We start from the raw sequence: 57,671 nt of genomic DNA on the forward strand, positions 1-57,671 counted from the left end.
GGACGGACAGGTCGTAAAGAAAAATTCCAAAACATATACCTTTCCTTTATAAGTTTCATTGGTAATTTTTTTTCCGTCCTGATTTATCAAATCGAATTTGGGAGCCGGACCAATTTTCTCTAGAGCTACTTCGGCATTCGAATCGGAAGAAAGCTTATCCAAACGATCTGCTTTTACGACATCAGAATTTTGAATTCGGGAAACAATCTTTGGAACAGCATAAATTCCAAAAATTAAAACGATAAATGCAATTCCGATATAGGATTTATTTTTAAACATAATAACTATTTACAATTGTTTAGTTGCGTTGTGATTCTTTTTCAATGCTGCACGATATTCGTAAAGAATAATTTTAAAATCGTCTAACATTTCGTTACTCAAATCAGACGGATGAAAAGTATCATAACCTTCTTTATAATCTTTGCCGCCATTTCTTCCTCTCAAATTCCTCTCCTTATCTACGATATACACATTTGAAGTCCCAAAATTAGCGTCTAAACTTCCTTTTAATTTCAACTGACTGTAATAGTTTTTGATTTCTTCAGGAGTTGTAAAAACAAAATACCAATGTGACACATCGGTAAAATCATCAAAAGCATCCATGATACTTTTGACATCTTTTTCAGTGCCTAACGGGCAAACCATTACAAACTGTAAATCTTTAAAATTGTGATAACGTTGGTATATTTTTTCGTTTAGATTGAATAAGTTTCCTCTGTTTTTCAAAACCTCAGTCCCCGAAAAACCCAAAATGGTAATTTTATTATTCAAACTTACTTTCTCCCCTCTTAATGACTCCCAATTTCCTAAGTCGGCAACTTTAGGCGTAATGACAGGTAATTTTGTAAAACTGTTAACTCCTGAAGCAAAAAAGAGATAAGCAACAATTGGCAACACAAAAAGTACAAAAAGAACAATATTTTTTTTCATCAGGGAAAGTAATTTTAATTGCAAAAATAAAAAAAGGCACGCAATAGCGTGCCCTTTTTTTGAATTAATATAGTGTTAAAAATTCCATTTAATGGTTGAATCTTTAAAAACCCCATAAATATAATGCCCTTCAGTCAACAGAATGAAAAGTAAGTATAAGACAAGAAAAACGATAGGTAAAACGATAGACCATCTAAGGCTAGGTTTTTCACCTTCTAAGTGCATAAAAGCCCAAACAATGTAATAAGCTTTAAATACTGTAAGCGCGTAGAAAATCCAATTCAACAAGCTTAACCCAAGGAAATACTGACGATGAATAACATCTGGTTTATAAATACCTAAAAGTACCTCTATAATTGTAACTACTGATAAAATTCCGAATACTTTCCAGATTCTACCTGCATTTGATTCATGTGCGTGTGCCATAATATAAAAACTTTAAAAAATTAAACTAGATAGAAAACTGTAAATACAAATACCCACACTAAATCTACAAAGTGCCAGTACAATCCAACTTTTTCTACCATTTCGTAACTTTTTCTTTTCTCATATGTCCCTAGCAACACATTAAAGAAAATAACGATATTAATAATAACTCCTGAGAATACGTGGAATCCGTGGAAACCTGTAATAAAGAAGAAGAAATCAGCAAACAATTTATTACCGTACTCATTTCTTACTAAGTTAGCTCCTTCTACTACATAAACAGCATCTTTCAATCTTGCTTCAGACTCCGCTCTTGAAAGGATTACTTTATTTTTATCATGAATCAATTCAGTTCTGATTAATACATCTGGATGCGCTTTGAAACCAGCCTGAATTTCAGCAACAGAATACGATGGTAAATTAGCTTCTTCCTGAAACCATGTACCACGACTTCTTGTCAATTGCGCTCTTTCTTCCGGTAATTTCACTGCAAAATCAGCAAGTGCAATTTGTTTTCCGTCTTTAACAAACTGAAGAATACTTCCTCCTTTTGTTTCAACAGCTCCGTACTCTCCTTTGATGAAGTTTTTCCACTCCCAAGCCTGAGAACCAACGAAAATTAAACCACCAATAATAGTTAAAAACATGTAAAGTGTCACTTTATTTTTCTTCATTTGGTGACCTGCATCAACAGCCAAAACCATTGTTACAGATGAGAAGATCAAAATAAAAGTCATAAATGCCACATAGTACATTGGAGCAGAAACTCCATGCATAAATGGGAAGTGCGTAAACACTTCATCGGCCAATGGCCAAGTTTCAATAAATTTAAATCTTGAAAAACCGTAAGCTGCTAAGAATCCTGAGAAAGTCAAGGCATCAGACATGATAAAGAACCACATCATCATTTTACCATAACTTGCTCTCATAGGCTCGTTGCCGCCTCCCCAAGTTGTTCCTTCGTTATTTGCAGTAGTAACTGTCGCTTCCATATAAAGATATTCGTTAAAAAGTTCCCAAATTTACGTTTTTTTCTTATTTAAAGAAATATATAAATAAAAATAATAAAACCCACAGTAAGTCCAGAAAGTGCCAATACATCGCACCTAGTTCTATACCAAGAGTTTGAGCTGAATTGTATTTTTGTTTAAAATGATTATAAATTATGATTAAAAGCGAAATTATCCCTCCCGCCAGGTGCAGCAAGTGCATAAACGCTATAATATATAGGAAAGTTACTGTTATCGAACTCCCTTCTCCGGTCATATAATAACCACTTTCGATGATTTGTCCAAAACCAACAAACTGCGAAATCACAAATACCACACCTAAAACCAATGTAGCTAGCAACATCGCCGTAGTTTTAGAACGGTTATCCTGCTGAATTGCTTTTTTAGCCAAATGAAAAGTTACACTACAAGCCAAAATAACTGCCGTACTAAAGTAAAAAGCCGTTGGCAATTGAAAATTATTCAACCAGTCCACCCTTGACTTGCTTACAATAAAAGCACTCGTCAATCCGGCAAACATCATAAACATACTCACCATTGCAAACAACAAAATCATTTTGGACGATTTTGCACTTCGCTCTTTTTGCTCTTCCGCTGTGATTGAAACACTCATAACTATCTTAAAAATTTATCAATTATATAAACCAATTGCAACAAGGAAATATACGACACACTCACCAACATTAAGGTTCGCGCCGCCTTTGCTGTTTTTATTTTATGCAATCGCACTGCATAATACAGCATCCAAAGTCCTAATAAAAATACCGCAACAGCTGCATAAGGAGAAATAAACAATTTTCCGGTATAACCTAAACTTGGCAAAAGCGAAGCAATAATTAACCAAATCGTATATAAAATTACCTGCAAAGCCGTTCCGTTATCTTTTTTTCCGGTTGGCAACATATAAAAACCGGCTTTCGCATAATCATCATACAAAAACCAACCAATAGCCCAGAAATGAGGAAATTGCCAGAAAAACTGAATCAAAAACAAAGTTCCCGCTTCAATTCCGAAATCTCCGGTAGCCGCCACCCAGCCTAACATAAAAGGAATCGCACCCGGAAATGCCCCCACAAAAACCGATAAAGAAGTAATGGTTTTAAGCGGCGTATAAACACTGGTATATAAAAAAATGGAAATCGCCCCAAACATCGCTGTTTTAGGATTTATCATATACAACAATGCAATTCCTGCAATGGTCAGCAAACTAGCCACAAACAAAGCCACATTTGGCGCCATTCTTCCCGATGGTACAGGACGGTTTTTAGTTCGATCCATCAAGGCATCCAAATCCCTTTCTATCACCTGATTGAAAGCATTAGAAGCCCCCACCATACAATAACCACCAATACAAAGCATCAACAAAACTGACCACTGAAAAGGCTGATTATCATTAAAACCTAATAGATAACCCGCAATAGACGAAAACAACACACTAATAGCTAATCCTGCCTTAGTGATTTCTTTAAAATCGGTAAAAATTGATTTAAGGGAAAGGGTATGTGTAGTTGTGCTCAATGCCGTTTTCATTAGGTTTTTGTAAAACTGCTGCAAAAGTAACGCATCAAAAGGGAATTGACAAAAATCTAATCATAAAATATTGTTGAAGAAAAATTTAAGTTGTTTTAGAAGAATATTTTTAAACATTAACTTAATAAGTCACTTGCAAAAACTAATAATTTTCTAATTCATCACTTAAATCTCTGGCAAATTCATCTAAATCCACAACAAAACCTGTTTTACCATTTAAAGGAAAAACATTAATCAAATAATTTTCAGATGCTATTAAATCAAATATTTCATCCTCTAAATCTCCCAGCGTTAATTTTTTAGGGCTGCAATTTTTCCATCCATTATTTAAATTCGAATTAACGAATTCTTTAGCAGACCAAAATGAAATCAATATTTTATCATCAATATCAGAAAGAGCAAAATCTCCACTTTCATCAATTATTGTCCATAATTCTTCAAAATCAGCGACTCTTTTAATAAAATACAGATATCTTTTATAAGGTTCTAAATTTGAAACACTTTCAATTTCTTTATTATTCATATCTCTTTTTATTAAAATTAATGCCAAACTACGATTTTGAATGTACTATCAATAATCAAAATACCAGTTAAAAATATCAGAACGCAATCCGATAGAAAACCAATTGGTGCTTTCTTTAAATACAGTAGCAGTATTTTCCTTTGGATTAAAATCCCTGTAAATATAGCTCGCAAAAAGTTTCAGGTTAGTCGAAGGATTAATCAAATAACCACCCTGAATATCGGTCATGAAAAATTTGGTTTTATTTCCTTGCCCTACTTTTACACCTGAATTAGCAAAACGCTCTTCATCATAATCACGATAAATATTCGTTCCGTAATTAGAATTGGCTCCCGAAGCTGCAAAATCAAAACCTCTCACTGCAGTTGTGATTTTCAAATCAGCAAACCATCTTCCCTGATGGTAACGGGCAATAGCGATGAATTCGCCAAAATTAGCTCCCCATTGATGCCCTAAACTTTGATTGTTATGACCGTAATTGGTAATTGGTTCACTGTGCGAATACACATAAGGCCGTACACGATTGTATTCCAGTTGCACTAATAAATTAGGAACATTAAATGCATTGTAATATTTCGCTCCTACTTGATAACCGTATTTGTTTTTCCAACTATTATCTCCTTCTTTAATATCATTCAAAGAAAACTCATCTAATAAAAATTGTCCGTAAAAATTAAGCTGATTGCTCCATTTGTATTTAAAAGTCAACCCAAGTAAGGCATTCCCCGACTTAGAAGAAGAACCAAATTCCACCGCACGATAAAAAATAATCGGATTCACAAAACTCGCATCAAAACCTCTGTCGTTTCCATTGGTCCAAACCACCGATTCAAAAAATCCTAAATTCAATCGATTAGATACATTCCAACTCAAATAGTGATTCGCCATAAACTTAGTCGCATAGGTCTTATCAACCGTTACTTCCGGACGAATATCTTTGAGCCACATATAAGTGTTCGTATATTTTATCTTCCAAAACTTTGTATTCAACTTAAAATAAGGATACGGACTCGCGCCATCACTTTCCAACAAAGAACGATAACCATCCCCAATAAAATTTCTGCCATATCCCAATTGCATATCCATAAATTTATTGGGAGTAAAAGTAATATTGGCTTCTGCCATTGGAAAATCATAAGCATCCGTTTTAAATTCTTTGGCAATACCAATTCCCGGAACAACCGCCGGATTTCCTCCCGAAGGTTTTATCGATTCCGCATATTGATTATAATAATCTGCAAATCGCCCCTGACTTTCAAAAATAGTAGTCGAAAAATTAAGTTTATCACCTAAACCACCTCTAAAATTAATGGCTCGGGTATTAACAAAAGTATTTACCGATTTATTCCCGGAAGCCCTCCCTAACTGCAAATCCAAAACCGGATTTAACGTAAACCAATAATCTTCTCCTTTAATCTCAACCGTGTTTTCATTCCATAATTTTCGGGTCCACCAGCCGGTAGTTGGTTTCTTCAATTGTTCATTGACTTTTTTAAAATCATAATATTTAGCCACTTCGGCATAGGCATAAGGCTTTGAAGCGGTATGATTATTACTTCCTACTTGATTAATTGCAGCATCAAATTGTGCATAATAGCTATGTGAAAAAGGAATATTTAAATGACTTTCTAACTCCGGATTATTATATTTATGATACACCATGCTATCCAACTCGGTCAATTGTGGAGTAGTATTTCTAAGAATATCGGCTTTCACCAAATTCTCTTCAGCCAAAGTAGCCGCGCTTTTTAATGGAATTGCAATGGTGATATTGTATTTCGAATATTCCGCTTTGCCATTGTAAGTGGCCGGAGTAATTTTTGGAAATTTCGCAAAAACTCTTTTGGTTTCCTCTATTAATTTTTCATCAACGGCGTTCACATAAATTACTTTAAAAACCCCTTCGGCATTGACTTCAAAAAGCACTTTTACATTTCCTTTGAAATTATTTCGAACTAAATCTTCAGGAACCACAAAATTCTGAAAAACAAAATCCTGCACTTCGGTATAAAAACAATTTTGCAATTCCTGATTTTCCAGATTTTCACAACTTGAAAAAACCGGAAAACGGGAAGCGTTAACGGTGCCTAAAGAATTCGTATTTTGGGCAAAACCCAAAACGGAAGTAAAAAATAAAACCAGCCAGCTTTTTTTCATATATTTTAATCTAAATCTTAATATCCTTTTTGCACTTTTCCTCCGCTAACAATTGCTAAAGCCGATGAAGTCCCAATACGTTTAACACCCAGTTTAATCATCGCCTCCGCCTCTTCATAAGTACGAACACTTCCGGCAGCTTTTACCGGAAGTGGCGAAGCATTTTCTAACATCATAATAATAGATTCTTTAGTCGCTCCGTTGGGTTCATTATTAGGCGTTTTGTAAAATCCTGTGGAAGATTTTACAAAAACAGCCGAATAATCAGCTTCTTTACAATTCGAAATAACCACGTTTTTAATTAAAGCAGAAAGCTGAATAATTTGTTTATCGGTCAGCGCTACTACTTCGATAATCCATTTTATAATTTTATGATTGGCCAATGCCAGTTGAGTCCCTTTCAAAATCTCGTCTTTAAACAAATCGACAGCTCCGTTTTTAAAAGCTTCGTAATTACAAACAAAATCCAATTCGTCAGCACCGTCGGCAATAGCCTGAGCAGCCTCTTTTAATTTTGCCTCAATAGTTGCATTTCCTTCCGGAAAATCAATCACCGTTCCCACTTTCACATTCGAAGCTGCATTCACAATCATTTGCTTAGCCAATGACACCATTTCCGGTCGAATCATCACCAACTTAAAGCTTTCCCGAATGGCTTCTTCAACCAAAGTTGTTACGACTTCCTGATTTTGTTCCTCATTTAGTCCGGATTGCGAAAGTGTTTTTAAATACGTAGAATCTATATACGACCTGATATCCATACTTCAGCTTTTAGATGGGTGTTTACACAAAAATACATTTAAATTTCAAATGGATTCCTGTTCTGTACTTTTTGATAAAATCAAATGCAACTGAATAACAAAAAACAAAGTTATCAATAAAAAAATCCCGCCGAAGCAGGATTTCTCTATTTACAATTGAATTTTTTATTCAAAATTTGAATGGTTAAAATTGCCAGTAATGCTCCGGTGGAATTTGCCAAAACATCAACTGCATCTCCGTTTCGGGTTACCGTTAAATAGGTTTGAAAAAGCTCAATTGCAATTCCGAAAACCAAAGACATTACAAAAACGATACTTAATAATTTTACACGACGAACCGTTTTAAATGAAAAACGAAAAGCATAAAACCACAATAAACTAAATACAAAATGGAAAACAGCATGAACGTACTTGTCTATATAAGGAATCGTTATTTGAGGAAGTTCACTGGCTTTTATCAAACAGAGATAAATAATATTCCCTGTCCAGGCGAGTGCTGCTCCCAGGCAAATTTTCTTAAGCACCAATCAACGCTTTATAACCTTCGCTGTCTAATAAAGTATCAAATTCAGCTAAATCTGAAACCTTTACTTTAATCATCCAACCTTCTCCGTAAGGATCAGAATTCACTAATTCAGGTGCATCTTCTAAACCTGTATTAAATTCAATGATTTCACCAGATAAAGGCAAAAACAAATCCGAAACCGTTTTAACAGCTTCTACAGTTCCAAAAACTTCATCTTTATCAAGAGTTTGATCTAAAGTTTCTACTTCTACATAAACAATATCACCCAACTCTTTTTGGGCAAAATGTGTAATTCCAACTGTTGCAATATCTCCGTCTAAACTTACCCATTCGTGGTCTTTAGTGTACTTTAAATTTGCTGGTATGCTCATAATAATAGTATTTGAAATATGAAATTTATTTTTTTGGCAAATGTAACAATCTTCAACTTAAATTATATGTAGATTTCACAAATTAATTACCAAAATTATATCGAAGTGTGAATCCGGAACGAATATTCGTAATCGGATACGAAGTCGATATTACTGCTTTTGAAAAAGAATGGTCATAATAGAAAATCGCCGTAAGGTTTTTACTGAACGAATAATCCGCAGTTACTTTCAAAGACCATAAATTTTGCCCGCCAGCCAATTGGTTATTATCATAATCCAAATAACGCACTATCGTTTGATTGTTTCGATATGACAAATCGGCTTTTAAATTAATATCTCCTTTGATAACCCCCGTAGGATTATCGGCTAATCGGGAAGAGAAAACCACATTTTTAAAGCGATAACCCAAACCTACGATATATTCGATTCCTTTTACTTCGGTCAATAAATTATTATCAAAACTCATCGACAAAGCGCGATCTTTCTTAATCTCGGTAAGCACTTTTAAGGAATTTTTCAATTCGAAATCCAATCGCACCAAAGGACTAAACTGCTCCACTAAATTAACATTCGAAATAAGTGTTTTGTTATAAAAATTTCCGCTATCATCCATTCCTGACGAATCATTATCATAATCAAAATTAGAACGGAATTGATTAATGGTATAAGAAGCCCGATAACTGTGCTGTAAAGAAAAACGCTTGAAAGTCTTTTTAAAAGTTTCATAACGCATCAATCCATTGTATTTTATCGTCCAGTTAGGAATTGGGAAATTTCTGAAAATACCCGTCGAAACTTTTGAAGCATCCGTTCCGGAATAAGCTGCTATAAAGGCAGGCAACAACACCGCTTGATTATTTTTTCCAAAACCTATCGGATATCCATCATTCACAATAATTCTTTTTCGCTCCGGATTGTTAGGATTTGCCAAATCAGTTTCATCTGCGGCTGGATTCTCAGCAGGAAGCGATGCTGCATCATATCTTTGAATTATACCTCCTGCATAAAGCTCAGGATGTTCAGCAGCTAACCTATTAGCTACTGTAAGTCGGTTACTTCTAAAATCATCAAAAGCAGCCGAAGAATTTTCATCACTTTGTGAAAAAGCCGTCTTAATTAAGACTGTCGATATAGAGAACATTCCGTAATTGTATGGCGAACGGGAATTGTACATTCCGTCGGCTGAAACATCGTACTGCTCAGAATAATTTTCCGAAAACGATCGATCCATATTCAAATCAATTTTGAAATCCGGGAACAAATCCACATTAGCCGTAGCGCGCAATACCTTATTACTTACCTGCGTGTAATTCTGGCTAAACTCCTGATAATTGGTCAGCCAGCCATTTTTAGCTGCTTCATAACGCACATCGTCCTGACTACCAAAAATAAATCCTAACGAAGGTCTTGAAGAACCTAAGAAACCAATACTTGGTGTATAACCCGGCAAGAGCGTTCCGCTATTTTCTGAATAATTAATCTGAATATTTTTAACGCTGGTTAACACCCCTAACAATCCGTCCACAAACTGATTAGACTGAACCTGAGGTTTAGGAGCGGCGGTAATTTTCTGTCCCGGTTTAGGTGCAACCGCAGGCGCTTTTCTAACCGGAGTTTTGGCTTTTGGAGACAATCCTAAATATTTGTACAGCATATCCATGTTGAAACTGGCATTCAAATTATTAGTTCGGGCATTTTGAATCGTATTCCCTAAGTTATAATTCATTCCATCCACAACAATTTCCGACAATGCATTAGCTGATTTTTGCCAGCTATAATCTCCCGTATAAGAATAATTCGCCTTCACAAAACTAAACAACGGAATCTTATTAATTGGAAGATCATAATTCAAAATAATTTGTTGGGTATGACGGTTTGGATCTCCAATATCCCAATAGCTGTCCCAAATAGAGAAATCTTCTATTGGCTGATCGCTATCATCCAAATAATTCTTAACCAAATTATTGGTTGAAGCCGCATAACTGAATTTTAATGATTTTGTTAAATTAAAGTTGAAACCATAATTATAATTAAAGCCAAAATTTCGGCGGTACAACGGCTGTAACTCTAAACCGGGAACATTATCCACCTGTCTGTATTGCTGACGGTTGTATTGACGGTTAATATTAGTATTGAAAGTAATATTAGATGGCAAATAATTAAAATTAAAATCACTCAGTAACTTCCAATAACTACTTTTCTTCATGAATTTTGTTTTCTTGAAAGGCTCTACCGGTTTGTTTTCAAAACTATAAGCATAATCTACGGTTGTACTTGCCTGCTGATCCAAATAGTCTTCAATTTCATAATCATGACGCTCCACTTTATTAAACGATTGCGAAAAAGTAAAGTTCTCCGGATCGTAAACATGTGGCTTTTGCTCAGCACTTCTTTGTTTTCTTACCCCAATAAAATTGATGCTGGTTCGCTTCGTATAATCAATGGCGCGGTTTCTTAAATTTGCTCTAGCATCAGCATCATCTGTTTCTTTTAAAAGCTGTTTCAACTTAATATCCTGATTAAACGGATCGTATTCGGGTTTAATGGTTTCTTCGCCAACACTATAATTGAACGGTAAATTAATTCCCCATCTGTTAGGCAACAGCTTTCCTAAATTGATATTAGTTACAATATTGTATTGCTGAATATCTTCACGACTTCTTTCATTCGGACCTTGTTCAATAGTTCCAAAACCAACAGTACTCATTTTTCCGGTGGCGGAAACAGTAGCAAAATCGGCAAAATTAGTATCCACATTCAATACAGCTGCCATACCGCCATGATTGTCCATTTCAGCCAAACGAAGTTCGTTAAACCAAACTTCACCTTTAAGAGCCTGACGCGTATCATTACTTTTAACTCCAACCATCAAAGTACGCACCATTCCGAAATTAGGATTTCCTTTAATCCCTAATCTTAGTTTGTTAACTTTATTAGCCAAATCTCCATCCAGTTCATCTTCATTTTTATAATAAATTCCGTCCAATGGCAAAGTACTTGCATCCACACTCATGGATTCGATTTTTAATTTGGTAAGCAATGACAAAGCCAAGTCAATCTCATTGACCTCCGGCCAAACTTCACTGGCGGTATATTTACAATTCCCGTCCGTTGTAGCGGTAACTTTCAATGGAATCTCAATTTGGTAGAAGTTTTGTGTAAAATCATTACCAAAACGAATAAATCCAACCATTTGATCATCTGTTAACGGAATTTCTCCTTTTAAAGATTCAGCATGTAAAAACATTTTCAGTCTTTTAAACTGACGCATATCGACACTCACGTTTTTGAAAACTGCTCTGGAATCTTCTATTTCTAAACCGTCTCCTGCAACTCTTAACGATAAGGATTGTTCGTTTTGATTAATCAGCGTGTTATTGTTATACAACTGCTCGCGGGTAACGCCCGGAGGAGTAACATAATTTACCGGACATCTTTCGTCATTTTCCTGAATGTTTACTGCCGCAACATCTAGTTCAGTACCATCATCATCTACATTGGCATCATTTGGATCGAGAGTTGAAGTATATCTTCGCCACTCGCCGCGAACCAAATCCAAAGCACCAAAACGCATCGTAACTTCATTTTCAAATCCGGTCATAAACATTCGCATAAAACGAACAGATCTAAAATCACTAATGTTTCCAATGGTATTTTCCGGCTGAGAAACCGGTATTTTAAACTGAATCCATCGGGCATCTGTTGTTCCTCCATTGGGTAATGGCACGGTGGTTTCTCTAATATCAGTAATATAATTTTCACCCACTTTCATATCGGGTCTAACTTCAATGCTGTATTCATAATAAGCATTGATTGTATTCATCGTATTATCCCTGTTGATGTCTTCTACATCCGGAACGGTAGTAGCACCACGGTTAGGATCGTTTATATCAACAGCCGAATTGCCATCTACTCCATTATAATTTTTATAGCGCTCTTTAACACCTCCGGAAGTATTCAAATAATAGGTATAATCATCGGCTGCAGGATCAGATTCGCCGGCAAAATTAGTATAAACCGTCGCCTCATCATTATTATTCAAACCATCCAAACCAACATCCTGATTTTTTCTGTTATTGGCATCGGCATCAAAAGCATAAATCAACGATTGCGAAGCCGGAACATCTCCCCAAACAGGTCTTGGATTAGTCATAATCTGATCCGGACCTAATCCGTTTTCGTATTGTTTTCTTCCGTCTTTTAAAATATCTTCTGAAATTTCACCCAGGTTAAAATAAATTTTACCGGTATTTGTTGCGTCTGATTTTCCATTACCCACATAAGGATCTAAAACCCATAATTGGATATACTCCACATTCCCCTGTTCGAAATTCGTGGAACTGATGGAACGCATAATTCCTCCGTAATTTTCTTTGGGAGTCAAATTAAAACTGGAATTATTGTTATACGGTCCTCTTTCGGATGGAAAATAAGACAAATCCAACGTATTAATTACCTGTGTTTGTCCTTGCGCAATATCCAGATTAGGATACAATTCTTCACTATAAATTCTTCTGGTAGCGTTTAACGAAATATCATCATTTGAAATTCCCGATGGTCTTTGAACATAAAAAATCGGATCGATGGTGTACCAGGCCAATTTTGCTCTTTTAAAACCATAACTTAAATCATTTGCCGAAGCATTAAAATTATACGTACTGTTCGTATTATTTTCAGGTGTTGAAGCCAAACTCCAGGAATAAGCTGAACGCATATCGATAGTGGACTGAGAACCTTCAAAATCGTCAACATACAAAGTTGATTCCCCCTGAAACTGGTCGGCTTTAGAAGTTCCCGGTTTTAGGAAAGCAACTTCTCCTCTAACCGATAAATTAGACGGTACATCGGTATCTACGTTAGGCAACATATTTACTAATCGGGTGAAGAAAGGAACTTCGGTAGAGAAATTAGTATTAAACCCAAAAATGGTATTGTTAACTGATTCCTGACCATAATTGGATTTTTGAGTAAATGGTTTTTCGGTCATCTTCAAAAAAGTTCCACCCAAAGTAAAGTTATCCGAAAATTTATGTTCGACATTTACCCCCATAAACCTTCTGGTTTGCTGACCAAAAACGGTATTATTTTCCAAAGAAACATTAATCGGCGTGTTAGATGCCTGCAGGGAAGGATCCAAAATCTGAACGCGCCCCAATTGGTAATTCACACTATAATCTACACCTTCAACTAAAACTCTTCCTCCTGCTGTAACCACCACAGAACCTTGTGGCACGTTATAAGCTCCAATCGGGATTCCGTCGCCGGCAGATGATTTATATTTTCCTCGCAAAAGGAATTTATTTTTATCACTATCTTCTAAAGCTTTAGCCTGTGTTTTTCGATACATTGCTGTAAAAACATACTTGCTTTGATTTGGATTATAAGTGGACGCATTAGCATAATCTTCGCCGGCATTATTGGATAATTTTTTAAATAACAATTCCCCAAAAGGCTCTTTAGTGGTAAAAATAATTCGCCCGTTTTGAGTATCCATTGTTAAACCCGAAACAAAATCAAAGAAACCGTCTCCGCCAGCCTGACGGTCGTTGTTATAATTTAATTTATCCAAATTGAATACATTCAACAAAGGAGTTTCAGCTACTTTATCATCCGGAGAAGGATTTACCGGAAAAGGATTTCCGGCTACCGGAGTAATGTAATTTAACGGCGAAGGATCGGTATAAAGAATGTTAAATCTAAAATCTTCCTGTTTAATTTGGTAAGCCCCCGGAATTTGATAAATATTTTTCATCATCAGATTCCACACCGGATTAGAAACATTGGTCAAATTACTTTTCAGCATTTTCAAAATCAAACTTTGGGTAACCACCGCCTGCGTACTTTGAGGAGTTCCGGTTACTAAAGTAGCATCAACACCGTCATTTCCAAATTCACCCACCTGATACACTTTATCCCCAATCGTATATTCATAAGCCACCGCTAAAATCTCGTCATTGGACAACCTTTGTTGCAACGAAATATATCCTAATTGCGGGTGGTAAGTAAATTCATTGGTTGTTAATTTGCGGGCATTTTCCAGTTTGGAATAATCCTGTCCTTCAGTTACTGACACTTTAAAACCTGATGCTGCCGTAGCCATTTCACGAATAGAAGTCGTCAGATAACCATCTGCCTGACCAATTTTGGATGGATCAAATTTATTATTGGCATTATCTGATGGTGTATCAGCAGGAACATTAAACATTCCTGTGGAAGGATTCAAAACCACTACTTCATTATCATCTAGTCCGTTTAATTGTGATTCCCCTAAATCCTGAATCGCAATGACATTTCTAAGGTTATTAGATGTGGTATTCAAACGTGTTTGCTTGTTAGTTACCCAAACTTCAATTCGGGTAATTTGCACCCGGCTGTCAATAAAAGGATAACTTTTTAAAGCCGCATCGTATCGGTTTCTAAAATATTGTGATAAAAAGAAGTGTCGGTCATTATCATAATCCAAGGCAAATAAATCAAAATCCTGAATAGTTCCTCCACCCTGAGAAACAACCGTTTTTGTTTGCGATTTTTGCTCGGAGAAAACTCCGGTAACTGTTGTTTTTCCAAATTGTAACTGCGCCTTCACCCCAAATAAACTCTGCGCTCCTCTAATCAGGGAACTGTTTAAAGGCATACTTACATTTCCAACTTCAATTTTTTGAATAATATCATCTTCCGTTGGCGCATATTCTAATTTTAACAGATTTTGAAAAGCAAAAGAAGACTGCGTATCATAATTAGCATTAACACTCAATCGGGTTCCTACTTTCCCCATCAGACTCATACTGATTCTTTGGTCAAAATCAAAAGCCAGATTGGTTCTGTTTCTTGGCGAAAACGAAGGATTGTCCTGTTTGGTAAATCGGGCTCCCATATCCATTTCTACCGAACCCGTTGGTTTTACATCAATGGTATTACTTCCAAAAATAGATTCAAACAAGCCTGAATTCACGTAATATCTGGGTAACAAATCTTTTTTAGCGGCTTCACTTCCTTCTTTTTTCCCGTCAATTGCATCCGATTTTTTTTTGAAATAATCCTTCATTGATTCTTTCAAAACCAAATTTTCATATTCTTTTGGCGTTAGAATAACAGGATATTTTATCGAAAATCCGTCAACCGAATTCGTATAGATATAACGATCTGTTTTAGGATCATAAGTATAAGCCGACAAGATACTCTTTGGGTCTTTCATCTGAACTTTCCCTAAAGAATAGGTTGCTTTAGTTGTGTCCTGAGCCGGCTGATTTACCTGAGCCAAGGATACAAAACTGCATAATAAAACTGCCCAAACAATACAAATTTTATGCATACAATATTTTTTTTGCGGTGCTTTTATAAGCTTTTTAAGGCTTGTTTAATAATCGATTCTACAGAGGCATCCGGATTCTCTTTCACAATTTTATCAATCACTTTTTCAGAAGCCTTTCTTACAAAACCTAAAACTTCTAATGCAGATAACGCTTCATCTCGGTTTGTATTGTTTTGAGCAATAGAAACTTCGTCCAAATCGTACAATTTCAATACTTTTTCTTTCAAATCCAAAATTACACGCTGCGCTGTTTTCCCTCCAATTCCTTTTATTGACTGGATTGTACTTACATCAGCCGAAGCAATAGCGTTAATAATTTGCTTAGGTTCTAATGATGACAACATGGTTCTGGCAATTCCGGCTCCAATACCTGAAACTGACAATAACATTTTAAATATTTCTCTTTCCGATTTTTCCACAAAACCAAAAATAGTATGTGCGTCTTCTTTTATCTGAAGATAAGTAAACACCTTAACAAAATCCGAATTAGGAAGTAATGAATATGTATGTAGTGAAATGTGAACTTCATAGCCCACACCTCCACAATCAATAACGAGCTGTGTTGGTGTTTTCTCAACTAACTTCCCCTGTAAATGCGCAATCATCTATTTATCTAACTATTTATTTTAACTTTTTTTCTCTGTTTTCTTTTTCCTGTGCATCTATCACGGTAATAGCCGCCATATTAACCATTTCTTCCACACTGGCACCTAATTGAAAAATATGAACCGGTTTTCCCATTCCCATCATAATAGGACCTATCGAACCGGTTTTGTATAATTCTTTCATCAATTTATAAGTAATGTTTGCCGAATCCAGATTGGGAAAAATTAAGGTATTTACCTTTTTTCCGGCTAATTTAGAAAATGGAAATTTCTCGGTTAACATTTCCGGATTCAAAGCAAAATCGGCCTGAATATCCCCATCAACAATCAAATCAGGGTGATTTTCATGCAAATAAGCTACGGCATCTCTAATTTTTGAGGCATTTTCATGAGTTGACGAACCAAAATTAGAATAGGAAACCATTGCAATTACCGGTTCAACGCCAAACATACGGGCGGTTTTGGCCGTCATTACCGCAATTTTAACCAATTCCTCCGAAGACGGATTAATGTTAATCGCTGTATCGGACAAAAACATTGGCCCCCGGCTGGTCATCATCATATTGGCAGTGGCAACTAAAGAAGCTCCCTGTGCTTTATCAATCAATTGCAACATCGGTTTTACCACGGTGGAATAGCTTCTGGAATAACCGGTAACTAAACCGTCGGCCTCGCCGGTATTAACCATCATCGCGGCAAAATAATTACGTTCGCGCATTAATCTTTGAGCGTCTAACAACGAAATTCCCCGGCGCTTTCTGGATTGCCAATAAGCTGTAGCATATCGGTCTCTTCTTTCTATTTCGCTTTTGGATTTTGGATCAATGATTTCGACTTCGGCATCAAAACCTAATTCCTTCATTAATTCTTTTATAATGTCGCGACTTCCTAATAAAATTGGAAAACCAATTCCTTCTTCGTAGACAATTTGTGCTGCTTTTAGCACATCCAAATGATCCCCTTCCGAAAAAACAATTCGCTTCGGATCCATTTTAGCCCGATTACTAATCAATCGAACCATTTTATTATCATTTCCTAAACGTTCTAAAAGTTCTTCTTCATATTTATCCCAATCGGTAATTGGGTTTTTAGCAATCCCTGATTCAATAGCAGCTTTTGCAACAGCAGGAGAAACGGTATTAATTAAACGCGGATCAAAAGGTTTCGGAATAATATATTCGCGACCAAACCCTAATTTAGTGGCTCCATAAGCTACATTTACCTGTTCCGGAACCGACTCTTTTGCCAAAGCTGCCAAAGCGTGAACCGCCGCCATTTTCATCGCTTCGTTAATTTTAGTCGCACGAACATCCAATGCTCCTCTAAAAATATATGGAAAACCTAAAACATTATTAATTTGATTTGGAAAATCCGAACGACCGGTGGCCATAATTACATCTTTTCGGGTTTCTACGGCTAAGTTGTAATCAATTTCAGGATTTGGATTGGCCATTGCAAAAACTATCGGATTTTCGTTCATAGACAACAACATTTCAGGCAACAGAATATTTCCTGAAGAAAGTCCGATAAACACATCCGATCCTTTCATCGCTTCAGCTAAAGGAACTGCATCGCCTTCTACCGCAAATTTCAATTGCATTTCCGTAAGTGACGGATTGTTTTTGGTCAACAAACCTTTACTGTTAAACATCAAAATATTTTCGCGTTTCACGCCAACAGCAATATACAAATCGGCACAGGCCAAAGCCGCCGATCCCGCTCCGGAAATCACCATTTTTACTTCTTCCGGTTTTTTTTCGGCTATTTCTAAAGCATTAATCAATCCGGCTGCCGAAATAATTGCCGTTCCATGCTGATCATCATGCATCACAGGAATATTCAATTCTTCAACCAATCGTCTTTCTATTTCAAAAGATTCCGGCGCTTTGATATCTTCCAGATTAATTCCTCCAAAAGTTGGTGCTATATTTTTTACGGTTTGAATAAATTCTTCGACATTTTTGGTATCTACTTCTATATCAAAAACGTCAATATCTGCAAAAATCTTAAACAGCAATCCTTTTCCTTCCATAACCGGTTTTCCGGCTTCAGGACCTATATCTCCTAAACCTAAAACGGCTGTACCATTACTAATTACAGCTACCAAATTTCCTTTGGCCGTATATTTATAAACGTTTTCTACGTCTTTTTCTATTTCTAAACAAGGTTCGGCTACACCCGGAGAATAGGCTAAAGACAAATCCCTTTGGGTAGCATATCTTTTTGTTGGAACAACCTGAATTTTCCCCGGAGTAGGTTTCGCATGATATAATAACGCTTCTCTCCTTTTGCTTTCTTTATTCATAATAGCAGTTTTATCTTATATACAAAGATAGAAGTCTTAACTTAAAAAGTTAACATTTTCATAATTCTTTTAAAATAATCTAAAAATAAGTTCATAAAAAAAGCCACTAAAATTAGCAGCTTCTTCTATTCAATATCTTTACAAAAAAAATCAGGACTGTGTTCCATTGATATAAGAATCTAACAACTGAATGGTTTCCTTCTGTTTTTCTATAATACATTTTACAACATCTCCAATCGAAATAAGTCCAACAACCTTATCATTTTCCACAACCGGTAAATGACGGATCCTTCTCGAAATCATCAATTCCATACAATTATCAATATCATCCGTTGGATTAACCGTAATAACATTACTAATCATTATTTCCTGAACCAAAGTAGTTTTGGACGCCTTATCTTTAAGAACAATTTTTCGGGCATAATCCCTCTCAGACAAAATCCCTTTCAGTTGGCCGTCTTCGATAACCAAAATAGCACCAACATTTTTCTCACCCATTACTTTTATAGCATCATAAACGCTAATAGTAGAAACAACTGAATATACATCGTTTCCTTTCGTACTTAATATTTGATTTACAGTCATATCGAGAATTTTTTAAGAGATATAAATATAAAAAAAAAATCATTAAAAACAACTTTAAGATGATTCAATAATTTAATTTTTATTTCTTTAAAAAACTGATATTCCGCTGTAAGCCCTGAAATTTCGTTCTTTTAACCGCCGAATCCTTAAAAACAACCCTAAAAGTTTCTTTGGTCATTTCTTCCCAATCTTTTTTTGTCATGGAAAGTATTTCAGGATTTGGATTAAACAAAGGCTCGTTATGACTTTTAGAAAATCGATTCCAGGGACAAACATCCTGACAGGTATCACAACCAAAGGCCCAATCATCAAATTGTCCCTTCATCTCTTGAGGAATATTTTCTTTTAATTCGATAGTAAAATAAGAAATACATTTACTTCCGTCAACTACATAAGGCGCCACAATCGCCTGTGTTGGACAAGCATCAATACAAGCCGTACAACTACCGCAGTGATTTGTAACAGCATGGTCATATTCTAAATCTAAATCAATAATGAGTTCAGCTATAAAATAAAAAGAACCTACTTTTTGAGTCAACAGATTACTGTTTTTTCCAATCCATCCCAAACCGCTTTTAGCTGCCCAGGCTTTATCCATAACCGGAGCCGAATCAACAAAAACTCTTCCGGAAACCTCGCCGATATTCTCCTGAATAGAAAACAATAATTCTTTTAATTTGTCTTTGATTACAAAATGATAATCTTTTCCGTAAGCATATTTGGAAATTTTATAGGAATCAGGATTTTGTTCTTTTTCTGGATAATAATTTAACAGAAGCGAAACGACACTTTTGGCATCATCGACAAGCAAGGTCGGATTAAGTCTTTTATCAAAATGGTTTTCCATGTAGGCCATTTGACCGTTCCGATTATTTTTTAACCAATTCTCTAATCGGGGAGCTTCTTCCTCTAAAAAACCCGCTTTCGAAATACCACAAGACAAAAACCCGAGGCGTTTGGCTTCGGATTTTATGAATTGTGAATATTTTGTTCTTAAGTCTATGAGTTGTGGGTTATGAGTTGTGGGTTATGGGTTTTACACTAAACTCATAACTTTTAACTTGTTTACAAAATTAGAAAAGTCCCCCCTGAATATTAGCTCTGACTTTTCCCAAATGTTTATAGGCTTTCTCTGTAACTTCACGACCACGTGGTGTACGCATAATAAAACCTTCCTGAATTAAAAAGGGTTCGTAAACTTCCTCAATGGTTTCACTGCTTTCTGAAACAGCTGTTGCCAGAGTGGTAAGTCCAACCGGACCTCCTTTAAACTTATCAATAATAGTATTCAGAATCTTGTTGTCCATTTCATCTAAACCATGCGCATCGACATTTAATGCTTTTAAGGCATATTTAGAAATTTCAACATCAATAGTTCCATTTCCTTTTATTTGAGCAAAATCACGAACTCTTCTCAGCAAGGCATTTGCTATCCTTGGTGTTCCACGGCTTCTTCCGGCAATTTCTATAGCGGCTTCCATAGTAATTGGCATCTTCAAAATAGAAGCGCTTCGTTGAATAATAGTTGTCAATAATTCAACTGTGTAATATTGTAATCGGGAAGAAATTCCGAAACGAGCGCGCATAGGTGCTGTTAAAAGTCCTGAACGAGTTGTAGCTCCAATTAAGGTAAATGGATTCAGATTGATTTGAACCGTTCTGGCATTAGGACCCGATTCTATCATAATATCAATCTTAAAATCTTCCATTGCCGAATATAAATATTCTTCAACAATTGGACTCAAACGATGGATTTCATCAATAAACAAAACATCACGTTCATCTAAATTGGTCAATAAACCAGCCAAATCGCCAGGTTTATCTAAAACCGGACCTGAAGTAATTTTGATACCAACTTCCAACTCATTCGCTAAAATATTAGCCAAAGTCGTTTTTCCTAATCCGGGAGGTCCATGAAACAAGGTATGATCTAAAGCTTCTCTTCGCTGATTGGCAGCAGCAACAAAAACCTTTAAATTTTCTAAAACCTGATCCTGCCCAGCAAAGTCATCAAAACTAAGCGGCCTCAATCTTTTATCCAGATCAAGTTCTTCAGGATTATATCCTCTTGTTGTTGGGTCTAAGTTTTCATTCATTTAGCAAAGATAAAGAAAACGGATTGTGATTGCTAAATAATACATACAACAAAATAGGGCATAAAAAAACCTCTGCCGAAGCAGAGGTTTTAAATATATTAGTGGTGTAAAACTGATTCACCTGGTTTCATTGGAACCGTTTGAGGAACGAAATCTTCTTCGTGCTCCGGGTTGCTGTAATCATAAGCCCAACGGTGAACTTCTGGAATTTCACCTGGCCAGTTACCATGAATATGCTCTACCGGAGTTGTCCACTCTAAAGTTGTAGATCTCCATGGGTTTTGTTCTGCTTTCTTACCGTAGAAAATACTACTAAAGAAGTTGTATAAAAACACTAATTGGAAAGCACCTCCTACTAAAGCAAATGTTGTAATTAAAACATTTACATTTTGTAAATCATCAAATAATGGGAAGTTTGTATTAGTATAATAACGTCTTGGTAAACCTGCTAATCCAATGAAGTGCATTGGGAAGAAAACTCCGTAAGCACAAACAGCCGTTACCCAGAAGTGAACATAACCTAAGTTTTTGTTTAACATTCTTCCATACATTTTAGGGAACCAGTGGTAGATTCCTGCAAACATTCCGTAAAGAGCAGAAATACCCATTACTAAGTGGAAGTGTGCAATTACAAAGTAAGTATCGTGAACGTTAATATCTAATGTACTATCTCCTAAAATAATCCCTGTTAAACCTCCGGTGATGAATGTTGAAACCATTCCGATAGAGAATAACATAGCTGGATTCATTTGTAAGTTACCTTTCCATAAAGTTGTAATCCAGTTGAACGCTTTTACAGCAGACGGAATTGCAATTAATAAAGTGGTAAATGTAAATACAGATCCTAAGAAAGGATTCATACCCGAAATAAACATGTGGTGACCCCATACAATTGTAGAAAGGAAAGCAATTGCAAGAACCGACATAATCATCGCTCTGTAACCAAAGATTGGTTTACGAGAGTTTGTTGCCATAATTTCAGACACAAGTCCCATTGCAGGCAAGATTACGATATATACCTCAGGGTGTCCTAAGAACCAGAACAAGTGTTCGAATAATACAGGAGAACCACCTTGGTAATGTAAAACTTCCCCAGCGATATAAATATCAGACAAGAAAAATGAAGTACCAAAACTTCTATCGAAGATTAATAATAATGCTGCAGATAATAATACAGGGAAAGATAAAACCCCGATAATTGCAGTTACAAAGAACGTCCAAATTGTAAGTGGAAGTCTGGTCATAGACATTCCCTTTGTTCTTAAGTTAATAACTGTAACAATGTAATTTAAAGATCCCATTAAAGAAGAAGCAATAAATATAGCCATAGATACTAACCAAAGTGTCATACCTGTTCCTGATCCAGGAATAGCCTGTGGTAAAGCACTTAAAGGAGGATAAATTGTCCAACCTGCTGAAGCTGGTCCTGATTCAACAAATAATGAAATAATCATTACAACAGCTGATAAAAAGAACAACCAGTAAGAAATCATATTCATAAATCCTGATGCCATATCACGTGCACCAATTTGAAGTGGAATAAGTAAGTTACTAAAAGTACCACTCAATCCGGCTGTCAATACAAAGAATACCATGATAGTACCGTGTATTGTTACTAATGCAAGATAAACATCATTAGCCATTACACCATCTGGTGCAAATTTATCACCTAATAAAATATTGAAAATTTTAAAAGATTCTTCAGGCCATGCTAATTGCATTCTGAAAAGCAAAGACATGACAATACCAATAATCCCCATAATAATACCTGTAATAAGGTATTGCTTAGCAATCATTTTATGATCAATACTAAAGATGTATTTAGTAATGAATGTCTCTTTATGGTGGTGTTCGTGTTCGTGATCGTGAGCGTGATCGTGACCTTCTGCTGACATATATTATACTTTAAATATTCTTAATAATTATTTCATAGCAACTGTAGCAGCCGCTACGGTATCATTCTCTTTAGCCTCAGCCGGAGCTGCTGATTCACCCTCCGCTGGTTGCTCTAATGAAGCTTTTACTTCATTAACTAGAGTAGTTTGTTGTGCTAACCATTTTTTGTAATCTTCCGGAGTATCCACAACAATTTTCATTTGCATGTTGTAGTGAGAAGCTCCACAAATTTTATTACAAAGCAATAAATAGTCAAAAGTATAAGGATCTAATCCCGATTCTCCTTTTGCAATTAATTCTGTACTTCTTTTAGCTCTCAACTCATTGATGTGAGCCACTTTTTCAACCATTTCTGGTAACTCTCTGTACTCAGAAGTTGTATAAATTGGTGTAAAAGCAAACTCAGTAACCATCCCCGGAACACAGTTCATTTGCGCTCTAAAGTGAGGCATATAAGCAGAGTGTAAAACGTCCTGAGAACGGAATTTAAAGTGGATTTTCTTTCCTTTTGGGATATGCAATTCACTAACTACAATATCATCCTGAGCATTTGGATCTGATAAATCAACACCTAATGTATTTACTCCTTCAATATATCTTACGTTAGCTTTACCTAAAACATTATCCTCACCAGCAATTCTGGCAGTCCATTTAAATTGTTGAGCATAAACTTCTACCACTACAGTATCTTCATCCTCATCAATAAACATAATGTTTGTCCAGGCATATAATCCGTAAAGGATTAATCCGGCTAAAACAACCGCAGGAATGATACTCCAAATTGCTTCTAATTTATTATTATCAGCAAAATATAAAGCTTTTTGATCTTTCTTTCCTTTGTATTTAAAAGCAAACCAGTATAATAATACTTGTGTTACGGCCTGAACGATGAAGATCAAAACCCAAGTAATATTCATCAAATTATCTACCTGACCTCCATGAGCAGAAGCTGGAGTATGAAGAGGTAAGTTACCCCATTTAAGCAAACCGTAAATTGTAAATACATAAAGGAATGCTAAAAACCCAAACATCAAATAACCCTGAAGATTATTATCTTTATCATTAGCTACTTGCGAATTATCCGAAGAAGCACCAACTTGAGTCAGGTCGAAAATTTTAGTCAATTGCCATAAAGCAATAGCTAATAAAACTAAAACTATAATTACCAACAAACTTGTCATCTGTTTATCTCTTTAAAAATTAATAATGAAAATGTTTACTTTCTTCGATATAAGGATTTCTTTTTGCTAATAATGGAGCTTTAGTTAATGCTGTAAATACAGTAAAAATAAATAATCCAAGGAAGAAAAGAACTGATGAGATTTCAGGAATACCAATAAACCATTGGTCACCTACTGTACCAGGCATAATCATATTAAAGAAATCAATATAATGACCTAATAAAATAACAATACCAGCCATTACGATAACCCAAGTAATTCTCTTGAAATCGGTATTGATAAGGATTAACAACGGGAACACAAAGTTCATAACAACAGCACCAAAGAACGGTAAGTTGTAATCATTAATTCTGGTCACGAAATAAGTAATCTCTTCAGGAATATCAGCATACCAAATCAACATGAATTGAGAAAACCATAAATAAGTCCAGAAGATACTGATACCAAACATGAATTTAGCTAAATCATGGATATGACTAGTATTTACATACTCTAAATAACCTTTAGATTTTAAATACACAGTTACCATAGCAATCATTGTAATACCACTTACAAAGAAACTGGCAAATACATACCATCCAAACAAGGTAGAAAACCAGTGTGGATCTACAGACATAATCCAGTCCCAAGACATGATAGACTCAGAAACGATAAAGAACACTAAGAAACCTGCAGATAATTTAAAGTTCTTTTTATAATTAGTATTATCATCAGATTCATCCTGAGCTAAACAATTTTTTCTTGACAAGTGACGGTATAAATTCCATCCTGCAATGAAAACGAAAGCTCTGGCAATCCAGAAACCAAAATTTAAATATCCAGCCTTACCTGCAATTAATTCATCATAATTAGCACTTGACGGATCAGTTACACCTTCATTTAACCAAGCAAAAATATGATTAAAGTGAAGTCCACACATTACTAATATTACAAAAAATATAGCTGAACCTATCGGAAGGTAAGCTGTTATACCTTGCATTACTCTGAATAAAACCGGTGACCATCCTGCAACTGCAACTTGTTGAATAGCATAGAAAACTAGAGTTCCCATAGTTAACAACATAAAGAAAATACAGGCTACATATAAAGCTGACCAAGGTTTATTTTGCAACTGGTGCAAAACATGGTTCAAATGCTCTTCATGTTCATTAGCTTCACTAACTTCACTTTTAGCTTCATGTTTAGTTGTTGCGTGAGCTTCTTCATGAGATTTAACCTCTTCATGAGTAGCTTCTCCATGACCACCATGAGATGATGCAGAAAGGATACTCTCAACTTCGTGAATATCTTTAGGGGCGTTTAAAAAACCGTAACCAATTCCTAATATACCAACGGCCATTAAGATAAAAGAAAACGTTTTTAATTTACTTGAAAATGTATACATATCTATTACGATCAGTTTGTTCAACAATTATAATTGGCTTCTAAGTTTTAGAACGTAGTCAGCAATTAACCAACGCTCATGAACACTTAGTTGATTGGCATGAGAACCCATCGCATTTAAACCATACGTCTCAACATGAAAAATACTTCCTTCTGTGATTTCTCTATCTTTATAATTAGGAACACCTAAGAATTTTTCTCTTTCAACTAATTTTCCTTTACCATTACCAGTTGCACCATGACAACTAATACAATAGATATCGAAAAGTTCTTTTCCTTTACCAGAATTTCTATCTAATGAATCTAAAGGTGATTTCAAATTAGCTTTTGCTAATTCATAACCTTCAGTTGTATTAGGATATTCATAAGGCTCATAACCTCTGTTAATGCTACCTTCAGCAGGAAGTTGTCCTTCTTTACCGTTTGCAAAAGCTTTAGACTCTGAATAAGTTTCGTAGCCTACTGACTCATACATATTTGGAAAATACTGATAATTCGGCTTTTTATCATTATGACATGAAGCTAATAAAGCAGTTATGCCTAATAATAGTGTTATTTTATATACCCTTTTCATATCTAAATTAATTCTTTTCAATTACTTTAACTTCTACAGCTCCTGTACCTTGGAAAAAAGAAACTAATTCTTCTTCATTATCATTTACAGCAACTTCCATTAGGAAATGATCGTCTGTAGTTCTTACATCCGGATTTTCAGCTTTTTTAAATGGCCACAATCTACTTCTCATATAAAAAGTAATTACCATTAAGTGCGCTGCAAAAAACACAGTCATCTCAAACATAATAGGCACAAAAGAAGGCATATTTTGAATATAACTAAAACTTGGCTTTCCTCCGATATCCTGTGGCCAATCATGAATCATGATATAACCCATCATTGATGTTGCAACAGTAATACCAACACATCCGTATAAGAAAGCACAAATAGCTAATCTTGTTGGGGCAATCCCCATAGCTTTATCCAAACCATGAACAGGAAATGGACAAAAAACATCTTCAATATGATGGTGAGCTGCTCTGGTTTTCTTTACAGCATTCATCAATATATCATCGTCATTATAAATGGCGTAAATAACTTTATTACTCATGGTGTGAATCTTTATGTGCTTCTCTTTCTCTAATATAATTATCTCCGGTTGCTTTCAAAATTGTTTTAACCTCTGCCTGTGCAATTACAGGGAAAGTTCTAGAGTATAATAAAAACAATACAAAGAAGAAACCAATTGTTCCAATGAAAATACCAATATCTACAAATGTTGGAGAGAACATTGTCCAAGAAGACGGTAAGTAATCTCTATGTAAAGAAGTTACAATGATTACAAAACGCTCAAACCACATCCCGATGTTTACCACAATAGAAATAATGAATGAAAACATGATACTGGTTCTTAATTTCTTAAACCACATAAATTGTGGAGAGAATACGTTACAAGTCATCATCGACCAGTAAGCCCACCAGTAAGGTCCGGTAGCTCTGTTTAAGAAAGCATATTGCTCATACTCTACTCCGGAATACCAAGCAATAAACAACTCAGTAATATAAGCCACACCTACAATAGATCCTGTAATCATGATGATTAAGTTCATCAATTCGATGTGTTGTAAAGTAATATAAGCTTCTAAGTTAGATACTTTTCTCATGATGATAAGCAAAGTATTTACCATCGCAAATCCTGAGAATACCGCTCCGGCAACGAAGTACGGAGGGAAGATTGTTGTATGCCATCCAGGAATTACCGAAGTAGCAAAGTCCATAGATACAATAGTGTGTACAGAAAGTACAAGAGGCGTTGCTAAACCAGCAAGTACCAAAGATACTTCTTCAAAACGTTGCCAGTCTTTTACTCTACCGCTCCATCCAAAACTAAGGATAGAATAAATTCTTTTGTTAAATGGAGTAATAGCTCTATCTCTTAACATTGCAAAGTCAGGTAATAAACCAGTCCACCAGAAGACTAACGATACTGACAAATACGTAGAGATTGCAAATACGTCCCAAAGAAGAGGTGAGTTAAAGTTTACCCAAAGAGATCCAAACTGGTTTGGAATTGGTAATACCCAGTAAGCTAACCATGGACGTCCCATGTGAATAATTGGGAACAAACCTGCCTGAACTACCGAGAAGATTGTCATCGCCTCAGCTGAACGGTTAATTGCCATTCTCCATCTTTGACGGAATAACAATAATACTGCAGAGATAAGAGTTCCGGCGTGCCCGATACCTACCCACCAAACGAAGTTAGTGATATCCCATGCCCAACCAACTGTTTTATTTAATCCCCATGTTCCAATACCTGTAGATACTGTGTAAACGATACATCCTATTCCCCAAAGAAAGGCTGTTAAAGCGATTGAAAATACAATCCACCAATGTTTATTAGCCAAACCTTCGACAGGCGCTGCCACATCTACTGTTACATCATGATAAGACTTATCACCTATAACTAAAGGCTTTCTAATACTAGAGTCGTATATATGAGACATATTCCTTTATATTGATTTTTAATTTATTCTTAAGTGTTTCTAACTTTTACGTGATAAACCACATTTGGTTTAGTTCCGATGTGCTCTAATAAGTGATAAGATCTTTCGTCAGCGGCCAATTTAGCAACTTTACTTTCTTTATCATTTACATCTCCAAAAATCATTGCTCCAGATGAACAAGCATTAGAACAAGCTGTTTGGAATTCACCATCAGCAACAGGACGTCCTTCGTTTTTAGCTTTCAACTTAGTTGCTTGTGTCATTTGAATACACATAGAACATTTTTCCATAACCCCACGAGAACGAACATTCACATCCGGATTCAATACCATACGACCTAAATCATCATTCATATGGTAATCAAACTCACTGTTTTTGTTGTACAAGAACCAGTTGAAACGACGTACTTTATAAGGACAGTTGTTAGCACAGTAACGAGTACCCACACATCTGTTATATGCCATATGGTTTTGACCTTCACGACCGTGAGAAGTTGCAGCAACAGGACATACAGTTTCACAAGGAGCGTGGTTACAGTGTTGACACATTACCGGTTGGAATGCTACTTGTGGATTATCAGAAGCTTTTTCCATTTCGTTGAAAGTAGAAAGTGAGCTCGATAAACCAGCAATTCCTTCTTTTCTTTCATTATCTCCTTCAAAAGTTTCTTCAGAAGAATAATATCTGTCAATACGCAACCAGTGCATATCACGGCTTCTTCTTACCTCTGATTTACCTACAACCGGAACGTTGTTTTCAGCGTGACAAGCTATAACACAAGCTCCACATCCTGTACAAGCATTCAAATCGATAGAAAGATTGAAGTGGTGACCTACAGAACGATCAAATGATTCCCATAAATCTACCGAAGTAGCTTCAACTTCTTTGTGATCTAAAGATACTTTTGGTGTTTCGTTCCAAATTTTAGAATCCTTAGTATTGAAGATTTCAAGAGTAGTTTCTTTAATAATATCTCCTCTACCCATCAATGTTTTTTGACCTTGAACACAAGCAAACTCATGTTCACCGGCAGCTTTAACTAATTCAACTGACTGAACTTCGTTAAATCCTTTATATAAAGTGTAAGCATTTAAACCTACCTGCATTTCTTCTTTCAAAGCCGCTTTACGACCATAACCGAAAGCTAAACCTACTGTTCCAATAGCCTGACCTGGTTGAACAATAACCGGTACATTTTCTAATTTAGCACCATCAGCAGTTGTAATTGTAGCATAACTACCATTCAAACCACCATTAGCAACAATCTCATTAGACAATCCTAAAGTTTTAGCATCAGCATTAGAAACAGTCACATAGTTATCCCAAGAAACTCTTGTAATTGGATCCGGGAACTCTTGTAACCATGGGTTATTAGCTTGTTGCCCATCACCCATTCCGGTTTTAGTGTATAATACTAATTCTAATCCGGCACCAGCTTTAGATTTTGCTAATTCATTAGCCGCAGATGCGTAATCAGCAGTTCCTCCAGAAGTAACCTGAGGAGCTCCTACAAAAATACCATCATGCAAAACTTTATTCCAAGTTGAACCAACAATATAATTTGAAGAATATGCTTTTAAGTAATCGTAGTAAGAACCTGTAAGTCCGTTAATAGACATCAATACATCCTGAAATTGTTTAGTATCAAACAACGGACGGATTGTAGGTTGAGTTAAGCTGTAAGTTCCTTTAGTTAAAACTAAATCTCCCCAAGACTCTAAATAGTGAGGAACCGGAGCAGCAATAGTTGCAACAGCAGCAGTTTCATCTTCTTTTAAAGATAAAGCAACTGAAGTTTTAACTTTTTTAAGACCTTCAACAAATGAAGCTGAATCCGCTAAAGTATAAACCGGATTCACACCGCTCATAATTAATGTATGAACGCTTCCCGCTTTCATATCAGCGACTAACTGAGCTACCTGAGCATCAGAACCTTTTCTGATTTGTCTTGTTCCTACAGTTGAGAAAGCTTCGCTAGCTAACACCTGGTTGATAGCTAAAACTAACAATTGTGCATTTTTATCCTGAATACCAGAAACTAAAAGTCCTTTAGCGCCAGCAGCTTTTAATTGTTGAGCCGCTTTAGTAACTTCTGCTTTAAATTCAGGAGCTAAGTTTACAGAAACCGAAGAACCTGTAATGATATTATATATAAGTACTAATGCTTGTTTTTGATTCGCAACCGACATCGGTAAACGTTTATCAGCAGCAGCACCAGACAAAGTCATGTTTGCTTCTAATTGGAAGTGACGGGACATTTTTCCATTTTTAGGAATCCTGCCTTGAGCATATCCGGCATCAAATCCTCCTCCTTGCCAGTCTCCTAAGAAATCTGCACCAACAGAAACGATAAGAGAAGCTTTTGAGAAATCGTAATCCACTAAAGCTCTTTCTCCGTAAACGGTTTCAAAAGCATCCAAAGCAGCTGATGAAGAAACTGCATCATAAACTACGTGTTTTGCATTTGGATTCGCTCCAATAAAATCAGCAATTAATTTTTCTGTCGAAGGACTCGCTAATGTATTCGTTAAGAAAACCACCTGACCACCTTTAGCTTTTGCATCAGCGATACTTGATTTAATTTTCGAATCTACTACTGCCCAAGATGAATCTTTTGCTTCAACTTTTGGTGCTTTCAAACGCATATTATCATACAATGACAATATTGAGGCGTGAATTCTGGCATTTGCAGCAAATTTTGCTCCCGAAATAGTATTATTATCTATTTTAATAGGACGCCCTTCACGTGTTTTAACAAGTAGGTTTGCAAAATCAAAACCATCAAAAACCGAAGTTGCATAATAATCAGCTACTCCAGGAATGATTTGCTCTGGCTGCAATACATAAGGAATCGACTTGTTCACAGGGCCTTCGCATGCTGCAAGAGTAGCTGCTGCAGTACTAAACCCAACGTACTTTAGAAAATCACGTCTAGATGTTGAAGATGACATCGCATCAGCATTTCCTAAAAACTCATCCGTAGGAATCTCTTCGACAAACTCGTTATTTCTAAGCGCCTCAACAATAGAACCATTTTCTAGTTCCTCAACACTTTTCCAGTATTTTTTGTTTGATGACATTGTATATATATATTAAAATCTTAATAATTAAATTAATAGTGGCATTTTCCACACTCTAAACCTCCCATTTGTGCTTCAGTCAATTTATCCACACCGTATTTTTTAGAAAGTTCTTCATGTATCTTAGTATAATACCCATTTCCTTCCATTTTAACTTCTGTTTTTCTGTGACAGTTAACACACCATCCCATAGTTAATGGAGCAAATTGTTTTTGAATTTCAAAAGTCTCAACAGGACCGTGACAAGTTTGACATTCAATTCCCGCAACAGTTACGTGTTGTGAGTGATTGAAGTAAACAAAATCAGGTAAGTTATGAATACGAACCCATTTAACCGGTTGTGTTTTTCCAGTGTAAGACTGAGTCGTTTTATCCCATCCAACTGCATCATATAATTTTTGGATTTGAGCATCATAGAAAGCTTTGCTGTATTCCGGAGTAGCAGTTGACTCAGCAACTTCAGAAATATTTTTATGACAGTTCATACACACATTTAAAGAAGGAATACCTGCAGTTTTACTAACTCTGGCAGCAGAGTGACAGTATTTACAGTTAATTTCATTATCACCAGCGTGGATCTTGTGCGAATAGTGAATTGGCTGAATCGGAGCATAATCCTGATCTACACCTACCTGCATCAAGTAACCGTAAACAAAATACCCACTAGCCAACAATAAGAAAATACAAGAAACCAATACTAAAAACTGATTTTTAACAAAAGCTTTCCAGATTGAAATTCTACCAACTTTTGGTTCAACTTCGATTCCGTTAGCCTTAGCAACTTTTCTTAATACATTGTTAACCATGAATAACATCACAACCAACACTACTAATACTAAAGCAAGAACTCCTAAAATTACATTATTAGAACTTCCTCCCTGATCAGCAGCACCAGCCGCAGCCTGAGCACCAGGTAAAGCAGCAGCAGGCTCTGCTTTTGGCTCAGATGTATAAGCTATAATATTATCGATATCAGCCTCAGACAATTGAGGAAAAGATGTCATCACAGCTTTATTATTTTCATTAAATAATTTTACTGCCGCAGCATCTCCTGACTTAATCATGTCAGAACTATTATGAACCCATTTATAGATCCACGCCATGTCATGTTTCTCAGCAACCCCTCTCAACGCAGGCCCTGTTGATTTAGCATCAAGCTTATGACAAGCAGCACAATTAGAATTAAAAAGCGCCTTACCTTTTACCGGATCACCACCAGTTGTAGCAGCTGCAGGAGCAGCTTCGGTTGCAGCTGCAGGAGCAGCATCTTGCGCAAATGAAGAGAAGGAAAAAGCCAGCATCATAGCTAAACTTAAAAACATTTTCCTTGAGTTCGGATTATGGTTACCCACCTTTTTCATAAAGTATATTGATTATCTACTAAAAATTGGCACAATTTTTTATGCAACAAAATCACATAAAAAACGTTCCTTTATTTTAAACAGCCACAAAAATACGACTTAAGAACTATTCTCAAAACCCTAACTTCTTTAAAAAAACAATTTATATTAATTCTAAATAACTTTTTTATTGCTGTTTCAGTCAATAAATTTTACTTTTACTTAAAAATCTTCACATTATGAGAATTTTAACAATTCAAAAAACACTATTCACACTTCTCTTTTTTTCAATTTGCTCTTTCAAATTAACAGCACAGGAATCAAAAATTAACATTCAGCAAGATCCAAAGTTTGAACAACTACTTAATGAGAAAAGAAAAATAAATCCGTCAATTGCTGTAAATGAGCAATATAAAATCCAGATTTTTAGTGGCAACAGCGAAAAAGCCAAGAGTACCCTAAATGACTGCAAACAAAGTTTCACCAACCTGGACGGGACCATCGTTTTCAACACTCCTAATTATAAAGTTTGGATTGGCAATTTCAAAAGCCGTATTGAAGCCGAAAGAAATTTGCTTGAAATTAGAAAAGTCTATCAAAATGCCTTTTTAATCAAACCCAAAAAGTAACATTTTAACACTACATCTATTATCAAAATATTGAACTAAAATCTTAATGATTTTAGCTCGATATTTTTTTATAACAATTTTAATACGAATACTAAAAATTATAACTAGCAAAATTCATTTATAAATCATAGTTACAAAACAAACAAAGCCATTCCTTAATAGGAGTGGCTTTGTTTGTTATAACCGCGTTAAAAACGCTACGATTTTTTTCATAATTTAAGTAGGTACTCGTTGCAAACGAGCACCAGAAACGTGGACAAACGAGCGCCATCCGAGGCGAACTGGTGAACCAATCTTATCTTTGCAGGCACGGATTGCAAATCCGCGCTATCGGATATGCATACACCAGCAGAAACCGTTAGATTTCGCTATTTTCAAAAATTAATACTTACTTAAATATTCTGGAGTATAATTAGGATTACTCCTAAAACGTTCTTCAATAGGTGTTTTCCAATAATCCAATCCCTGAGTTTTTAAATAAGCCACCAGTTTCATTTTTTCCTGATATCTTTTACTGTTTACTTTAAAAAACATCTCTCTAAGATCATATAATATTTGATACTCCCCTGGATGAAATTTGGAATCTTCTGAAAATTTTAATGTTCTAAAATCTACTTTTTGATCAAAAATTAAATAATTTACAACTTCTATTTGATGATAAGATAGTGCAGCGCTTAAAGCAGACCTAAAAGGAGATCTATAGGGTCCAAAATCAGCAGAATCATCAATAAAATTTGGATTCGCATCAGCTTCAACTAATAGTTTTACATTTACTAGCCTACCATATTTACTTGCTTCAATTAGTGGTGTAGTGTAGGCTCTCTTTGAATACAAATTTACATTGGCTCCTTTTTTTATCATATATTTCAAGATTTCCAAACTTTCAGGGGATTTACAATAAGGATAACTATTAATATCGATGATGATTGCATCCCCGTATCTATCCATTATATTAGGATTTAATCCTCTATCAAGAAGTTTTCGAATTGCTAACATATTGTTTGTAGTAAGAGCAAAATGTCCAATGGTCTTACCAAATTTACCCTCCTGAAAATTAATATATTCTTCAGGAAACTCATTGATGAGTTTTTCTATTTTTTTGTCATTCCTAAGGCAACTCCAACCCGACATGGCTTTTGCTAAATCATACAAAGGTTTACCGTAAAAAAGAGCAGGATTAAATCCTCTCAATGTACCCCCCCAAACTTTATTCTCTCTTTTCTCAGAGTATTTAATTGCAGGAGGTTCGTTTACCCATTTGTCTTTCTCTATTTTTGAAATAAAGGAATAAACTCCATAACAAAGCAACAGACTTATTACAATTAAAATAATTTTTCTTCTCTTCATTTTTAATTTTATTAATTATAATCTAGTAAATCAAGTAAACTTCTCATCGCTATCACATCAATTATTTCACTTGACATATCATATTCATACCTAATTTTCAAAAAATATTTTGTAGATAAAATATTTACAAAAACTCTAAAATACAAAAAATCCCGACGAATCGGGATTTTCTTATAAAAATATAATTGAATTATTATTTCAATTTTTTCTTGATAGCTACTTCGTGGTAGGCTTCAATCACATCATCAATTTCGATATCATTGAATCCTTTAATTTGGATACCACAATCGTAACCTTTGGTTACTTCTTTCACATCGTCTTTGAAACGTTTCAAGGCTACCAATTCACCTTCATGAACTACTACGCCATCACGGATAATTCTAATTTTCGCCTGACGGGTAATCTTACCATCCGTAACCATACATCCGGCAATAGTTCCCACTTTGGAAATTTTGAACAATTCTCTGATAGATGCGTTTCCTAATACTTCCTCTTTCATCTCAGGAGCAAGCATTCCTTCCATTGCATCTTTCAAGTCATCGATAGCAGCGTAAATAATAGAATAGTAACGGATATCGATTTCTTCTTTATCAGCCAACTGTCTTGCATTTCCGGCAGGACGAACGTTAAATCCGATAATAATGGCATCAGAAGCAGAAGCCAACATAACGTCGGTTTCAGTAATCGCTCCAACCCCTTTATGGATAATATTGATTTGAATTTCTTCAGTCGATAATTTAGAGAAGGAATCTGATAATGCCTCAACAGATCCATCCACGTCTCCTTTAAGGATTACATTTAATTCTTTAAACTGACCTAAAGCAATACGACGACCAATTTCGTCCAAAGTAATATGACGTTGTGTACGTACGGATTGTTCACGCATCAATTGAGAACGCTTAGCCGCAATTTGTTTGGCTTCTTTTTCATCCTCAAATACACTAAACTTATCACCTGCAGTAGGCGCTCCATCCAAACCTAAAATAGATACCGGAGTTGACGGTCCTGCTGCTGTAACAATATTACCTCGCTCATCATGCATCGCTTTCACTTTACCATGGTGTTTACCTGCTAACAGATAATCTCCAATTCTTAAAGTTCCGTGTTGAACCATGATAGTCGAAACGTATCCTTTACCTTTATCTAAGAAAGCTTCCACAACAGCTCCCTGAGCCAATTTGGCAGGATTTGATTTCAAATCTAAAATTTCAGCTTCTAACAATACTTTTTCCAAAAGGTCTTTTACTCCAAGACCAGTTTTTGCCGAAATATCATGCGATTGGATTTTACCTCCCCATTCTTCAATAAGCAAGTTCATACCCGCTAATCTTTCTTTAATCTTATCCGGATTCGCATTTGGCTTATCAATTTTGTTGATAGCAAAAATAATTGGTACACCAGCCGCCTGCGCGTGAGAGATTGCCTCTTTGGTTTGCGGCATGATATCATCATCGGCAGCAATTACAATAATAACGATATCTGTCAATTGCGCTCCACGGGCACGCATCGCGGTAAACGCCTCGTGACCTGGTGTATCTAAGAAGGCAATTTTTTGACCATTCTCTAATTTTACTCCATAAGCTCCAATGTGCTGTGTAATACCTCCGGACTCACCCGCAATTACATTTTCTTTACGAATGTAATCCAGCAAGGAAGTTTTACCGTGGTCAACGTGACCCATTACAGTAACAATTGGCGCTCTGTTTACTAAATCTTCTTCTTTATCTTCAACTACTTCAATCGCATCTTCGATATCCACAGTGATAAATTCTACATCATAACCAAATTCATCAGCAACAATTGTTAAAGTTTCTGCATCCAAACGTTGATTCATGGTTACCATGATTCCTAAAGACATACAGGTTCCGATTACCTTAGTAATAGGCACGTCCATCATGATGGCAATTTCACCTACAGTAACAAACTCAGTTACTTTAAGGATTTTGCTTTCTTCGTCTAATGCTCTTTGTTCATCATCCGATTTCTGACGGTGCGTATCTCTTTTATCTCTTCTATATTTAGCCGCTTTAGATTTTCCTCCTTTTTTACCTTGAAGTTTTTCTAAAGTCTCTCTAATTTGATTTTTAACTTCCTCTTCTGTTGGCTCAACTTTAGCCACAATAGCAGGACGATTTCCTTTATTAAATCCAGGTCTTGCGCCTCTGTCTTTATTAGCGTTAAAACCTCCACCAGTATTAGGTGTTATCTTGTTAGGATTTGGAGCACCCGGTGTTCTTTGTTGATTACCTGCATTAGGAGCCGGAGCACCTGGTTTAGGAGCAATTCTTTTACGTTTGCTTTTATTAGCATTTGCTCCCGGTGTTCCCGGAGCAGCCGCTTTATTGCCAGTATTTTTAAAATCTTCTTTTTTCTTCTTAGGCTTCTCAAATTGAGACAAATCAATAGTTTGACCTGTTAATTTAGCCCCGGAAAGTTTTTGATACTGAGTTGCAATAGCATCTTCTGCCGGAGCCTCCTCTGTTTTTGGAGCTTCTTTAGCCGGAGCCTGAGGTTCAGCCTTAACAGCTTTCTCCTCTTTTTTAACTTCAGCTTTAGCTGTATTTTCAACAGCAGCTTTAGGCGTTTCAGCTACAACTTTCTCTTCTTTTTTGTCTGAATCCGTTTTTTCTGGAGAGCTAATTTTAGCAGCCGGTTTTTCTTCGGCAACTTCAGGCTTAGTAGCGCTTACTTTTTCTTCAGCTACCGGAGAAGGAGTAGATTTCGGATTTAAATCAATTTTTCCAACTTGCACAGGACCGGAAATTACCGCTCTTGCTTTAATTACTTCCTGTTGTTGTCTTTGTAATTCTTCCTCTTGCTTACGTTTCTCTTCTACTTCTTTATCACGCTCAATACGTAAAGCCTCTTTTTCTTTTCTCTTCTCTTCGCTTACTTCTTTCGAAGCCTCTTTTTTCCCTCTGTCACCCGCAAACTGACCGCACAGGATATCGTATACATCATTAGAAATTTTTGTGTTCGGATTTGACTCAATCGCAATCCCTTTATCCTTAAGATAATCCACAGCTCTTTCTAAAGAAATATTCAATTCCCTTAAAACTTTGTTTATTCTTATTACTCTCTCTTCAGACATATAAACTTTTTAATATTACCTATTCCGTTGTGTTGTTAGAAGCATAGACCTAACTATCAAACTCTTCTTTCAATATTTTCATTACATCTAGAATTGTTTCTTCTTCTAAATCTGTTCTTCTTACTAAATCTTCTACGTCATGTTTCAAAATACTTTTTGCAGTATCCAATCCAATTTTCGCAAATTCTTCAATAATCCACTCATCGATTTCATCCGAGAACTCTGTTAATTCTACATCGTCTTCATCAGCAGTAGTACCTTCAACATCACCTTCTCTGATAACATCTAACTCATAACCTGTTAATAAACCAGCTAATTTAATATTGTGCCCTCCTCTACCGATAGCTTTTGATACTTCTTCTAATTTCAAGAACACATCTGCTCTTTTTGTTTCTTCATCAATCTTGATTGAAGATACTTTTGCAGGACTTAACGCTCTTGTTATAAACAATTGAATATTATTCGTATAATTAATAACATCAATATTTTCATTTCCTAATTCACGAACAATACCGTGGATACGAGAACCTTTCATTCCCACACAAGCTCCTACCGGGTCAATTCGGTCATCATAAGAATCCACCGCTACTTTAGCTTTTTCACCTGGAATTCTCACTACTTTTTTAATCGTAATCAAACCATCGAATACCTCAGGAATTTCCTGTTCAAATAATTTTTCCAAAAACTTCTCGGAAGTTCTGGACATAATAATCTGAGGTTTATTTCCTTTTAATTCAACGCTTTCAATAATCCCACGAACGTTATCTCCTTTACGGAAAAAGTCAGATGGAATTTGTTTTTCTTTTGGCAAAACAATTTCGTTTCCTTCATCATCCACCAAGATAACCACTCTTGGACGCACGTGATGTACTTCGGCAGTATAAATATCCCCAATTAAATCTTTAAATTGTTTGTAAAGATTGGTATTATCATGTTCGTGTATTTTTGAAATCAAGTTTTGACGCAAAGCCAAGATAGCTCTTCTTCCTAAATCAATCAATTTTACCTCTTCCGAAACTTCTTCTCCAATTTCAAAATCAGCTTCAATTTTTCTGGCTTCAGTTAAAGTAATCTCTTCATTTTCGAAATCCAAATCTTCATCAGCAACAATTACTCTTCTTCTCCAAATTTCCATATCTCCCTTATCAGGATTGATAATGATATCGAAATTATCATCTGAACCGTATTTTTTCTTCAATGCATTTCTAAATACATCTTCTAAAATTGCCATAAGCGTTACACGATCAATAAGTTTATCATCTTTAAACTCTGAAAATGAATCGATTAATGCTAAATTTTCCATGCGAATTCTTTAATTAAAATGTTACTGTAACAACTGCCTCTTTAATATCTGTATAAGGTATTTGTTGTTCTTTCTGTACTGTTTCTTTTCCTTTCCCTACTTTCTTAGGCTCTCTTGCTTTCCAAGACAAAATTATGAAATCTTCATTAGCATCAACTAATTCAGCTTCAATTTTTTCAGTATTTGTAGTCACTATCAAAGTTCTGCCAATATTTTTTATATATTGACGTGTCAATTTTAATGGTGAACCTATCCCTACCGAAGCTACTTCCAAAGAATAATCCTGCTCTTCTCTGTCTAACTTACTTTCAATTGCACGACTAATATCAATACAATCCTGCAAAACCACTCCGTTATCATCATCCAAAGTAATCATCACCTTAAACGCATCCGTAATAGTCAAGTCAATCAAAAAAATTGAAGGTCTTTCTTCAAGCACTTCCTGCAATAATGAATTTACTTTTTCTTTAAATGTCATATTTTTTATAAAAAGAGGGGACATTTAGTCCCCTCATTATCTAGATTTTAATAAATAACGGCACAAATATAGTGTTTATTTTTATAAACCAAAAATAATTGATTACTGTAAAATTATTCCTTACCTTTATTTCAACAAGCAAATTCATTTTCTAAAGCACCATCCCAAACCCTGAAGTTATGAAAAAAATCCTAGTCCCTACCGACTTCTCCAGCCGAGCCGATAACGCGCTGAAATTAGCCGCACAGCTCGCCCAAAACAACGATTTTGAAATTCATCTTTTACACATGCTGGAAATTCCCAGCCAAATGAACGACGCTATTACCGGCGCTACCCCAATACCCGAAATCATGCTTTTTATCCAAAAAGCAAAAGAAACCATGCAACTCACCAAAGAGAGAGACTTCCTCAAAAACATTACCATTATAGATTCTATCAAATTAGAAAAAGCCACTCAAGGCATTCTCTCCTACAGCAAAGAACATCAAATTGATTTAATCATTATGGGATCTAACGGTGCTTCGGGACTAACAGAAATTATTATTGGCTCCAATACCGAAAAAGTAGTACGCCTGTCAACAGCACCCGTCATGGTTATTAAAGAAGAAATCGACTCCTTCTCTCCAAAAAACATTGTTTTTGCTTCCGATTTCTCAGAAGAAATCAAAAAACCTTTTCACAAAATACTGGATTTCACCAAAAAATTTGAAGCCAAACTCAACCTAACCATGATTTGCACTCCAAACAGTTTCAAAACTACAGCTCTGGCCAACAAAATAATGAATGATTTCACTAAAGAATTCGACATACAAAACTACCAAACCCACATTTACAACGACACCAACATCGAAAAAGGAATTATTCATTTCTCCAATGAAATCAAAGCCGATTTAATCGCTCTTTGTACTCACGGACGCACCGGACTTTCTCATTTTTTTACCGGAAGCATTAGCGAAGATTTAGCTAATCACGTAAACAAACCACTTATCATCTTTAAAATATAAATGCAAAATTTACCGCATAAAAAAAGTCCCGATTAAATCGGGACTTTTTTGTTGGTCCACTAGGACTCGAACCTAGAAAGACGGCACCAAAAACCGTAGTGTTACCATTACACCATGGACCATTCCATGTTTGCCTTACATCACTATTGTTTTGTTTAGCGAGTGCAAATTTAGAGCATTTTTTAGTTCCCGCAAATTTTTTTTTGATTTTTTTTGAAAAAATTTTTCAAAAACCAAAAACCATTTCACAATCAAGACTTTAAAAGAACCATGCTTTTGCAGAAAATTTTGTTAATGCCTATATCCTTAAATAAAAAAACATTTTCTTTGTAACTCGAAAAAATTAACTAAAATTTACTACATGAATAAGGAGACTTTCAATTTCAAAAAGTGGAATACTATTCTCGGATGGATTGCATTTGGAATCGCTTTAATAACCTATTCTCTTACCGTTGAGCCTACAATGAGCTTTTGGGACTGTGGAGAATACATAGCCACAGCTGCAAAACTGGAAGTAGGTCATCCACCCGGAGCTCCTTTGTTCCAAATGATTGGTGCTTTCTTTGCCATGTTTGCTTCCGATGCCCAACATGTAGCTTTAATGGTTAATATGACTTCAGTATTTTCCAGTGCTTTTACTATTCTTTTCATGTTTTGGTCTTCGACGATGATTTTGAGAAAAATAATTTCAAACTCAGAAGGACCTAATAAAGGCAACGATATTGTAATCTTAGGAAGTGCTCTTGTTGGTGCTCTTGCTTATACTTTTTCGGACAGTTTTTGGTTTAACGCCGTTGAAGCCGAAGTATATGCTATGGCCTCCTTATTAATTGCCTTGCTTTTTTGGCTGGGCTTACGCTGGGAACAGGACATGGACAAACCCAGAGGAAACAAATGGCTTTTAATCATTTCCTTAATTGTCGGACTTTCGTTTGGTGTACACTTCATGGCCTTGCTTACCATTCCGGCTATAGGATTTTTATATTATTTCAAGCACTACAAAACAGTAACAATTAAAAACTTCATTATCGCTAACATCGTTGTAGTTTCCATATTATTATTCATTTTTAAATTATTACTTCCGCTTACGATGGCCTTTTTTGCCAAAGCAGAGGTTTTTGCGGTTAACAGTCTCGGCATGCCTTTTAACTCAGGTACTATTATTGCCGTTTTAGCAGTGGTTGCTGCTTTTTACTTTGGATTAAAATACACTAAAGACAAAGGTTTAGTTACTTACAACACCCTTATACTTTGTATTTTATTCATCTTAATCGGATTCTCAACCTGGTTAATGCTCCCTATTCGTGCCAATGCCAATGTGAATATTAACGAAAACAAACCATCGGATGCGCGTGAGGTTTTAGCTTATTACAACAGGGAACAATATGGTTCAAACCCATTATTTTACGGTCCTCAATATACCGAAACCTTTGCAGGATTAGACAAAGACACACCTTATCTTGACAAAGCTCCCAACTATGAAAGAAACTACAAAACCGGCAAATATGAAATTGTAAACAATTACAAAAATGCCGAGCAAAATAGCGACAATGCTCAAAAAGCAATCCTTCCAAGGATGTGGAGCACGGAACACATTGAAAATTACATCAATTTTACTAATCCGCCGCAATTTAGTATCAATCCTAACTATCCTTATGAAAATGATTTAGCGCGTTACGGAATTGATGCCAGCAAATTATCTGAGGAAGATTACAACAGAGCCATTGCACAATTGAGAAACGAAGTTGAAAAAACCATTTCAGAATTCAGACAGGCTTATGCTCAAAAACAAATTGATAACGAAGGCTATGTAAAATTCCTTAAAACTTACAGTGACTACTTAATTATCGAAAAACCTACCACTGCCGATAACCTTAGCTTTATGGTGGAATACCAATTTGGCTACATGTACTGGAGGTATTTAATGTGGAACTTCGTTGGACGTCAAAGCGACAATCAGGGAAGATACGGTAACCAGGACGGTAACTGGCTAAGTGGTATTAATTTTATCGACACTTTGCACCTGGGTTCTCAGGACAACCTGCCTGAAGATGCTTTAAACAACAAAGGACGAAATGTATATTACTTTATTCCTTTTATTTTAGGATTAATAGGTTTAATGTTTCATGCCCAAAAAGACCTAAAAAGCTTTTATGTTTTATTGGTTTTATTTCTTTTCACAGGACTTGCATTAAAAATCTACCTAAACGAAAGACCTTTTGAGCCTAGAGAAAGAGACTACGCTTTAGTAGGTTCATTCTATGTTTTTGCAATTTGGATTGGATTAGGTGTTTATTCTTTATACGAGAGCGCTAAAAAATACGTATCTCCAAAACTTATAGGCCCGGCAATTGTAGCCGCATCATTATTAGGTGCTCCTGTTATTATGGCTTCCCAAAATTGGGATGACCACGACCGTTCAGGCAAATATACAGCATTAGCAATGGCTAAAGCTTACTTAAGTTCCTGCGACCCAAACGCTATTTTATTTACTATTGGAGACAATGACACTTTCCCGCTTTGGTACGCTCAGGAAATTGAAGGCTACCGTACCGATATAAAAATCGTAAACACCAGCCTTTTCATGACCGATTGGTATATTGATCAAATGAAGAGAAAAACATACGAATCAGATCCGTTACCTATTTCGTTTACACACGATCAATATGTAGGGGATAAATTAGATTATGTTGTAAATATTCCAAAAATAAAAAGCCGTTGGAGCGTAAAAGGATTGATGGACTTTATCAAACATCCTAAATCGACTGTAGAAATGCAAAACGGACAAACCATCCATTTCTACCCAACTAATCAGGTTCGAATTCCGGTTGATAAAAACACCATCATCAAAAACAAAATCGTTGCAGCCAAAGACTACGATTCCATCGTTCCTTATATCGATATCGACATTAAAGGAGGCGCTTTATACAAAAATCGATTGATGATGCTGGATTTAGTTGCCAATAACAACTGGAAACGACCTATTTATTTCAGTGGAGGTGCTTTTGACGACGAAGAGTACCTTTGGATGAAAGATTACCTGCAATTGGACGGAATGGTTTACAAATTAATCCCTGTTAAAACCACCATTCCTAAAGACGGAAATCCTATGGAAATGGGAAAAATTGATTCGGACAAAATGTATAATATTATCATGAGTTGGGATTGGGGTAACAGCGATGGCGACATTTACCACGATCCGGAAACCCGTCGTGAAAGCATCACTTACCGAACTAATCTTTCCCGATTAATGGATCAATTAATTAAAGAAGGTAAAATTGACAAGGCTAAAAAAGTAATCGACTTAGCCATGCAAAAAATGCCGGTAGATAAATTTGGTTACTATTCCTTGCTAGAACCTTTCACTAACGGTTATTATCTGGTAGGCGAAAAAGCAAAAGCCCATGATTTACTAAACAAATTGGTAGGCAAATACAAAGAAAACCTGAACTATTACAGCAAAATGAGTGCTTCAGACCAATCGGATTTAGCCATAGATATTGTAACCGATATTGAGCGCTACAGAGCCTTATTAGAAGTAATGAAGAAAAACAACGATACAGCTTTCTTCCAAAAACACCGAGCCGTATTCAATACTTATATTGATGTTTTCCACCGTTTTGGCAGAGACAAAGAATAAGTAAAACTCAAAAATCATAAAAAAATGTAGCAATCCCAACAAAACAAGATTGCTACATTTTTTTTATCTTTAATATCAAATGATTTTCAGATGAAACCCTATTGGATAAAAACCCACCAAATCATCAAAAAACTATTCTCTAATTTTGTTTGGGACATCCCCAATAACGAAAACAAAGTTTACCTTACTTTTGATGACGGTCCCACTCCTGAAATAACCGAATGGGTTTTAGCAGAATTAGAAAAACACAATGCCAAAGCTACTTTTTTCTGCATTGGTAAAAATATTATTGCGCATCCCGAAATCTTCACTAAAATTATTGAAAAAGGGCACAGTATAGGCAATCACACCCACAATCATTTGAACGGTTGGAAAACTGAAACGGATGATTATATTGAAAACTTTCAATTATGCGAAAACATCATTTCCAATCATAAATCTAAAATTTTAAATCTAAAATCTAAAATCTTTCGTCCGCCTTACGGCAAAATTAAGCCAGCTCAATCTAAAAAATTAAGACAACTAGGCTACAAAATAATCATGTGGGATGTTCTAAGCGCCGATTTTGACCAAAATATCAGTAAAGAAGAATGTTTGAATAATGCGGTTAATCATATTCAATCCGGTAGTATTGTCGTTTTTCACGACAGTGTAAAAGCTTTTAAAAAGCTGGAATATGTTTTACCCAGAGTGTTAAAACATTTAACTCAAAACAACTTTAAGCTTGAAGCAATTCGCTTTTAAAGCTGCTCCTGAACAATTGTAATTAACGAATTAGCATCTAATTCTCCGGATTGTCTCCAAACCATCTGACCGTTTTTATACACCATTAAGGTTGGTAATCCTTTAATTCGCAATGCTTCAGCAAGTTCCTGATTTTTATCCACATCAATTTTAATCACTTTTGCTTTATCGCCTAAAGCTGCCGCAACATCTCTTATCACTTCATGCATAGAAACTGAAGATTCGTTCCAATCGGTGTAGAAATCAATCAACACTGGTACTTGTGCACTTATTAGTTCTCCAAATTTTGACATAAAACCAACGAATTATTTTTTTAAATCTAAGAAAAAATTATTTTTCTTTCATACAAATGTAGCATTTTTAACGAATTATGCTACTTTCTCCCCTTTTTTTAGTTCGATAACCGTAATTTCGGGCATAATTCCTACTCTGCCGGGATAAGCATGAAAACCAAAGCCTCGATTTACATACACATAACGCCCCAAATGCTCATACAAACCAGCCCATTGTTTATAGACATATTGCGCCAAACTCCATTTAAAATAGCCGGGAATTTCAATCCCAAACTGCATGCCGTGTGTATGTCCGGAAAGTGTAAGATGATAATTCATATCATCATTTTTCACCTCGTATTCCCAATGGCTCGGATCGTGACTCATCAGAATTTTAAACTCATTTCCTCTCAAGCCTTCAGAGGCTTTTTCTAAATCGCCGGCCTGCTTAAAGTTTTTTCCCCAGTTTTCCACCCCTACTAAAGCAATTTTATCCTTTCCTTTTTTGATAAAAGTATGCTCGTTCAACAATAACTGAAAACCAATTTGCCCGTACAAATCTTTAATTTCTTTAAAATTCTGATCTTTGGCAGTCTGTGAAGGCCAAGTCACATATTCACCATAATCATGATTACCCAGAACGGAAAATTTACCATATTCGTGTGTTTTGATACGATTAAAAGTTTCAACCCACGGATGCATTTCGGTAGCATGTGTATTTACAATATCTCCGGTAAACAAAATCATATCCGAATTTTGCTCGTTCACCAAATCAATAGCATAATTAATTTTGTCCGCATTATCAAAACTTCCGGAATGCACATCCGAAATTTGAGTAATCGTAAAACCATCAAAAGCATCCGGCAAATCAGGGAAAAAGATACGTTGTTTAATTACTTTATAATTGTATTTCCCTATCGTCACACCATAAATCAGCGACAAAAAAGGCACAGCTGCCAATCCCAATCCCAGCTGACTCACAAATTTTCTTCGGCTAGGAAGAAATCCTTCATTGCTGTTCTCTACAAAATAATTCACCGACCCCATAACCAGCCTGAAAATATCTTCGGTCAACAACACAACGGCCAACACAATTTTAGGTACATAAACCACCAGCATCAATCCCATCACAAACATCGTTTGCTTGGTTTGCCCTACGGAACGATCGAAATTCATAAAACCGTAAATAATATAAATTAAAATCGCCAGACTTAACACAGCGTATCCAATCAAAAACCATTTATCTTTCAGAATTGTTTTGAAAGCCTGAAAAGCATACAATTCGATTATAAAAAGAAATACTATAAAAAATAGCAACCTAAAACCCATGTCAATACATTTTTTTACAAAATAACAACTTCTACCGTTTAATTAAGAACTACTTAATTAAACTTTAACGGAATCTTGATTTTTTTAAGAATTGAATTGAACCTCCTAGGTTTTAACGAATTATTATTTGTAAGAATATTTTAATATATTTGAAAGAAAAAACACATCAAAGATGAATATAGCTCTTAATAAACCCTATCATTTTTTCTTTTTAATAGCCCCTATTATTTTGGCTTTTGGATTTAGTAAATCCAAAGGAATATTTAACATCAATATTCACGACACTTATTTTGTCATCAAGTATGCTCACTTAGGAATTATTTTAAGTGTTTTTTATTTTTTACTTGGATTTATTCATTTTTTTATATCAAAAAAAGGCATAGAAATAAGCAATTGGATTATTTATTTGCATACCATTTTATCAGTTGGGGGATTAATTTTGATTTGGATATTATCAAAATTAATCAACAATGCGCCCCAACAAAATTTTGAAGAAACACTTAAAATTATGCGCATCAATGAATATTTGAATTTTAGTTGCATCATACTATTTTTAAGCATGCTTCTTATTCAAGTAATTTTCTTTGTTAGTGTTTTATGGAAATTGGCAAAAAGTATATTCTAAATTTTTGATTGATTTTAATTTGACCACTTTCTGGAAGTTGTCAAATTTCTGAGAGTAACCAAATTTTAATTCCTCGCTTCCTCACGAATCCTTTCGTGTGGTATGTTTAAATCTTTGCAGAGCTACTTGATGAGATCCCTCATTCTTCGGGATGACAAGATTGTGAATAATTGTCTCCCAAAAGAGGTTTCTACTAAAAAAACAGAACATTGTACCTTAAAATTTTCACCCGTCCTTAACTTCCGCAGTCGAGTGTCAAATGTTTGAAGAATACGTAAAAAGAAAAGCTGTTTGAGCGAAGCGAGTTCTTTTCTTTTAGACTCGAGCCGAAGGCGAACAGAGCAAAGCTAATTCGAAAACCAATTTGACCGATGAGGAAGTGTAAGACTTGATTTTTTTGTTTCTTTTTTGATCAAGCAAAAAAGAAAAAGCTACTTAACAAGATTAAGATAAAATGACTTTTCATAAACAAACCAATCTCAACAAAGCAATTAGAAATAATCATAAAGTAAATTGAATTCTATATTTTTACATTTTAAATTCAATTTATAAATCAATGTCACAAAAACGTCTTTTTCTACTCGATGCCTATGCTTTAATTTTTAGAGGGTATTACGCCTTTATCAAAAATCCAAGAATCAATTCTAAAGGCATGGACACTTCGGCCATTATGGGATTTATGAATTCATTAATGGATGTGATTAAGCGCGAAAAACCGGATCATCTGGCGGTAGCTTTTGACAAAGGAGGCAGTGATTTACGCAACGAAATGTTCCCGGAATACAAGGCTAACCGTGATGCAACTCCCGAGGCTATCAAAATTGCCGTTCCTTATATTCAGGAATTATTGCGCGCCATGCACATTCCTATTATTGAAGTGTCGGGTTACGAAGCCGACGATTTGATAGGTACGATTGCTAAACAAGCCGAAAAACAAAATTACCAGGTATATATGGTGACTCCGGATAAGGATTTTGCCCAACTGGTAAGCGAAAATATTTTTATGTACAAGCCTGCCCGAATGGGTAACGGAATCGAAATCTGGGGAATTCCGGAGGTTTTAGAAAAATTTGAAATCGAAAGACCGGATCAGGTGATTGATTATTTGGGAATGATGGGCGACTCCGCCGATAACATTCCGGGACTACCGGGTGTAGGTGAAAAAACCGCTAAAAAATTCCTGGCCGAATACGGTTCGATGGAAAATCTTTTAGCAAATACGCACCAATTAAAAGGGGCTATGAAAACCAAAATAGAAGCCAATGCCGAATTAGGATTATTATCAAAAAAACTAGCTACTATCCTATTGGATTGTCCGGTGACTTTTGACGAGAAAGATTATGAATTATCCAAACCTGATGTTGAAAAAACAGATGCTATCTTCAACGAATTAGAGTTTAGAAGAATGGCAGAACAATTTGATGCGATTTTCAAAAATCCATCACCAGCTTCCGCAAACGTAGAAAACACCGTTGACGAAGCTAAACTTTACAAAAAAACATCACCTAAAAACGAAGATCAGTTTGACTTGTTTTCGGCAAGTACTCCGGGTCAGGATGCTGAAATCGCGCACACACAATTTTACAACACACTAGAAAACACGCCGCATTCGTACCAAATCATTCAGGGTGATTTAGGAATTCGTTTGCTGTTGCAAAATTTACAAAAACAAACTTCCGTTTGCTTTGACACCGAAACCACCGGACTGGATGCTTTGCATGCCGAATTAGTTGGAATGTCATTCTCTTACGAAAAAGGCAAAGGTTTTTATGTTCCGTTTCCGGAAAATCAGGAAGAAGCAAAAACTTTGGCCGAAAAATTCATTCCGTTTTTTGAAAATCCGAACATTGAAAAAATCGGTCAAAACATCAAATACGATTTAAAAATCCTTGCTAATTATGGTATTCAAGTAGCCGGAAAATTATTCGACACTATGATTGCGCATTATCTGATTAATCCGGATATGCGACACAACATGGATATTCTGGCAGAAACTTATTTAAAATATTCCCCGAAATCAATTGAAGATTTGATTGGTAAAAAAGGGAAAAATCAAAAATCGATGCGTGAAGTCGATTTGGAAGATATCAAAGAATACGCAGCTGAAGATGCCGATATCACTTTGCAACTAAAAGAAGTATTCGCTCTTGATTTGCAAAAAACTGAAACTCAAAAATTATTTGACGAAATCGAAATTCCGCTTATACCAGTTTTGACAGCCATGGAATCGGAAGGAATTAATCTCGATGTGCCATTTTTGAAAAAAATGTCGGTAGAAATGGCTGCCGAAAGCAAGGCGCTGGAACAAAAAATATACGAAACTGCCGGAGAAAAATTCAATTTGGCTTCTCCAAAACAACTCGGCGACATTTTATTTGACAAATTAAAAATTGGCGGTGCCAAACAAAAGAAAACCAAAACCGGACAGTACGCTACCGGAGAGGAAGTATTAAGTTATCTGGCTAACGACCACGAAATTGTACGTGATATTCTGGAATGGCGCCAAATGGTGAAATTACAAAGCACCTATATTGATGCTTTACCTAATCAGGTGGATGAAAAATCAGGACGCATCCATACCGATTATATGCAAACTGTTGCTGCAACAGGTCGTTTAAGTTCCAATAATCCAAACTTACAAAACATTCCGATTCGTACCGAAAGAGGACGTCAAATTCGTAAGGCTTTCATTGCTCGTAACGAAAATTACACGCTGGTTTCTGCCGATTATTCTCAGATTGAATTACGTATTATTGCCGCTTTAAGTGGAGAAGAAAATATGATTAAGGCTTTCCAAAACAACGAAGACATTCATAAATCTACGGCTTCAAAGGTTTTCAATGTCCCTTTGGACGAAGTAACTCGTGAACAACGTAGCCATGCCAAAACGGTGAACTTCGGAATAATTTACGGGGTTTCGGCATTTGGACTTTCGAACCAAACCAACCTGAGCCGTTCAGAAAGTGCTGAATTGATTGATGCCTATTACAAAACCTACCCGAGATTGAAATCCTTTATTAATGAGCAAATTGATTTTGCCCGAGATCACGGATATGTGCAAACCATTTTAGGACGTCGTCGTTATTTGAAAGATATTAATTCCCAAAACGCAGTAGTCAGAGGTGCCGCTGAACGAAATGCAGTAAATGCCCCTATTCAGGGATCTGCTGCCGATATTATCAAAATTGCGATGATTAATATTCATCATAAATTGGTTTCCGAAAATTGGAAATCAAAAATGTTATTGCAGGTACATGACGAGCTTGTGTTTGATGTCCATAATGATGAACTGGAAAAAATCCAACCGATGATTAAAGCCGAAATGGAAAATGCCTTTAAACTGGAAGTTCCTTTGGTAGTCGATTTAGGCATAGGAAAAGACTGGCTGGAAGCGCATTAAGATTTTAGATCTCAATAGCAGTTGGTAGTAAATTTTAAAGAAATCTATCTATCATTCCTTTAAAACTTGACAATGAGAAATTTGACAAATTATCAGCTTGTATCAAAGATTTGAAGTTAACCACTAAGTATCTACTAAAAAAGTAATCAATTTTTTTAGTAGATACTCTATAATATTTTTCAAAATTAAGCAAATCATGTAGAAACCCAGTTTCAAACTCACAATCATTACCATTTACAAAATGCATTATAAATCTTGACTGTACTCTTTTTATGCGTTCACTATTATCTACTAATACTACACCATTTTCATTTTTTATACATTTGTCATACCATGAAACAAAGGACAAGCTGTAATCATTCCTGGTTAGTTCACCTACCGTAATTGAAATATATTTTGAAATATCTTTGTTAATAGATAAACTTTGGTATCTTTCTGCAGCTAATTTAACCGCTTGCTTTTTTAAATTCAAATCATTAAATAGTTCAAAAGAATCTTTTTCAAATTCAAACAGACACAAGAGATACAAAGTAAGCACTGTTTCAAAAAAGTTTCCATCATTACCAATAAAAACATTTGGAACACTATCCTTATGATTGAGATCATCCTTTAAAATCGTTTTGAAATTTGACAATATCAAATACTTATTCAATATTTTTTTTAACCTCCTAGGATTAGTGAAATTTATTTCACAGAAAAACTCAGCAATTTTCTCATCTAATTTACCTTCAAAATCTCCATATTTCAACTCTCTATTATCAAAATAAGCACTTACTAATTTTAAAACATTATCATGTTCTGGCATAGAAAAAGATAGATCGAATATTTTTTCCAGATATTCGCTTGATTTTACAATCTCTCCGTATTTCGTTTTAACTGCTTGTTCAATCGCTTTTTTATCTATTCCTAAAAAGAAAATAGTTTTATTACCATAAGTAAAAAAGAGCTTGATAGCAGAAAGTAAGTTCAGAACCTGTTCAGGCTCACAACGATCTAAATCATCAATAAAAACAATATTAAATTGTGGTTTTCCTTCAACAGTAATTCTATCTTCAAATGTTATAAATTCAGTTTTAAAACTTTCTAAAGCTTTATAAAAAGTCAATTCTTCATTTTTTGAAAGCTCTTCAACAAATGCTGATGGATCCAATTCAATTCCTGGACCATTAGGATATAAAGGAATATTTAATTTTACAGATTTTCCTAAACCTCTAAGAATCCTTCCTCCATATTTAATAAAATCAGAACAAAGCTCTTCTGTAGTATCTATGCTTTTTGAAGTTATATATTCCAACAAAGACATAGCGAGATTCTCATCTTTTTCAAATTCCCAAGCTTCAAAGAAAAAAGTATTGAATTCACTTTTTAATTCTTTTTCAAGATATTTCATTAAACTACTTTTCCCACTTCCCCATTCACCGTAAAGCGAAAACATTTTTATCTCGTTAAATTGATCTTTATTGCCAATTAAAAAAGCTTTAATTAAATCTCCTTTGTCAATTATTCCTAAATAATCATTTTCAGAAGTTAAATCTTTAATAGGTAAATTGGATAACAATCTAGGCTTTGTCATAATGTAAGAAATGAAATTCAAAATCAAATTTAACTTTTTAATTCAATTCGAAAACATTCTTAGAATATTTTTACAAGAAAAGTAAAACTCAAAAAAACTACTTTAAATAAAAAATCCATTTCTACTACTTTTTAGAAATGGATTTTTTTGTTCTGGAAGATTCTCTTTCTTTTAAATTTGTTTTAATCACAACCGTTTGATAAGGCGCTTCGTTTTCCTCTTCGGCTTCAAGGCGGTCGATAAGGAGTTTGGCAGCCACTTCTCCAATCTCCACTCCGTGCTGACTTACCGTACTTAAACTTGGCGTCAAACGTCGGGAAGCTAAAATTCCGTCGGCAAAACCTATAATAGATAATTCTTCCGGAATTTTGTAACCTTTTTTTATCGCCAGTTTTAAAGCCGCCACTGAATCACGTTCGTCCAAAGCAAAAACCGCATCAATCGTATTGTTTTCAAAAACAGCTTCAATTTTTTTCTTCATATCATCTTCTGAATTAGTACGAAGAATAATATTCTCATTGACCGCAATTCCATTATCTGCTAAGGCTTTCAAATAACCTTCAGTTCTTAATTTACCCACACTTAAATCATCAACTGAGGAAATCAAAGCAATATTTTTACACCCGATATCAATCAAACGTTGGGTAACATTTATAGCCGAATCGTAATCGTCCACTACTACTTTATCACATTCTACCTCATCGGCAATACGGTCAAACATCACAATTGGAGTCCCTTCATTAATAATATCATTAAAATGAGAGTAATCCTGAAGTTTTTGCGCTTCCTGAGATACCGATAATATAAAACCATCAGTAGTTCCATTACTCAACATTTCTAAAGTATTAATTTCTTTCACTAATGATTCATTCGAAATACAGGTGATTACATTATAACCTTTCGCATCGGCTACTTTTTCAATTCCGCTGAATACTTTGGCAAAAAAAGAATTTAAAATATTCGGGATGATAACCCCAATCGTTCTGGTTTTTCGGTTTTTTAAATTCAAACCAATGATATTGGGCTTGTAATTTTTAAGTTTAGCATACTCTTTAATTTTAACTTTAGTCTGATTACTAATTTCCGGACTATCGTTTAGCGCTTTAGAAACTGTAGAAACAGAAACATTAAGTTCCTTTGCAATTTGCTTCAGTGTTGCTTTAACTTTCATAATAGTTTATATTGTTCTTATTTTTTAGTCATTTTCAAAATAGTATTACACAAAAGCGCAATACAACTTAACGGCACCTTAAAACAGGATTTCATGCTTCATTTCTTCCACCGCAAGAATGCAAGATAATCAAATTATTTTTCATATCAAATGTAAGATAATTTTAAAACCAAAGCACGAACTCGAATTAGAAAAAAGACAATGCTGCCACCGCAATAAATATCCGATTGATAATCAGCTTCAAAACCAAAAAAAATTATTCTTTTAAGGATTTGTATTTAAAATAATTAATTGTACTTTTGCACTCCCTTTATTGGGGACGGAATGTTTAATTAAAAAATTTTTATTGTGAACGCATTAAGCTACAAGACAATTTCAGCTACAAAGGCAAACTCTAACAAAGAGTGGATCGTTGTAGATGCAGAGGGTCATAACTTAGGACGTCTTGCTTCTAAAGTCGCTATGATTTTAAGAGGAAAGTACAAGCCAAGCTATACCCCACACGTGGACTGTGGAGATAACGTAATCGTTATTAACGCTGAGAAAATCAACCTTACAGGTAACAAAATGGACGAGAAAATTTACTTACGTCACACAGGTTATCCAGGAGGACAAAGAACTTTAACCGCTAAAGTATTGCAAGCTAAAAACCCTGCAGCTTTAGTAGAAAAAGCAGTAAAAGGAATGTTACCTAAAAACAAATTAGGAGCTGAACTTTTCAGAAATTTAAATGTTGTTGTTGGTTCTGAGCACAAACAAGCGGCCCAAAAACCAAAAACTGTTAACCTAAACGATCTTAAGTAATGGGAGTTATTCACAAAATCGGTAGAAGAAAAACCGCTGTTGCACGTGTTTATGTTTCAGAAGGAACAGGAAAAATCACTGTAAACAAAAAAGAATTAGCCACTTATTTCCCAACAGCTACTTTACAATACAAAGTGATGCAACCTTTGTCTATGACAGAAAACGCTGAAAACTTTGACGTAAATGTAAATGTTTACGGAGGTGGAGTTACTGGTCAGGCAGAAGCTGTAAGAATGGCAATCGCTCGCGCTATGTGTGAAGCAAACGCTGAAAACAGATCTATCTTGAAACCAGAAGGTTTATTAACAAGAGACCCAAGAATGGTTGAACGTAAGAAATTCGGTCAGAAGAAAGCTCGTAAGAGATTCCAATTCTCTAAACGTTAATACTACCTGTCTTGTACAGATGGTGCAAGACTTTATCAATTATTTATTGAAATTAAAAAACACAGTTATTGTTGCTCTCCTATCGAGGTAGGATTTAGTTTAGCATCTAAATGTATAAAGCCGATTAACGCCATTTATACATTGCTAATCAACAGAACGTAAACTAGTTAAAAAAATGGCAAACAAAGTAGAAGTTAAAGAATTACTAGAAGCAGGTGTTCACTTCGGACACATGACTAGAAAATGGGATCCAAACATGGCTCCTTACATTTATATGGAGCGTAATGGAATTCACATTATCAACCTATATAAAACTGCAGCTAAAATCGAAGAAGCTAATGAAGCTTTGAAAAAAATCGCTGCATCAGGTAGAAAAATCTTATTCGTAGCTACCAAAAAACAAGCAAAAGACATCGTTGCTGAAAAAGCAAAAGCTGCAAACATGCCTTACATCACTGAAAGATGGCCAGGTGGAATGTTAACAAATTTTGTTACAATCCGTAAAGCAGTTAAAAAAATGTCTTCTATTGATAAAATGAAGAAAGACGGAACTTTCAATACTCTTTCTAAAAAAGAGAAATTGCAAATCGATCGTCTTCGTGCTAAATTAGAAAAAAACTTAGGTTCAATCGCTGATATGTCTAGACTTCCAGCTGCATTGTTCGTAGTAGATATCAAAGCTGAGCACATCGCAATAAAAGAAGCACAAAAATTAAACATTCCAGTATTCGCAATGGTTGATACTAACTCTGATCCACGTGAAGTAGATTACGTTATCCCAGCCAATGATGATGCTTCTAAATCAATTGAGAAAATTTTATCTATAGTAACTACTGCTGTTGTTGAAGGACTTTCTGAAAGAGGTTCTGAAAAAGAAACTGCAGAAGCAGCTACAGAAGAAGCTCCAGCTGCTGAGGCAGCTCCGGCTACTGAAGAATAAATCAATTTAAATTCCAAATTTTAAATTCCAAATTCCAAAATCAGATTTTTAACCATCTGATAACGTTGGGATTTGGGATTTGAAGATTGGAATTTTTACTTTTAACATTAAAATAATAAAATATATTATGGCAACAATTACTGCTGCAGACGTAAATAAATTAAGACAAGCTACAGGTGCCGGAATGATGGACTGTAAAAAAGCTTTAGTTGAAGCTGAAGGAGATTTCGATAAAGCTATTGAAAACCTTAGAAAAAAAGGACAAAAAGTTGCTGCTAACCGTTCTGACCGTGAGTCTTCTGAAGGAGCTGCTGTTTCTTTTATCAACGCTGACAACACTAAAGGAGCTATCATCACTTTGAACTGCGAAACTGACTTCGTAGGTAAAAATGAAGCTTTCGTAACTTTAGCTAAACAATTAGTTGAAAAAGCAATCAATTTCTCTTCTAAAGAAGAATTTTTAGCTTCTGACTTCAACGGAATCACTGTTGCTGAGAAATTAATCGAGCAAACTGGTGTTATCGGTGAAAAAATCGAAATCGGTGGTTTTGAAATCATTGAAGGTGCTTTCGTTGGATCTTATGTTCACGTAAACAAAATTGCTGCTTTAACAGCTATTTCTGCTCCAATTGCTAACGCTGAGACTTTAACAAAAGACATCTCTATGCAAGTAGCTTCTATGGGTGCTGACACATTATCTTACAAAGATTTCGATCCTGCTTTCATCGCTTCTGAACTTGAAGCTCGTATCGCTGTAATCGAAAAAGAAAATGAAGAAGCTGCTCGTTTAGGAAAAACTTTGAAAAATGTACCTAAATACATCTCTTACGCTCAATTGACTGAAGAAGTTATCAAACAAGCCGAAGAAGATGCTAAAGCTGAATTAAAAGCTGAAGGTAAACCAGAACAAATCTGGGACAAAATTATCCCTGGAAAAGTACAACGTTTTATCTCTGACAACACTACTTTAGATCAAGAGAAAGCTCTTTTAGATCAAAACTTCATCAAAGATGACAGCAAAAAAGTAGGTGATTATGTTAAAGGTTTCAACGTTGAAATCACTGGTTTCAAAAGAGTAACTTTAGGATAATCCTAAACCATTTTATGCAAAAAAGCAGTTTGATCACAAACTGCTTTTTTTATGCTTCTATTTTTTTCATAGTAGACTCACGCATAATAATTGACGTAGGCAACTCAATTGTTTTGGGTTCAAAAATCTTTCCTTCTTTTCTACAAACCATTTCTTCTAACAACAAATTAAAAGCCGCAACTCCCATTTCATAACTTGGCTGATCTACGGTGCTTAGTTTTGGGGTAATAACCTGAGAAACTAACCAATTACTAAAACCAATTACTGCAATTTGATCCGGCACCTGAATTCCTTTTTCATTAAAATGTGCCAAAACCCCAACTGCTACTAAATCAGTAATTACAAAAATTCCGTCAATCCCTTTATCTTCTTCCAGAATCTGTTTAGCAAAATCCACTCCCTGCTCAAAAGTGATACTCTTACAGGAATAAACTAAACTGGAATCAAACGGAATTCCGTTTTTCTCCAAAGCTTTTTTATAACCTAAAAACCGATCAATAGAATTTTGCGGATTAGCCAGTCCCCGAATATGAGCAATCTTTTTACAACCCATATCAATTAGATGCTGCACCGCTTCCATAGCTGCTTTTTGATCATCAATAATCACTTTGGAACTAGGAATCAACTTTGAAATTTTATCAAACTGCACGAAAGGAATTTCTTTATGTAAAATCTCCTTAATATGAGCATCATTGTTAGATTCATTTGAAAGCGACATAATAATACCATCTACCCTCTTATTAATCAACAAAGCCACCTGCTTCTTTTCCAGTTCCAACGATTCATTTGATTGAAGAATAATTACTAAATAACCATTCTTTTCAGCTTCAGCAATTATGCCATTAACTACACCCGAAAAAAAATGATGCACCACTTCCGGAATAATAAGACCAATGGTTTTAGATTCTTTGGTTCTTAAATTAACAGCAAAACTATTAGGAGTATAATGCAATTCCTCGGCAAGAGCAATAACCGCTTTCCTGGTTTTTTCACTAACATCAGGATAGTTCTTAAGTGCTTTTGAAACAGTCGTTATTGAAATCCCTAATTGATGGGCAATCTCTTTTAAAGTGGCTTCTTTCATGCAAACAAATATCAAAATAATTTTCTAAAATCGAAAACGTTTTCGGTGTTTTCGAAAACGTTTTCGATGAAAATTATTGTTATTTTTAACTTAAATAAAAATAGATTTGATAAAAAATAACCAAACATTTTATTAACTAAACAATTTTAAACCATGAAAACAGATAATTTACTATGGAAAAGAATAGGTTTGCTCATAGCACTATTGTTATTCAATGCTTCTTTTTCACAAAATTCAAATTT

General features: G+C 35.3%; 45 protein-coding genes and 1 tRNA gene (2 of these 46 running past the window's edge). 11 read left to right on the forward strand and 35 right to left on the reverse strand.

Features of this window, described 5'->3' with window-relative positions; translation table 11 throughout:
- From B6A10_RS03765 to B6A10_RS03885, 25 genes are all read right to left on the reverse strand, one after another.
- A protein-coding gene (locus B6A10_RS03765) for an SCO family protein (RefSeq protein WP_188219770.1) crosses the window boundary here: on the reverse strand, positions 1–279 show its 5' end (the start). Its footprint begins 408 nt before the window's first position; only the first 279 of its 687 coding nucleotides appear in the window; it begins with the start codon at positions 277–279; the stop codon falls past the left edge of the window.
- Between the two features lie 9 nt (positions 280–288).
- Positions 289–930 (reverse strand): hypothetical protein, encoded by a 642-nt coding sequence (locus B6A10_RS03770; protein ID WP_188219771.1) that lies wholly within the window; start codon positions 928–930, stop codon positions 289–291.
- A gap of 75 nt (positions 931–1,005) precedes the next feature.
- Positions 1,006–1,356, reverse strand: a complete 351-nt coding sequence (locus tag B6A10_RS03775; protein ID WP_026712668.1) for a cytochrome C oxidase subunit IV family protein — start codon at positions 1,354–1,356, stop codon at positions 1,006–1,008.
- 20 nt (positions 1,357–1,376) lie between these two features.
- Positions 1,377–2,348 carry a cytochrome c oxidase subunit 3 gene (locus B6A10_RS03780; protein WP_055094342.1) on the reverse strand — a complete coding sequence of 324 codons (972 nt, stop codon included), beginning with the start codon at positions 2,346–2,348 and terminating at the stop codon, positions 1,377–1,379.
- A 43-nt stretch (positions 2,349–2,391) separates the two neighbouring features.
- Positions 2,392–2,979: a cytochrome c oxidase subunit 3 gene (locus B6A10_RS03785; RefSeq protein WP_188219772.1), complete on the reverse strand. Its 588-nt coding sequence runs from the start codon at positions 2,977–2,979 to the stop codon at positions 2,392–2,394.
- 2 nt (positions 2,980–2,981) lie between these two features.
- Positions 2,982–3,896: a heme o synthase gene (gene cyoE, locus B6A10_RS03790; protein ID WP_394354329.1), complete on the reverse strand. Its 915-nt coding sequence runs from the start codon at positions 3,894–3,896 to the stop codon at positions 2,982–2,984.
- 142 nt (positions 3,897–4,038) lie between these two features.
- Complete coding sequence (locus B6A10_RS03795; RefSeq protein ID WP_055094661.1) at positions 4,039–4,419, reverse strand: DUF2750 domain-containing protein; 381 nt, start codon at positions 4,417–4,419, stop codon at positions 4,039–4,041.
- A gap of 48 nt (positions 4,420–4,467) precedes the next feature.
- Positions 4,468–6,576 (reverse strand): gliding motility protein RemB, encoded by a 2,109-nt coding sequence (locus tag B6A10_RS03800; RefSeq protein ID WP_188219773.1) that lies wholly within the window; start codon positions 6,574–6,576, stop codon positions 4,468–4,470.
- Positions 6,577–6,593: 17 nt separating this feature from the next.
- Positions 6,594–7,337, reverse strand: a complete 744-nt coding sequence (deoC, locus tag B6A10_RS03805; protein WP_188219774.1) for a deoxyribose-phosphate aldolase — start codon at positions 7,335–7,337, stop codon at positions 6,594–6,596.
- Positions 7,338–7,483: 146 nt separating this feature from the next.
- Positions 7,484–7,861 (reverse strand): VanZ family protein, encoded by a 378-nt coding sequence (locus B6A10_RS16335; RefSeq protein ID WP_188219775.1) that lies wholly within the window; start codon positions 7,859–7,861, stop codon positions 7,484–7,486.
- Complete coding sequence (gene gcvH / locus B6A10_RS03815; protein WP_055094332.1) at positions 7,854–8,234, reverse strand: glycine cleavage system protein GcvH; 381 nt, start codon at positions 8,232–8,234, stop codon at positions 7,854–7,856. Before gcvH ends, B6A10_RS16335 begins: the two co-directional genes overlap by 8 nt.
- A gap of 82 nt (positions 8,235–8,316) precedes the next feature.
- Entirely contained in the window at positions 8,317–15,546 is a 7,230-nt protein-coding gene (sov, locus tag B6A10_RS03820) for a T9SS outer membrane translocon Sov/SprA (RefSeq protein WP_188219776.1), read from the reverse strand.
- Between the two features lie 23 nt (positions 15,547–15,569).
- A complete protein-coding gene (ruvA, locus tag B6A10_RS03825) occupies positions 15,570–16,151 on the reverse strand; it encodes a Holliday junction branch migration protein RuvA (protein ID WP_026712658.1) in 582 nt (193 codons plus the stop codon).
- A gap of 16 nt (positions 16,152–16,167) precedes the next feature.
- The gene (locus B6A10_RS03830; RefSeq protein WP_188219777.1) at positions 16,168–18,456 is read right to left on the reverse strand and encodes an NADP-dependent malic enzyme; all 2,289 of its coding nucleotides are present in this window, start codon (positions 18,454–18,456) and stop codon (positions 16,168–16,170) included.
- Between the two features lie 150 nt (positions 18,457–18,606).
- Positions 18,607–19,041, reverse strand: a complete 435-nt coding sequence (locus tag B6A10_RS03835; RefSeq protein WP_026712656.1) for a CBS domain-containing protein — start codon at positions 19,039–19,041, stop codon at positions 18,607–18,609.
- A gap of 79 nt (positions 19,042–19,120) precedes the next feature.
- Entirely contained in the window at positions 19,121–20,044 is a 924-nt protein-coding gene (gene queG / locus B6A10_RS03840) for a tRNA epoxyqueuosine(34) reductase QueG (RefSeq protein WP_188219835.1), read from the reverse strand.
- Between the two features lie 70 nt (positions 20,045–20,114).
- Entirely contained in the window at positions 20,115–21,137 is a 1,023-nt protein-coding gene (gene ruvB / locus B6A10_RS03845) for a Holliday junction branch migration DNA helicase RuvB (RefSeq protein ID WP_055094325.1), read from the reverse strand.
- 98 nt (positions 21,138–21,235) lie between these two features.
- Positions 21,236–23,032 carry a cytochrome c oxidase subunit I gene (locus B6A10_RS03850; protein ID WP_026712653.1) on the reverse strand — a complete coding sequence of 599 codons (1,797 nt, stop codon included), beginning with the start codon at positions 23,030–23,032 and terminating at the stop codon, positions 21,236–21,238.
- 27 nt (positions 23,033–23,059) lie between these two features.
- Positions 23,060–24,214 (reverse strand): cytochrome c oxidase subunit II, encoded by a 1,155-nt coding sequence (locus tag B6A10_RS03855; RefSeq protein ID WP_188219778.1) that lies wholly within the window; start codon positions 24,212–24,214, stop codon positions 23,060–23,062.
- A gap of 19 nt (positions 24,215–24,233) precedes the next feature.
- Positions 24,234–25,598 (reverse strand): quinol:cytochrome C oxidoreductase, encoded by a 1,365-nt coding sequence (locus tag B6A10_RS03860; RefSeq protein WP_188219779.1) that lies wholly within the window; start codon positions 25,596–25,598, stop codon positions 24,234–24,236.
- 27 nt (positions 25,599–25,625) lie between these two features.
- Positions 25,626–26,171 (reverse strand): c-type cytochrome, encoded by a 546-nt coding sequence (locus tag B6A10_RS03865; RefSeq protein ID WP_055094657.1) that lies wholly within the window; start codon positions 26,169–26,171, stop codon positions 25,626–25,628.
- A 7-nt stretch (positions 26,172–26,178) separates the two neighbouring features.
- A complete protein-coding gene (locus B6A10_RS03870; protein ID WP_188219780.1) occupies positions 26,179–26,703 on the reverse strand; it encodes a DUF3341 domain-containing protein in 525 nt (174 codons plus the stop codon).
- Positions 26,696–28,099, reverse strand: a complete 1,404-nt coding sequence (gene nrfD / locus B6A10_RS03875) for an NrfD/PsrC family molybdoenzyme membrane anchor subunit (protein WP_026712648.1) — start codon at positions 28,097–28,099, stop codon at positions 26,696–26,698. The genes B6A10_RS03870 and nrfD overlap by 8 nt, the downstream gene beginning before the upstream one ends.
- Before the next feature lie 29 nt (positions 28,100–28,128).
- A complete protein-coding gene (locus B6A10_RS03880) occupies positions 28,129–31,179 on the reverse strand; it encodes a TAT-variant-translocated molybdopterin oxidoreductase (RefSeq protein ID WP_188219781.1) in 3,051 nt (1,016 codons plus the stop codon).
- Positions 31,180–31,211: 32 nt separating this feature from the next.
- The gene (locus tag B6A10_RS03885) at positions 31,212–32,540 is read right to left on the reverse strand and encodes a c-type cytochrome (protein ID WP_188219782.1); all 1,329 of its coding nucleotides are present in this window, start codon (positions 32,538–32,540) and stop codon (positions 31,212–31,214) included.
- A gap of 218 nt (positions 32,541–32,758) precedes the next feature.
- Here B6A10_RS03885 and B6A10_RS03890 point away from each other — a divergent pair, with 218 nt between their 5' ends.
- A complete protein-coding gene (locus tag B6A10_RS03890; RefSeq protein ID WP_055094311.1) occupies positions 32,759–33,148 on the forward strand; it encodes an SPOR domain-containing protein in 390 nt (129 codons plus the stop codon).
- A gap of 381 nt (positions 33,149–33,529) precedes the next feature.
- Here B6A10_RS03890 and B6A10_RS03895 read toward each other — a convergent pair whose 3' ends face one another.
- From B6A10_RS03895 to rimP, 4 genes are all read right to left on the reverse strand, one after another.
- Positions 33,530–34,495 (reverse strand): ankyrin repeat domain-containing protein, encoded by a 966-nt coding sequence (locus B6A10_RS03895; protein ID WP_188219783.1) that lies wholly within the window; start codon positions 34,493–34,495, stop codon positions 33,530–33,532.
- A gap of 193 nt (positions 34,496–34,688) precedes the next feature.
- Positions 34,689–37,586 carry a translation initiation factor IF-2 gene (gene infB, locus B6A10_RS03900; RefSeq protein ID WP_188219784.1) on the reverse strand — a complete coding sequence of 966 codons (2,898 nt, stop codon included), beginning with the start codon at positions 37,584–37,586 and terminating at the stop codon, positions 34,689–34,691.
- Positions 37,587–37,635: 49 nt separating this feature from the next.
- Complete coding sequence (gene nusA / locus B6A10_RS03905) at positions 37,636–38,889, reverse strand: transcription termination factor NusA (protein ID WP_026712642.1); 1,254 nt, start codon at positions 38,887–38,889, stop codon at positions 37,636–37,638.
- A gap of 13 nt (positions 38,890–38,902) precedes the next feature.
- Entirely contained in the window at positions 38,903–39,367 is a 465-nt protein-coding gene (gene rimP, locus B6A10_RS03910; protein ID WP_188219785.1) for a ribosome assembly cofactor RimP, read from the reverse strand.
- A 179-nt stretch (positions 39,368–39,546) separates the two neighbouring features.
- Between rimP and B6A10_RS03915 the strand changes: the two genes are divergently transcribed.
- Complete coding sequence (locus B6A10_RS03915; RefSeq protein ID WP_188219786.1) at positions 39,547–40,371, forward strand: universal stress protein; 825 nt, start codon at positions 39,547–39,549, stop codon at positions 40,369–40,371.
- A 51-nt stretch (positions 40,372–40,422) separates the two neighbouring features.
- On the opposite strand, the gene B6A10_RS03920 is transcribed toward B6A10_RS03915, so the two are convergent.
- Positions 40,423–40,493 (reverse strand) — tRNA-Gln (locus B6A10_RS03920).
- Positions 40,494–40,732: 239 nt separating this feature from the next.
- On the opposite strand from B6A10_RS03920, the gene B6A10_RS03925 reads away from it, so the two are divergent.
- Together B6A10_RS03925 and B6A10_RS03930 are read left to right on the forward strand one after the other, a co-directional pair.
- A complete protein-coding gene (locus tag B6A10_RS03925; protein ID WP_188219787.1) occupies positions 40,733–44,011 on the forward strand; it encodes a glycosyltransferase family 117 protein in 3,279 nt (1,092 codons plus the stop codon).
- Between the two features lie 90 nt (positions 44,012–44,101).
- A complete protein-coding gene (locus B6A10_RS03930; protein WP_188219788.1) occupies positions 44,102–44,755 on the forward strand; it encodes a polysaccharide deacetylase family protein in 654 nt (217 codons plus the stop codon).
- Here the strand turns inward: B6A10_RS03930 and B6A10_RS03935 are convergent.
- Together B6A10_RS03935 and B6A10_RS03940 are read right to left on the reverse strand one after the other, a co-directional pair.
- The gene (locus tag B6A10_RS03935) at positions 44,752–45,048 is read right to left on the reverse strand and encodes a thioredoxin family protein (RefSeq protein ID WP_026712617.1); all 297 of its coding nucleotides are present in this window, start codon (positions 45,046–45,048) and stop codon (positions 44,752–44,754) included. The two genes, B6A10_RS03930 and B6A10_RS03935, sit on opposite strands and share 4 nt — an antisense overlap.
- 75 nt (positions 45,049–45,123) lie before the next feature.
- A complete protein-coding gene (locus B6A10_RS03940) occupies positions 45,124–46,356 on the reverse strand; it encodes a metallophosphoesterase (RefSeq protein WP_188219789.1) in 1,233 nt (410 codons plus the stop codon).
- 172 nt (positions 46,357–46,528) lie between these two features.
- Between B6A10_RS03940 and B6A10_RS03945 the strand changes: the two genes are divergently transcribed.
- Both B6A10_RS03945 and polA read left to right on the forward strand, forming a co-directional pair.
- Positions 46,529–46,981 carry a hypothetical protein gene (locus B6A10_RS03945; protein ID WP_188219790.1) on the forward strand — a complete coding sequence of 151 codons (453 nt, stop codon included), beginning with the start codon at positions 46,529–46,531 and terminating at the stop codon, positions 46,979–46,981.
- 556 nt (positions 46,982–47,537) lie between these two features.
- Positions 47,538–50,381, forward strand: a complete 2,844-nt coding sequence (gene polA / locus B6A10_RS03950) for a DNA polymerase I (RefSeq protein ID WP_188219791.1) — start codon at positions 47,538–47,540, stop codon at positions 50,379–50,381.
- Positions 50,382–50,415: 34 nt separating this feature from the next.
- Here polA and B6A10_RS03955 read toward each other — a convergent pair whose 3' ends face one another.
- Together B6A10_RS03955 and B6A10_RS03960 are read right to left on the reverse strand one after the other, a co-directional pair.
- Positions 50,416–51,954: a KAP family P-loop NTPase fold protein gene (locus tag B6A10_RS03955; RefSeq protein ID WP_188219792.1), complete on the reverse strand. Its 1,539-nt coding sequence runs from the start codon at positions 51,952–51,954 to the stop codon at positions 50,416–50,418.
- Between the two features lie 124 nt (positions 51,955–52,078).
- Positions 52,079–53,125 (reverse strand): LacI family DNA-binding transcriptional regulator, encoded by a 1,047-nt coding sequence (locus B6A10_RS03960; RefSeq protein WP_188219793.1) that lies wholly within the window; start codon positions 53,123–53,125, stop codon positions 52,079–52,081.
- A 348-nt stretch (positions 53,126–53,473) separates the two neighbouring features.
- On the opposite strand from B6A10_RS03960, the gene rplM reads away from it, so the two are divergent.
- The 4 genes from rplM (at position 53,474) to tsf (ending at position 56,345) form a co-directional block, all read left to right on the forward strand.
- The gene (gene rplM / locus B6A10_RS03965) at positions 53,474–53,929 is read left to right on the forward strand and encodes a 50S ribosomal protein L13 (protein WP_055094290.1); all 456 of its coding nucleotides are present in this window, start codon (positions 53,474–53,476) and stop codon (positions 53,927–53,929) included.
- Positions 53,929–54,315: a 30S ribosomal protein S9 gene (gene rpsI, locus B6A10_RS03970; RefSeq protein WP_026712611.1), complete on the forward strand. Its 387-nt coding sequence runs from the start codon at positions 53,929–53,931 to the stop codon at positions 54,313–54,315. Before rplM ends, rpsI begins: the two co-directional genes overlap by 1 nt.
- Positions 54,316–54,490: 175 nt before the next feature.
- Complete coding sequence (rpsB, locus tag B6A10_RS03975) at positions 54,491–55,255, forward strand: 30S ribosomal protein S2 (protein ID WP_055094287.1); 765 nt, start codon at positions 54,491–54,493, stop codon at positions 55,253–55,255.
- A 127-nt stretch (positions 55,256–55,382) separates the two neighbouring features.
- A complete protein-coding gene (gene tsf, locus B6A10_RS03980; RefSeq protein ID WP_026712609.1) occupies positions 55,383–56,345 on the forward strand; it encodes a translation elongation factor Ts in 963 nt (320 codons plus the stop codon).
- A gap of 49 nt (positions 56,346–56,394) precedes the next feature.
- On the opposite strand, the gene B6A10_RS03985 is transcribed toward tsf, so the two are convergent.
- Positions 56,395–57,429: a LacI family DNA-binding transcriptional regulator gene (locus B6A10_RS03985; protein ID WP_188219794.1), complete on the reverse strand. Its 1,035-nt coding sequence runs from the start codon at positions 57,427–57,429 to the stop codon at positions 56,395–56,397.
- A 153-nt stretch (positions 57,430–57,582) separates the two neighbouring features.
- On the opposite strand from B6A10_RS03985, the gene B6A10_RS03990 reads away from it, so the two are divergent.
- Positions 57,583–57,671 carry the 5' end (the start) of a TonB-dependent receptor gene (locus B6A10_RS03990; protein WP_188219795.1) on the forward strand. Its footprint extends 2,539 nt past the window's final position, so the window shows 89 of its 2,628 coding nt (coding positions 1–89); its start codon is at positions 57,583–57,585; its stop codon lies off the right edge, out of view.

The organism is Flavobacterium pokkalii (assembly GCF_014596575.1).
Taxonomy (GTDB): Bacteria; Bacteroidota; Bacteroidia; order Flavobacteriales; family Flavobacteriaceae; genus Flavobacterium; species Flavobacterium pokkalii.

Coding starts and splice junctions, on each gene's coding strand:
- B6A10_RS03770 (WP_188219771.1), bottom strand. CDS start 930: ATGAAAAAAAATATTGTTCTTTTTGTACTTTTTGTGTTGCCAATTGTT.
- B6A10_RS03775 (WP_026712668.1), bottom strand. CDS start 1,356: ATGGCACACGCACATGAATCAAATGCAGGTAGAATCTGGAAAGTATTC.
- B6A10_RS03780 (WP_055094342.1), bottom strand. CDS start 2,348: ATGGAAGCGACAGTTACTACTGCAAATAACGAAGGAACAACTTGGGGA.
- B6A10_RS03785 (WP_188219772.1), bottom strand. CDS start 2,979: ATGAGTGTTTCAATCACAGCGGAAGAGCAAAAAGAGCGAAGTGCAAAA.
- cyoE (WP_394354329.1), bottom strand. CDS start 3,896: ATGAAAACGGCATTGAGCACAACTACACATACCCTTTCCCTTAAATCA.
- B6A10_RS03795 (WP_055094661.1), bottom strand. CDS start 4,419: ATGAATAATAAAGAAATTGAAAGTGTTTCAAATTTAGAACCTTATAAA.
- B6A10_RS03800 (WP_188219773.1), bottom strand. CDS start 6,576: ATGAAAAAAAGCTGGCTGGTTTTATTTTTTACTTCCGTTTTGGGTTTT.
- deoC (WP_188219774.1), bottom strand. CDS start 7,337: ATGGATATCAGGTCGTATATAGATTCTACGTATTTAAAAACACTTTCG.
- gcvH (WP_055094332.1), bottom strand. CDS start 8,234: ATGAGCATACCAGCAAATTTAAAGTACACTAAAGACCACGAATGGGTA.
- sov (WP_188219776.1), bottom strand. CDS start 15,546: ATGCATAAAATTTGTATTGTTTGGGCAGTTTTATTATGCAGTTTTGTA.
- ruvA (WP_026712658.1), bottom strand. CDS start 16,151: ATGATTGCGCATTTACAGGGGAAGTTAGTTGAGAAAACACCAACACAG.
- B6A10_RS03830 (WP_188219777.1), bottom strand. CDS start 18,456: ATGAATAAAGAAAGCAAAAGGAGAGAAGCGTTATTATATCATGCGAAA.
- B6A10_RS03835 (WP_026712656.1), bottom strand. CDS start 19,041: ATGACTGTAAATCAAATATTAAGTACGAAAGGAAACGATGTATATTCA.
- ruvB (WP_055094325.1), bottom strand. CDS start 21,137: ATGAATGAAAACTTAGACCCAACAACAAGAGGATATAATCCTGAAGAA.
- B6A10_RS03850 (WP_026712653.1), bottom strand. CDS start 23,032: ATGTCAGCAGAAGGTCACGATCACGCTCACGATCACGAACACGAACAC.
- B6A10_RS03855 (WP_188219778.1), bottom strand. CDS start 24,214: ATGACAAGTTTGTTGGTAATTATAGTTTTAGTTTTATTAGCTATTGCT.
- B6A10_RS03860 (WP_188219779.1), bottom strand. CDS start 25,598: ATGTATACATTTTCAAGTAAATTAAAAACGTTTTCTTTTATCTTAATG.
- B6A10_RS03865 (WP_055094657.1), bottom strand. CDS start 26,171: ATGAAAAGGGTATATAAAATAACACTATTATTAGGCATAACTGCTTTA.
- B6A10_RS03870 (WP_188219780.1), bottom strand. CDS start 26,703: ATGAGTAATAAAGTTATTTACGCCATTTATAATGACGATGATATATTG.
- nrfD (WP_026712648.1), bottom strand. CDS start 28,099: ATGTCTCATATATACGACTCTAGTATTAGAAAGCCTTTAGTTATAGGT.
- B6A10_RS03880 (WP_188219781.1), bottom strand. CDS start 31,179: ATGTCATCAAACAAAAAATACTGGAAAAGTGTTGAGGAACTAGAAAAT.
- B6A10_RS03885 (WP_188219782.1), bottom strand. CDS start 32,540: ATGAAAAAGGTGGGTAACCATAATCCGAACTCAAGGAAAATGTTTTTA.
- B6A10_RS03890 (WP_055094311.1), top strand. CDS start 32,759: ATGAGAATTTTAACAATTCAAAAAACACTATTCACACTTCTCTTTTTT.
- B6A10_RS03895 (WP_188219783.1), bottom strand. CDS start 34,495: ATGAAGAGAAGAAAAATTATTTTAATTGTAATAAGTCTGTTGCTTTGT.
- infB (WP_188219784.1), bottom strand. CDS start 37,586: ATGTCTGAAGAGAGAGTAATAAGAATAAACAAAGTTTTAAGGGAATTG.
- nusA (WP_026712642.1), bottom strand. CDS start 38,889: ATGGAAAATTTAGCATTAATCGATTCATTTTCAGAGTTTAAAGATGAT.
- rimP (WP_188219785.1), bottom strand. CDS start 39,367: ATGACATTTAAAGAAAAAGTAAATTCATTATTGCAGGAAGTGCTTGAA.
- B6A10_RS03915 (WP_188219786.1), top strand. CDS start 39,547: ATGAAAAAAATCCTAGTCCCTACCGACTTCTCCAGCCGAGCCGATAAC.
- B6A10_RS03925 (WP_188219787.1), top strand. CDS start 40,733: ATGAATAAGGAGACTTTCAATTTCAAAAAGTGGAATACTATTCTCGGA.
- B6A10_RS03930 (WP_188219788.1), top strand. CDS start 44,102: ATGAAACCCTATTGGATAAAAACCCACCAAATCATCAAAAAACTATTC.
- B6A10_RS03935 (WP_026712617.1), bottom strand. CDS start 45,048: ATGTCAAAATTTGGAGAACTAATAAGTGCACAAGTACCAGTGTTGATT.
- B6A10_RS03940 (WP_188219789.1), bottom strand. CDS start 46,356: ATGGGTTTTAGGTTGCTATTTTTTATAGTATTTCTTTTTATAATCGAA.
- B6A10_RS03945 (WP_188219790.1), top strand. CDS start 46,529: ATGAATATAGCTCTTAATAAACCCTATCATTTTTTCTTTTTAATAGCC.
- polA (WP_188219791.1), top strand. CDS start 47,538: ATGTCACAAAAACGTCTTTTTCTACTCGATGCCTATGCTTTAATTTTT.
- B6A10_RS03955 (WP_188219792.1), bottom strand. CDS start 51,954: ATGACAAAGCCTAGATTGTTATCCAATTTACCTATTAAAGATTTAACT.
- B6A10_RS03960 (WP_188219793.1), bottom strand. CDS start 53,125: ATGAAAGTTAAAGCAACACTGAAGCAAATTGCAAAGGAACTTAATGTT.
- rpsI (WP_026712611.1), top strand. CDS start 53,929: ATGGGAGTTATTCACAAAATCGGTAGAAGAAAAACCGCTGTTGCACGT.
- rpsB (WP_055094287.1), top strand. CDS start 54,491: ATGGCAAACAAAGTAGAAGTTAAAGAATTACTAGAAGCAGGTGTTCAC.
- tsf (WP_026712609.1), top strand. CDS start 55,383: ATGGCAACAATTACTGCTGCAGACGTAAATAAATTAAGACAAGCTACA.
- B6A10_RS03985 (WP_188219794.1), bottom strand. CDS start 57,429: ATGAAAGAAGCCACTTTAAAAGAGATTGCCCATCAATTAGGGATTTCA.